Origin of the sequence: Sutcliffiella sp. NC1, assembly GCF_027594365.1 — a bacterium.
GTDB lineage: Bacteria > Bacillota > Bacilli > Bacillales > Bacillaceae_I > Sutcliffiella > Sutcliffiella cohnii.
The window spans coordinates 673,529-731,199 of the sequence record NZ_CP115153.1 but is presented as its reverse complement, the minus strand read 5'-3'; the positions used below and the strand labels follow the sequence as shown (position 1 = coordinate 731,199).

General features: G+C 34.9%; 58 protein-coding genes, 1 pseudogene and 1 other annotated feature (1 of these 60 cut by a window edge). Of the genes and pseudogenes, 22 read left to right on the top strand and 37 right to left on the bottom strand.

Annotated features, from left to right (window positions below; translation table 11 throughout):
* Nucleotides 1–107: 107 nt before the first annotated feature.
* The 13 genes from O1A01_RS03690 to O1A01_RS03630 form a co-directional block, all read right to left on the bottom strand.
* The gene (locus O1A01_RS03690; RefSeq protein ID WP_066416293.1) at nt 108–584 is read right to left on the bottom strand and encodes a CarD family transcriptional regulator; all 477 of its coding nucleotides are present in this window, start codon (nt 582–584) and stop codon (nt 108–110) included.
* A gap of 363 nt (nt 585–947) precedes the next feature.
* Nucleotides 948–1,091, bottom strand: coding sequence for a hypothetical protein (locus O1A01_RS03685; RefSeq protein WP_169714864.1), 144 nt, complete (start codon nt 1,089–1,091; stop codon nt 948–950).
* A 366-nt stretch (nt 1,092–1,457) separates the two neighbouring features.
* On the bottom strand, nt 1,458–2,159 hold the full coding sequence (locus O1A01_RS03680) for an RluA family pseudouridine synthase (protein ID WP_270065578.1): 702 nt from the start codon (nt 2,157–2,159) through the stop codon (nt 1,458–1,460).
* A gap of 195 nt (nt 2,160–2,354) precedes the next feature.
* Nucleotides 2,355–3,815, bottom strand: coding sequence for a CoA-acylating methylmalonate-semialdehyde dehydrogenase (locus O1A01_RS03675; protein WP_270065577.1), 1,461 nt, complete (start codon nt 3,813–3,815; stop codon nt 2,355–2,357).
* 24 nt (nt 3,816–3,839) lie between these two features.
* On the bottom strand, nt 3,840–5,039 hold the full coding sequence (locus O1A01_RS03670) for an iron-containing alcohol dehydrogenase (protein ID WP_270065576.1): 1,200 nt from the start codon (nt 5,037–5,039) through the stop codon (nt 3,840–3,842).
* 148 nt (nt 5,040–5,187) lie between these two features.
* The gene (locus O1A01_RS03665) at nt 5,188–6,966 is read right to left on the bottom strand and encodes a sigma-54-dependent Fis family transcriptional regulator (RefSeq protein ID WP_270065575.1); all 1,779 of its coding nucleotides are present in this window, start codon (nt 6,964–6,966) and stop codon (nt 5,188–5,190) included.
* Nucleotides 6,967–7,210: 244 nt separating this feature from the next.
* Nucleotides 7,211–9,547 carry a TOTE conflict system archaeo-eukaryotic primase domain-containing protein gene (locus tag O1A01_RS03660; RefSeq protein ID WP_270065574.1) on the bottom strand — a complete coding sequence of 779 codons (2,337 nt, stop codon included), beginning with the start codon at nt 9,545–9,547 and terminating at the stop codon, nt 7,211–7,213.
* A gap of 239 nt (nt 9,548–9,786) precedes the next feature.
* On the bottom strand, nt 9,787–11,553 hold the full coding sequence (locus O1A01_RS03655) for a hypothetical protein (RefSeq protein ID WP_270065573.1): 1,767 nt from the start codon (nt 11,551–11,553) through the stop codon (nt 9,787–9,789).
* 216 nt (nt 11,554–11,769) lie between these two features.
* Complete coding sequence (locus O1A01_RS03650) at nt 11,770–12,405, bottom strand: SEC-C metal-binding domain-containing protein (RefSeq protein ID WP_270065572.1); 636 nt, start codon at nt 12,403–12,405, stop codon at nt 11,770–11,772.
* 470 nt (nt 12,406–12,875) lie between these two features.
* A complete protein-coding gene (locus tag O1A01_RS03645; RefSeq protein WP_443081796.1) occupies nt 12,876–13,100 on the bottom strand; it encodes a hypothetical protein in 225 nt (74 codons plus the stop codon).
* A gap of 118 nt (nt 13,101–13,218) precedes the next feature.
* Nucleotides 13,219–13,482 carry a hypothetical protein gene (locus O1A01_RS03640; RefSeq protein WP_270065571.1) on the bottom strand — a complete coding sequence of 88 codons (264 nt, stop codon included), beginning with the start codon at nt 13,480–13,482 and terminating at the stop codon, nt 13,219–13,221.
* Nucleotides 13,483–13,966: 484 nt separating this feature from the next.
* The gene (locus O1A01_RS03635) at nt 13,967–14,443 is read right to left on the bottom strand and encodes a GNAT family N-acetyltransferase (RefSeq protein WP_270065570.1); all 477 of its coding nucleotides are present in this window, start codon (nt 14,441–14,443) and stop codon (nt 13,967–13,969) included.
* 46 nt (nt 14,444–14,489) lie between these two features.
* Nucleotides 14,490–15,536, bottom strand: coding sequence for a DUF4362 domain-containing protein (locus O1A01_RS03630; RefSeq protein WP_270065569.1), 1,047 nt, complete (start codon nt 15,534–15,536; stop codon nt 14,490–14,492).
* 177 nt (nt 15,537–15,713) lie between these two features.
* On the opposite strand from O1A01_RS03630, the gene O1A01_RS03625 reads away from it, so the two are divergent.
* On the top strand, nt 15,714–16,577 hold the full coding sequence (locus O1A01_RS03625; protein WP_066417033.1) for a DegV family protein: 864 nt from the start codon (nt 15,714–15,716) through the stop codon (nt 16,575–16,577).
* A 71-nt stretch (nt 16,578–16,648) separates the two neighbouring features.
* Here O1A01_RS03625 and O1A01_RS03620 read toward each other — a convergent pair whose 3' ends face one another.
* Nucleotides 16,649–16,897, bottom strand: coding sequence for a hypothetical protein (locus O1A01_RS03620; RefSeq protein ID WP_270065568.1), 249 nt, complete (start codon nt 16,895–16,897; stop codon nt 16,649–16,651).
* Between the two features lie 152 nt (nt 16,898–17,049).
* On the opposite strand from O1A01_RS03620, the gene O1A01_RS03615 reads away from it, so the two are divergent.
* The 5 genes from O1A01_RS03615 to O1A01_RS03595 all read left to right on the top strand — a co-directional run bounded on the left by O1A01_RS03615 (nt 17,050) and on the right by O1A01_RS03595 (nt 21,157).
* On the top strand, nt 17,050–17,691 hold the full coding sequence (locus O1A01_RS03615; RefSeq protein ID WP_270065567.1) for a lysoplasmalogenase: 642 nt from the start codon (nt 17,050–17,052) through the stop codon (nt 17,689–17,691).
* A gap of 498 nt (nt 17,692–18,189) precedes the next feature.
* On the top strand, nt 18,190–18,720 hold the full coding sequence (locus O1A01_RS03610) for a transposase (protein WP_270064414.1): 531 nt from the start codon (nt 18,190–18,192) through the stop codon (nt 18,718–18,720).
* Nucleotides 18,721–18,853: 133 nt separating this feature from the next.
* Nucleotides 18,854–20,107, top strand: coding sequence for a DDE-type integrase/transposase/recombinase (locus O1A01_RS03605; RefSeq protein ID WP_270064413.1), 1,254 nt, complete (start codon nt 18,854–18,856; stop codon nt 20,105–20,107).
* Entirely contained in the window at nt 20,100–20,900 is an 801-nt protein-coding gene (locus O1A01_RS03600; RefSeq protein ID WP_270064412.1) for an ExeA family protein, read from the top strand. The genes O1A01_RS03605 and O1A01_RS03600 overlap by 8 nt, the downstream gene beginning before the upstream one ends.
* Nucleotides 20,897–21,157 carry a DUF5348 domain-containing protein gene (locus O1A01_RS03595; protein ID WP_270064411.1) on the top strand — a complete coding sequence of 87 codons (261 nt, stop codon included), beginning with the start codon at nt 20,897–20,899 and terminating at the stop codon, nt 21,155–21,157. Before O1A01_RS03600 ends, O1A01_RS03595 begins: the two co-directional genes overlap by 4 nt.
* A 206-nt stretch (nt 21,158–21,363) precedes the next feature.
* Here the strand turns inward: O1A01_RS03595 and O1A01_RS03590 are convergent, their stop codons facing one another.
* Entirely contained in the window at nt 21,364–21,963 is a 600-nt protein-coding gene (locus O1A01_RS03590) for a DnaA N-terminal domain-containing protein (RefSeq protein ID WP_066417029.1), read from the bottom strand.
* Nucleotides 21,964–22,122: 159 nt separating this feature from the next.
* On the bottom strand, nt 22,123–23,736 hold the full coding sequence (locus tag O1A01_RS03585) for an acyl-CoA dehydrogenase family protein (RefSeq protein ID WP_270065566.1): 1,614 nt from the start codon (nt 23,734–23,736) through the stop codon (nt 22,123–22,125).
* A gap of 137 nt (nt 23,737–23,873) precedes the next feature.
* Here O1A01_RS03585 and O1A01_RS03580 point away from each other — a divergent pair, with 137 nt between their 5' ends.
* Nucleotides 23,874–24,272, top strand: a complete 399-nt coding sequence (locus tag O1A01_RS03580) for a MerR family DNA-binding protein (RefSeq protein ID WP_270065565.1) — start codon at nt 23,874–23,876, stop codon at nt 24,270–24,272.
* Nucleotides 24,272–25,780: a class I adenylate-forming enzyme family protein gene (locus O1A01_RS03575; RefSeq protein ID WP_270065564.1), complete on the top strand. Its 1,509-nt coding sequence runs from the start codon at nt 24,272–24,274 to the stop codon at nt 25,778–25,780. Before O1A01_RS03580 ends, O1A01_RS03575 begins: the two co-directional genes overlap by 1 nt.
* Before the next feature lie 252 nt (nt 25,781–26,032).
* On the opposite strand, the gene O1A01_RS03570 is transcribed toward O1A01_RS03575, so the two are convergent.
* Entirely contained in the window at nt 26,033–26,476 is a 444-nt protein-coding gene (locus O1A01_RS03570) for a hypothetical protein (protein WP_270065563.1), read from the bottom strand.
* A 610-nt stretch (nt 26,477–27,086) separates the two neighbouring features.
* Here O1A01_RS03570 and O1A01_RS03565 point away from each other — a divergent pair.
* A complete protein-coding gene (locus O1A01_RS03565) occupies nt 27,087–27,335 on the top strand; it encodes a hypothetical protein (RefSeq protein ID WP_270065562.1) in 249 nt (82 codons plus the stop codon).
* A 187-nt stretch (nt 27,336–27,522) separates the two neighbouring features.
* On the opposite strand, the gene O1A01_RS03560 is transcribed toward O1A01_RS03565, so the two are convergent.
* Nucleotides 27,523–28,476 (bottom strand): zinc-binding dehydrogenase, encoded by a 954-nt coding sequence (locus tag O1A01_RS03560; RefSeq protein WP_270065561.1) that lies wholly within the window; start codon nt 28,474–28,476, stop codon nt 27,523–27,525.
* Nucleotides 28,477–28,639: 163 nt separating this feature from the next.
* Between O1A01_RS03560 and O1A01_RS03555 the strand changes: the two genes are divergently transcribed.
* The gene (locus tag O1A01_RS03555; protein WP_270065560.1) at nt 28,640–29,236 is read left to right on the top strand and encodes a TetR/AcrR family transcriptional regulator; all 597 of its coding nucleotides are present in this window, start codon (nt 28,640–28,642) and stop codon (nt 29,234–29,236) included.
* 292 nt (nt 29,237–29,528) lie between these two features.
* On the top strand, nt 29,529–29,963 hold the full coding sequence (locus tag O1A01_RS03550; RefSeq protein ID WP_270065559.1) for a hypothetical protein: 435 nt from the start codon (nt 29,529–29,531) through the stop codon (nt 29,961–29,963).
* Between the two features lie 239 nt (nt 29,964–30,202).
* On the opposite strand, the gene O1A01_RS03545 is transcribed toward O1A01_RS03550, so the two are convergent.
* Together O1A01_RS03545 and O1A01_RS03540 are read right to left on the bottom strand one after the other, a co-directional pair.
* A complete protein-coding gene (locus O1A01_RS03545; RefSeq protein WP_270065558.1) occupies nt 30,203–30,532 on the bottom strand; it encodes an ArsR/SmtB family transcription factor in 330 nt (109 codons plus the stop codon).
* A gap of 35 nt (nt 30,533–30,567) precedes the next feature.
* Nucleotides 30,568–32,337, bottom strand: coding sequence for a SulP family inorganic anion transporter (locus O1A01_RS03540; protein WP_270065557.1), 1,770 nt, complete (start codon nt 32,335–32,337; stop codon nt 30,568–30,570).
* A gap of 268 nt (nt 32,338–32,605) precedes the next feature.
* Nucleotides 32,606–32,851: a binding site (T-box leader), on the top strand.
* A gap of 50 nt (nt 32,852–32,901) precedes the next feature.
* On the opposite strand from O1A01_RS03540, the gene brnQ reads away from it, so the two are divergent.
* A complete protein-coding gene (gene brnQ / locus O1A01_RS03535) occupies nt 32,902–34,233 on the top strand; it encodes a branched-chain amino acid transport system II carrier protein (protein WP_270065556.1) in 1,332 nt (443 codons plus the stop codon).
* Nucleotides 34,234–34,768: 535 nt separating this feature from the next.
* Here brnQ and O1A01_RS03530 read toward each other — a convergent pair.
* The 6 genes from O1A01_RS03530 to O1A01_RS03505 form a co-directional block, all read right to left on the bottom strand.
* The gene (locus O1A01_RS03530; RefSeq protein ID WP_066417006.1) at nt 34,769–35,344 is read right to left on the bottom strand and encodes a hypothetical protein; all 576 of its coding nucleotides are present in this window, start codon (nt 35,342–35,344) and stop codon (nt 34,769–34,771) included.
* Nucleotides 35,345–35,737: 393 nt separating this feature from the next.
* On the bottom strand, nt 35,738–36,835 hold the full coding sequence (locus O1A01_RS03525) for a hypothetical protein (protein ID WP_270065555.1): 1,098 nt from the start codon (nt 36,833–36,835) through the stop codon (nt 35,738–35,740).
* A gap of 6 nt (nt 36,836–36,841) precedes the next feature.
* Nucleotides 36,842–38,449, bottom strand: coding sequence for a hypothetical protein (locus O1A01_RS03520; protein WP_270065554.1), 1,608 nt, complete (start codon nt 38,447–38,449; stop codon nt 36,842–36,844).
* A gap of 426 nt (nt 38,450–38,875) precedes the next feature.
* Complete coding sequence (locus O1A01_RS03515; RefSeq protein ID WP_270065553.1) at nt 38,876–40,243, bottom strand: amidohydrolase; 1,368 nt, start codon at nt 40,241–40,243, stop codon at nt 38,876–38,878.
* Nucleotides 40,244–41,071: 828 nt separating this feature from the next.
* Nucleotides 41,072–41,302, bottom strand: coding sequence for a hypothetical protein (locus O1A01_RS03510; RefSeq protein WP_169793829.1), 231 nt, complete (start codon nt 41,300–41,302; stop codon nt 41,072–41,074).
* Between the two features lie 179 nt (nt 41,303–41,481).
* Nucleotides 41,482–41,646, bottom strand: a complete 165-nt coding sequence (locus O1A01_RS03505; RefSeq protein ID WP_157729269.1) for a hypothetical protein — start codon at nt 41,644–41,646, stop codon at nt 41,482–41,484.
* A 519-nt stretch (nt 41,647–42,165) separates the two neighbouring features.
* Here O1A01_RS03505 and O1A01_RS03500 point away from each other — a divergent pair.
* From O1A01_RS03500 to O1A01_RS25410, 6 genes are all read left to right on the top strand, one after another.
* Nucleotides 42,166–42,603 carry an Hsp20/alpha crystallin family protein gene (locus tag O1A01_RS03500; protein ID WP_010891078.1) on the top strand — a complete coding sequence of 146 codons (438 nt, stop codon included), beginning with the start codon at nt 42,166–42,168 and terminating at the stop codon, nt 42,601–42,603.
* 418 nt (nt 42,604–43,021) lie between these two features.
* On the top strand, nt 43,022–44,386 hold the full coding sequence (locus tag O1A01_RS03495; protein ID WP_270065552.1) for a spore germination protein: 1,365 nt from the start codon (nt 43,022–43,024) through the stop codon (nt 44,384–44,386).
* Nucleotides 44,387–44,405: 19 nt separating this feature from the next.
* Nucleotides 44,406–45,488 carry a GerAB/ArcD/ProY family transporter gene (locus O1A01_RS03490; RefSeq protein WP_066416995.1) on the top strand — a complete coding sequence of 361 codons (1,083 nt, stop codon included), beginning with the start codon at nt 44,406–44,408 and terminating at the stop codon, nt 45,486–45,488.
* Nucleotides 45,481–46,563, top strand: a complete 1,083-nt coding sequence (locus O1A01_RS03485; RefSeq protein ID WP_270065551.1) for a Ger(x)C family spore germination protein — start codon at nt 45,481–45,483, stop codon at nt 46,561–46,563. The genes O1A01_RS03490 and O1A01_RS03485 overlap by 8 nt, the downstream gene beginning before the upstream one ends.
* A gap of 77 nt (nt 46,564–46,640) precedes the next feature.
* The gene (locus O1A01_RS03480; protein WP_066154487.1) at nt 46,641–47,072 is read left to right on the top strand and encodes a cell wall hydrolase; all 432 of its coding nucleotides are present in this window, start codon (nt 46,641–46,643) and stop codon (nt 47,070–47,072) included.
* 243 nt (nt 47,073–47,315) lie between these two features.
* Entirely contained in the window at nt 47,316–47,399 is an 84-nt protein-coding gene (locus O1A01_RS25410; RefSeq protein WP_342351663.1) for a mercury resistance system transport protein MerF, read from the top strand.
* A 66-nt stretch (nt 47,400–47,465) separates the two neighbouring features.
* Here the strand turns inward: O1A01_RS25410 and O1A01_RS03475 are convergent, their stop codons facing one another.
* Both O1A01_RS03475 and O1A01_RS03470 read right to left on the bottom strand, forming a co-directional pair.
* Nucleotides 47,466–48,014, bottom strand: a complete 549-nt coding sequence (locus O1A01_RS03475) for a hypothetical protein (RefSeq protein ID WP_066416989.1) — start codon at nt 48,012–48,014, stop codon at nt 47,466–47,468.
* Entirely contained in the window at nt 48,004–48,183 is a 180-nt protein-coding gene (locus O1A01_RS03470; RefSeq protein WP_066416986.1) for a hypothetical protein, read from the bottom strand. The genes O1A01_RS03475 and O1A01_RS03470 overlap by 11 nt, the downstream gene beginning before the upstream one ends.
* Nucleotides 48,184–48,686: 503 nt before the next feature.
* Between O1A01_RS03470 and O1A01_RS03465 the strand changes: the two genes are divergently transcribed.
* Nucleotides 48,687–48,851, top strand: a complete 165-nt coding sequence (locus O1A01_RS03465) for a PspC domain-containing protein (RefSeq protein WP_084380469.1) — start codon at nt 48,687–48,689, stop codon at nt 48,849–48,851.
* A gap of 21 nt (nt 48,852–48,872) precedes the next feature.
* Here O1A01_RS03465 and O1A01_RS03460 read toward each other — a convergent pair whose 3' ends face one another.
* The 3 genes from O1A01_RS03460 to O1A01_RS03450 form a co-directional block, all read right to left on the bottom strand.
* Nucleotides 48,873–49,340, bottom strand: coding sequence for a hypothetical protein (locus tag O1A01_RS03460; RefSeq protein WP_094366029.1), 468 nt, complete (start codon nt 49,338–49,340; stop codon nt 48,873–48,875).
* 370 nt (nt 49,341–49,710) lie between these two features.
* A complete protein-coding gene (locus O1A01_RS03455) occupies nt 49,711–49,989 on the bottom strand; it encodes a hypothetical protein (RefSeq protein ID WP_157076610.1) in 279 nt (92 codons plus the stop codon).
* Nucleotides 49,990–50,037: 48 nt separating this feature from the next.
* Nucleotides 50,038–50,160 (bottom strand): hypothetical protein, encoded by a 123-nt coding sequence (locus tag O1A01_RS03450; RefSeq protein WP_268874261.1) that lies wholly within the window; start codon nt 50,158–50,160, stop codon nt 50,038–50,040.
* Between the two features lie 117 nt (nt 50,161–50,277).
* Here O1A01_RS03450 and O1A01_RS03445 point away from each other — a divergent pair, with 117 nt between their 5' ends.
* From O1A01_RS03445 to O1A01_RS03435, 3 genes and pseudogenes are all read left to right on the top strand, one after another.
* Entirely contained in the window at nt 50,278–50,730 is a 453-nt protein-coding gene (locus O1A01_RS03445) for a hypothetical protein (RefSeq protein ID WP_066413765.1), read from the top strand.
* Nucleotides 50,731–51,202: 472 nt separating this feature from the next.
* Nucleotides 51,203–52,293, top strand: a pseudogene (locus O1A01_RS03440) (transposase); the annotation flags it as partial.
* Between the two features lie 324 nt (nt 52,294–52,617).
* Nucleotides 52,618–52,968 carry a hypothetical protein gene (locus O1A01_RS03435; RefSeq protein WP_066413768.1) on the top strand — a complete coding sequence of 117 codons (351 nt, stop codon included), beginning with the start codon at nt 52,618–52,620 and terminating at the stop codon, nt 52,966–52,968.
* A 318-nt stretch (nt 52,969–53,286) separates the two neighbouring features.
* On the opposite strand, the gene O1A01_RS03430 is transcribed toward O1A01_RS03435, so the two are convergent.
* From O1A01_RS03430 to O1A01_RS03405, 6 genes are all read right to left on the bottom strand, one after another.
* Nucleotides 53,287–53,487 carry a hypothetical protein gene (locus O1A01_RS03430; protein ID WP_157076611.1) on the bottom strand — a complete coding sequence of 67 codons (201 nt, stop codon included), beginning with the start codon at nt 53,485–53,487 and terminating at the stop codon, nt 53,287–53,289.
* 46 nt (nt 53,488–53,533) lie between these two features.
* Nucleotides 53,534–53,677: a hypothetical protein gene (locus O1A01_RS03425; protein ID WP_235858086.1), complete on the bottom strand. Its 144-nt coding sequence runs from the start codon at nt 53,675–53,677 to the stop codon at nt 53,534–53,536.
* A gap of 84 nt (nt 53,678–53,761) precedes the next feature.
* A complete protein-coding gene (locus O1A01_RS03420) occupies nt 53,762–54,403 on the bottom strand; it encodes a DUF3885 domain-containing protein (protein WP_066413777.1) in 642 nt (213 codons plus the stop codon).
* A 1,065-nt stretch (nt 54,404–55,468) separates the two neighbouring features.
* Nucleotides 55,469–56,731: a protein kinase domain-containing protein gene (locus O1A01_RS03415; RefSeq protein ID WP_003321934.1), complete on the bottom strand. Its 1,263-nt coding sequence runs from the start codon at nt 56,729–56,731 to the stop codon at nt 55,469–55,471.
* A 229-nt stretch (nt 56,732–56,960) separates the two neighbouring features.
* Nucleotides 56,961–57,560, bottom strand: coding sequence for a DUF3800 domain-containing protein (locus tag O1A01_RS03410; protein WP_270065550.1), 600 nt, complete (start codon nt 57,558–57,560; stop codon nt 56,961–56,963).
* Nucleotides 57,544–57,671 carry the 3' end of an SEC-C metal-binding domain-containing protein gene (locus O1A01_RS03405; RefSeq protein ID WP_066413781.1) on the bottom strand. It continues 439 nt past the right edge of the window, so only the last 128 of its 567 coding nucleotides appear in the window; its start codon lies off the right edge, out of view — the gene reads right to left on this strand; its stop codon occupies nt 57,544–57,546. The genes O1A01_RS03410 and O1A01_RS03405 overlap by 17 nt, the downstream gene beginning before the upstream one ends.

The window sequence follows — 57,671 nt, the reverse complement described above, 5'->3', positions numbered from 1 at the left end:
TTTAAGCTCTAATTTTGAGCTGAAGAAGTTGAATTTCTTTAAAATGATTAACTTTTAATAACAATAATTTCTTAAAAATTCAGGATATTCCAGAGAGTTCTGTAACCTTAAAAGAAACTTTTTATTTGATTTTCAGTAATTCCTTTCATTAATCTTAGTTCACTAATTAAAAATTCATGTGCGTTATTCAACATTTTCTTTTCGCTAGAATTAAGTATTTTCTCTTTTTTCATGCGCATTAAATCACGGACAACTTCAGCACCTTCTAGTATGTTACCTGTTCTTAATTTATCCGTGTTCACTTTATACCTTTCCTTCCAAGGCATTAATCTATCTGATTCACCATGCTGAAAAATGTGTATGATGTGTTTTAATGCGATTATGTCCGTAACCGGGCGTATACTTGAACTCAATATTTTACCCTTCGGAATCATAACTTGCATATTATTAATTAACATTGTTATAACATAATACTGTTGTTTTTCTCCTGAAATTTCCTTTTCTTCAATAGCTTTAATGATACCTACTCCGTGCATCGGATAAACAATGTTATCACCAATTTGAAACAAGTAATCCACCTCCATGTTTTGCAACCTTCTTAAGCTTAACACAGTTGTTATTTTTTATCAAAATTTCTATAATATCATAGATTAATTTAAATCGTCAATAACTTTTTCTTGAAAAAATTAAAAAATGTAGGATTAGGGCACAACCGTTGTCGCGATGAGGAACCTGTTGGGTTAAGGGTCTAATAAGAAAGATATTATTGGAATTTAAAAAGATGACTCCTGCAGAAAACAGAAATCATCTCTTTAGTCGGCTTTTAAAGGATACAGATCACTGTCAGCTTGTCCATCCTTTGTGAATACCACTTCTTAACCTAAACAGATAATATATTTTTGTTTTAGTTGCGGGGCTACCTACTCTATTTTTCGTTCCATATAAATTTATCTATTAAAACTATTCGATATCATCGATTGCACTGATTCAGGAAGCATTTGATAAAATAGCCCTTCGAATATAAGGTCAAGTACTCCGGCGATGATCATTACCATTATAAGTATTAGTAAAAGTAGCTTTCTATTTTTCATTTAAATGCCTCCAATAACGTAGACGTTTCAACCATATTATATGTAAGTTTTACAGTTTGATTTGTTTTGCTGCTAAGGAATTTTGAAAAGTTGTTAAGTAATTTTGGGTTCTTGTTAAGTAAATTTCAAAAGTTGTTAAATAAATTTCGAAACTTGTTAAGTAAATCTGAAAAGTTGTTAAGTAAATTTCGAAACTTGTTAAGTAAATCTGAAAAGTTGTTAAGTAAATTTCGAAACTTGTTAAGTAAATCTGAAAAGTTGTTAAGTAAATTTCGAAACTTGTTAAGTAAATCTGAAAAGTTGTTAAGTAAATTTCGAAACTTGTTAAGTAAATCTGAAAAGTTGTTAAGTAAATTTCGAAACTTGTTAAGTAATGACCGGTTCTTTTAAGTAAGGATCCTTCATTAAATCCCAAGGATAATTATAAGGTGGAAAAGAACACACTGTTAATGGTTCCTTCTTAACTGGATGCTCGAAAGAAATGGAATGGGCCCAAAGTGCAAGTTGTTGCCCAGTTTTATTAAGTTTCTCTCCATATTTTTGGTCCCCAAAGATCGGGTTGCCAATTGCTGACAGCTGAACTCGAATTTGGTGAGGTCTACCTGTGTGAAGATTCACCGAAAGCAAACTAAATCCTTTTTTCGAGTCCAGCACCTCGTAATCTAGCACTGCTTTTTTAGCTTTAGGATAATTAGGAGAAACAACAGATACTTTATTCTTCCGATTATCTTTATGAAGATAATGTACAAGTTGTCCCCTTTTCTTCTTTGGCTTTCCATGAACAACCGCTAAATAGTTTCGTTCGATCACATGTCTACGAAACATATCTGCTAATCTAGAAGCAGCCTTTGATGTTTTAGCAAACACCATCACTCCACCAACTGGACGGTCTAGGCGGTGGACAAGTCCCAAATAAACTTTACCTGGCTTTGAATAACGTATTTTTAGATCCTCTTTTAACATTGTTAATAAATCAATGTCTCCACTACTATCTGCTTGTACAGGAATATTAATTGGTTTTTCTACCAAAAGCAGATGATTATCTTCCAATAATATTGAGATTATCATAGACTTTCTTCTCCTTAAGGCATAATTCTATCTATCATAACATTATTTAAAGAAATAATCGCCAATTCGAGCATGAGGTACTATAGTTGAGATTTATTTTAGAAAACAATAAAAAAAACCCTTAAAATTAAGGGCTCTTTTAGTAACAAATAGCTATTTTTTAAGATTAGGACGAGGGGACAAGAAATGTCCACATTAGACCCATTTAGTAGTAATAACCTTTTTACGAGTAAAGAATTGTAGTCCATCTTTTCCATTCGCATGTAGATCACCATAGAAGGAGTCTTTCCATCCGGAGAATGGGAAAAATGCCATCGGAGCTGGTACGCCAATATTTACACCTAGCATTCCCGCGTCAATCTTTTCACGGAAATGACGTACACTTCCACCATCTTTCGTGAAAATACAAGCACCATTGGCAAATCGGGATTGATTCGTCAATTTAATTGCTGCGTCGAGATCCTTTACACGGACAATGGATAACACAGGGGCAAAAATTTCATCCTGCCAAATTTTCATTTCGGAAGTAACATGGTCAAAAATTGTTGGTCCTACAAAATAACCTTCTTGTTTCGCTGCTTCATCTACACGACCGTCACGAATTAGTTTTGCTCCTTCTTTTTCCCCAGATTCAATATAACTCAAAGTACGGTCTTTATGCTGATCACGGATAACTGGTCCTAGGAATATTCCTTCATCGAGCCCGTTTCCTATTGTAATTTCATTTGCTTTCTGCGTTAATAGTTCCACAAACTCATCTGCAATAGACTCCTCCACTGCGACAACGGAAGCAGCCATACAACGTTCTCCGGCAGAGCCGAATGCAGCATTCATAATTTGTGTCGTAGCATTGTCCATATTTGCGTCACGTAACACGATAGAATGGTTTTTCGCCCCAGCAAGCGCTTGTACTCGTTTTAAATTGTCTGTTCCACGTTTGTATACATATTCAGCAACAGGCTGAGAACCGACAAAGGAAATAGCGGCAACTTTCTTATGATCCAGTAACCCATTAACCACATCATGTGCACCATGAACGATATTGAAAACACCCTTCGGCAATCCTGCTTCCTCAAATAGTTCCGCTAGACGGTTTGCTAATAGTGGCGTACGTTCAGATGGTTTCAACACAAACGTATTTCCTGTTGCGATGGCCATCGGGAACATCCAGCAAGGTACCATCATCGGAAAGTTAAATGGTGTAATACCACCAATAACGCCAATAGGGTAACGATATACGCCAGATTCTAAATCTGTTGCAATCGATGGAAGTTGTTCACCCATCATCAGGGAGGGAGCACCCGCAGCAAACTCTACATTTTCAATACCTCGCTGTACTTCTCCATACGCTTCGGTATAGTTTTTACCATTTTCTAATGTTATTAATCTAGCAAGTTCATCCCAGTTATCTATCAATAATTGTTGATATTTGAATAAAATACGAGCACGCTTAGGAACAGCAACTTCTTGCCAAGATTCGAATGCTTCCGCGGCAACTTGTACGGCGTAGTCGACATCTTCTTGTGTAGAAATCGGTACATGTGCAATTACTTCCCCAGTCGCAGGGTTAAAAACTTTTTCCGTTTTATCTGTTTTTGCATCCACCCATTCTCCGCCGATATAGTTTTTCAATGTTTTAACAGTTGTTTGTGTCATATAAATCCTCCTAGTTTCTACTGTTTATGATCCAACTACATTTTCTGAAGTGAATTTGTAGTCATAACACTTTAAATAAAGTTCTTCAATTTCCTGTTTGGACGGAACCTTTGGATTATTTTGTGGGCTGCCACTAGCTAAAGCATCTCCCGCCATTTTACTAATCGCCGTTTCGAACGCAGCTTGGTCAATTCCCCAACCTTTTAGATTTGGAATCTTTAATTCTAGACAGAGATTTTTTACAGCTTCCACTGCAATATCGGTCGCTTTCTCATCTGATAGATTGCTAGTATTAGGCTGAAAAAACCTTCCTAAGTCTGCTAAACGACTGATAGAGGCCTCTTTACTAAACTCAAGAACTGCTGGTAACAACATCGCATTGGAAAATCCGTGCGGAACATGGAACAGTGCCCCAATTGGTCTCGACATGCCATGTACAAGACATACGGAAGCATTCGTAAAGGCCATTCCCGCTTGTAACGATCCTAATGCCATCGCCTCCCTTGCACTAATATTGTTTCCATCTTCATAGGCGGCCTTTATGCTTCCAACAATTTTCTCCATTGCTGATAATGCCAACATATCTGTCATTGGTTGAGCACGTCTGGATACATATGCCTCAATCGCATGACTTAATGCATCAACCCCTGTTGCAGCGGTTACCGTTGGAGGGGACGAGACCGTTAAATACGGATCTACAATCGCTACATCTGGCATAAATGCTGGTTGCTTAATCATCATTTTGACATTATTAGTCGTATTCGTAATAATCGTTGCATCTGTCGCCTCTGAACCAGTTCCGGCAGTTGTTGGAATCGAAATATGTGGAACCGGACTTTTTACAGCTAGTTTCTTCCCACCCATGTAATCACCTATATAACCACCATTCGTTTGCACTACCGCAACTGCTTTGGCAGTATCAATACAACTTCCCCCACCAAGTGAAATGATAGTATCACATTGTTCTTTTTCAAAAAGCTCTAGAGCTTCCTCCACATATTTATCTGTTGGTTCGGACTCAACCCCTAAGTAGACAACGCTTTCAACTTTCTCTTCTAGTAAAAAATTTTCGCATTCATTTATAAACCCGAGACTTTGTATTACTTTATCACTAATAATCAATGCTTTCTTTCCACGAGCAGCTGTTTCTACTCCCACTTTTTCAAATGCTTTTCGACCATAATGAATCGTTCCTGGTGTCCTAAAAACGGCGTAATCCTCCATTTTCTTCCCCTCCCAATTTGGACTCATTACTTATTAAGCAAAAAGTATGCCAACCTTCCAGCATTGATCATATAAGCGTTTATCGAAGTAGGTGTAGATGTTCCTTTACAATTATGTAGTGAAGGTGTAGTGTTATGACTACACTAGGCTACAATCCATATTTTTTAAGCTTTTGGTAAAGCGTTGTCCGGTGAATTCCAAGCCGTTTTGCTGCCAATGATTTATTGCCCCCTGACTCTTCTAAAATCATTTGGATGACTTCTTTTTCCTTCGCATTTTCCTCTTCCCTTACCCTGTGAATCGGAGAAGCTAGTACATTCGTAAACTCACGTTTTTTCATATAATTAGGGAGGTGATGAAGATCAATCGTTTTTCCTTCTGTTAAAATAACTAGCTTTTCAATCATATTTACTAATTCGCGTATATTTCCATACCATGAATAACTTATTAACACTTCTAGTGCAGCTGCTGTTACTTCTTTTTTCGGTATTTGATACTTTGTACATATAGACGTTAAATAGTGAGAAATTAATAATGGTATGTCCTTTTTCCGTTCCCTTAATGGTGGGATGGATAATTCAATGACGTTGATTCGATAATATAAATCCTCACGAAATACTCCATCAGCCACCATTTCCTTTAAATTGCGGTTAGTGGCTGTCACGATTCTTGTTTTTAACGGCTGTTTCCGGATACTACCTAATCGTTCAAACTCCTTTTCCTGCAATACTCGAAGTAATTTCGTTTGCATAACTAGGGGCATCTCACCGATTTCATCTAAAAATAATGTTCCACCTTCAGCCAGTTCGAGTTTTCCGGGTTTGCCTCCTTTTTTCGCACCAGTAAAAGCCCCTTCTTCATAGCCAAATAATTCGGATTCAAATAGTTGCTCTGGTATCGCTCCGCAATTAACACTAATAAACGGACCATCCCTATATTCGCTTAAATCATGAATACTTTTAGCAAACATCTCTTTTCCGGTTCCACTTTCACCAGTAATCATGACGGTTGCATCCGTTTTTGCCACTTTTCTCGTCATCCGTTTAAGCTTCATTATCTCCTCACTTTGACCGATAATCTGTTCAAGCGACAATGTGCGTGGAAGCTTATTTGGCAAGCCTTCTGTTTGCTTTTGACCTGATGAAATCTGTTGCGTTTTTTCCCGGAAACGGTCATATATTTGGTACAGTTCCGTAACACCTTCAAAAATGAGCATTCCGATCGCCCCAACTAGTTCCCCATCTCGCCAAAGTGGAATTCGATGCACAACCATTGGTTGCCCTTGAATATACTGGATTTCCCCTCGTTCAGGTAGACCTGTTTTCACTGTTTGGTGAAGGTTCGTGTTTTCAATCACCTCTTGTACTGGTCTTCCAATGGCGTCCTTTTTTTCCACACCGGTAAAGCGACTGTACGCCTTATTAAACTCCACAATAATCCCATCTTTATCGACGACAGCAACCCCTTCATAGGCGCTATCCAGGATTGTTTCGACAATTTCAGCTGTGTGAAAGGAATGATTTAAGTCTTCGAAGTATTGCGAAATCCCTTTCAACATTTCGGATTGAGTCAGTACCCCTATTAATTTATGTTTCTCGTCCATAACGAAGAAATACGTATAGGGAAGCTTATGTAAATCCAGAATAGAGTCACCGACTCGAATGATATAAAAATCCTCCTTGGACATATAATGTAAAATCAGATCATCTTGCGCTTCATTCAAAATTGCCTTTAGCAACGTCTTTGCTGTTAGGATTCCGATTGGATTTCCCAAGTCCCCAACAACCGGCACACACTCCCAATCCAGACCACTTAACATCAATGCCGCCTGTTTGACTGTGTCATTCACCCCAACAGCAACAGGTTGAGAAACCATCCACTTCTCCACAGACAAACTCATATCCCTGTCAAGATAGCTTTGTAACATGACCATACCCCTTTTGTAATGTATTTCTCTACAATCTATCGTTCAAAGCTTTGCATTCCATTCAATATAAATAGTCATTCAACAATTCACTGAATAACTCCTTCATGTGAGACTGAATTATCTATTTAAACTCCTACCTTCAATGAGAAAAAGCTATTCTCCTTTTGGAAAATAGCTTTGAATAAACTTTAATCAATTAGGTACATAGAAGTAATATGTTTTCCCATACAACTTTTTAATTACTTTAAAACAATTTAATTTGTTGTCTTTTTTCCATACATTTACCATCTAGACTATAACCAATATTTTTATAGCCTTTTAATCGTCGTTCAAACATTTTTTGTAAAACTTCAACGTTCGAATCAACATAATCAAATACTTTTACTTCATCTTTATCGTTGTGATTGCGGTGTAGCCTTCCTACGTATTGTTGTAAAGTTCCTTTCCAAGAGATTGGCATTGTTAGAAAAAGTGTATCTAATCTAGAATCGTCAAAACCTTCTCCAATATATTTTCCTGTTGCAATTAACAATCTCTCTTCACTACCAGGTATTTCAATTAACTTTTGTAAAGCTTGTTGTCTTTCTTTTTTCTTCATTGCTCCTGATAATATGATGATATTCTTAGCGAATCCCTTGAAAAGCCGGTATAGCTCATCTACATGATCTAAACGTTCCGTTAATACGATAGGAGACCGTTTTTCCTCTAGGGCTTGTAGAACATCATTAAAGATCATTTCGTTTCGCTTTTTATTTGTAGATAACAAAGAATATATTGCTTGTATATCAGTTTCATTTGTTTTCATGAATGTTTCCCTTATAACAAGTGTTTGTTTAAATGAGCGAATAGTTGCTTGTTGCTTATTATTTGTTTTATATCTTATTGGTCCGCATTGCATAAATATTATTGGATGCAGACCATCTTTCCTAACCGGAGTTGCTGTTAAGCCGTACACTTTTTTTGCTTGGGCAGCTTTTAAAACCTTTTCAAAGCTGACGGCAGAAATATGGTGACATTCATCGACGATAATTTGCCCATACTGATGTAAATCCGGTTTTATTATACCATTACGATTAAGAGCTTGAATTGTGGATATATCAATATTAAAGGTTGGTTTATTCTTCCCTCCACCAATTTGTCCAATTTCATTTACTGGGATGTTTAAAAACGTTGATAGTCTCTCTTTCCATTGTTCAACTAACTGTGTACGATGGACAATTATTAAAGTATTAGTGGTGTTTCTACTAATTAATGCTGCAGCTGTCACAGTTTTTCCAAAACCAGTTTCTGCAGCCAATACACCATTGTCAAAACTCGCCATTGAAGTAACAGCATCCTCTTGTTGAATGGTCAGTTTGCCATAAAAATTAACGTCAATGGACTTTCCAACAAATTGATTGTTCAATATTTTAAGTGAAATATTGTATTTCGCAAATACTTCCTTTACTTTTTCCAATAGTCCTCTTGGTAATAGGAGACTATTATCTTCAATCTTTGTACAATCAATGACTCTAGGAATTCGATGAGTAGAAAAACGCCTTGCCTGAGCTTTGAAAAACTCTGGATTTCCGAATGTAGCAAGTTTTTGTAATTCCTTTAGAACCCTACTAGGTAATAACTCCTTAGGAATTACAATCCCTTGATTTAATTCAATAGTAATTTCTTCTGGCAAATTAGTTATCTCAACGTTTACTTTGACCAAAGATTTTTCCTCTGAATTGTTGGATACTATTTGCAAAATGTTATATTTAGAGATTCTTTTTATAGATGATAGATACTGCCACTGGTCCTCATATTCTTCAAATGAATCATTCACAAACACACTATTCCCGCTTAATTTAGCTCGTTTTTGTAACGGTAGAGCTATTAAATTACCAAAACCACCTTTAGGTAATGTATCTTGGTTAGGAAACATTCGATCGAAGGAATCCATTCCAATTTCAAATCGTTTTTCACTCGTTTTCGATAAAAGAATTGCTCCTAATTTTCTGGCTAATGAAGCACTTATCGCTTCTTCGAAAAAGAACCAAATATGAGCCCCTTCCCCAGAACGAGAGCGTTCGATGTGATATGGCAACCCAAACTCATTACAGGTTCCGATAAATGCTCGTACATCCTCTTGCCATTGTTTTTTATCAAAATCCACAGCTAAAAAATAACACGTGTTATCTTCAAGTAACGGATATATCCCTACCGTTCTTATACCACGTAAATGTTCATAGATTACTTGGGGAGTTAAGCGTAGAAATAATCGATGAACACAGTCTTGACATTTAATCTTCGGCTTACGACAGAGATCCTTATCCCACTCATTCCCACACGCAGGTGAATAACCAGATTTACCAGTTTTATTAGATTCCCACCTTTGAGCAAAAACATCAGATCTTCCACGAAAAAGATTCATAAATAAAGAAATTGCAGCTTTTTCCTTAGGAGTAAATTCCGTAACTAGTTTCGTCGGACGACTATTTTTCACATGAGGGTTTTGTACTTTATAAAGAGAACTTCTTAATTGTTTATTTTCTTCTTTTAGTCTTGCAATCTCTTTTAGAGCTTGATTGAGCTGTTCTCGAATATCCATAAGGCTGCTCCTATCGTTAAGATCTTTAATTTTAGTTTAGCCAATAGAAGCTTTATTTAACAATGAGTATCATGAAATTTCATTAGAATTTACCCTTTCAATATCCGTGTGAACAATCCTGTCCCTTTATACATTAAGAACTGCATAAGTCCAAACAATCTATTAGTCAGTTTATTAGCAGTTATCAAGCTTCGCTTGTTAACTGCTTATTCAACTACTCGAAACGATTAGTTCAATATTTAAAAGGCACCTTTTAATAGAAGATTAATGTAAGTGTCTTGATCTAATAATCTACTATTATTCAATGTTTCTATTGTAGTATCAACACTATCTCTTACTTGGGCAAAAATCTGTTCCAAACTTGCCGATGAATCTTCCTCTAAGCGATGCAAGACAACAGACATGGCATACTCTATATACTCATATAAATGTTTAGAGAATAAACTTGTATTATTGTATTGCATTTGACCAGAGTGTACGATTGAATTTCTAATTCTATACAACCTATGAATATGTTGCTGTACGTTTTTCTTATGCTGTTCCAGAAGGCTTGCACACTTTTTACCATCTTTTAATATATTGCAAAGTTCTCTAAGCCTATATGATAGCAAAATATTAAGATCTTCACTTTCTGCTTTCATATTATCGAGAAAATCATCCTTCCAAAAGAGTGACAATGCATCTTGCGGAGTTAATTTTCCAATTCTATAGGTACGTTCTTGATAAACTAATTCCAATTCGCAACGATTACAATCTTCAAGGAAATTCTTTATTAGGCTGTATATATAATTATGAGTTGAAAAGGCGGAAACAACCATTTTCACATTTTCTATACCACCTTCAAATTCTCTTGAATGGACAAAAGATTCAATTCCTATCCACAGATTTATAAATGTAGATTGAGGGGATAAAGATTCATCACTTATTCTTGTGAATTCAAATAAGCTGTTTAATTTCCTGTTAACCTCTTTATCACCAGTCTCAAGTTGCTTTAGAACTCTATTCACCATAGAATCCGGTGCCCTAAATTTCCTTTTCTTAGTTGACAGATCTACTACAACATTTCGTAAGTATTTAGAGGAATCGGGTAATAGTATGATAGGTGCCGTATCAAAGTCTGGAATAGGGAATCCATAGAAGTTCAGTATATCTAATTTTCCAACTATTTTTTGCCAAGCATTATTTACACCTGAATAAGCATCTAAGGAATCACGAACGACCCTAACATACTCTTTATTCTTGGATATGTGATTGTCTAATTCATAGTCAGTATAAGTATTGAGTATTTCTTCTCCAAACAAAAAATCTAACTTCAACTCAACTAACCTTGCTTTTGTCCCCTTTGCTAAATCTTTTTTTATCGGAAATAAAAATACATGCGGTAGAGGTTCACTCCTCAATTTATCAAAAAAACTTCCAAACTTTTCACTCACCGTATCCATATCGGTTAATATTAATTCGAAGGCGCATGAATATAGTTCATCTACTGACCATCCCCTGCCCATCAATTCACTCGCTAAGATTTGCACAACTTTTTCTATTTCTGCGAACTGCTCTTCGCTACTTGACATCAGACTATTGATTTCTGCAATAATCCATGTCAAATAATGTTTCTCTACATATCTAATAACATATTCCACTTGATAAATGATTGAATAAAGCTTTGTGATGTTTTCTGCTTTCGGGGATCTTTGTAGAGAATTTTCTAAGATTTTCGAGTATGAAACTGCGTTCTTTTTAAATATTCCATCATCATTAATTACTTTTTTCACTTCTTCAAAAACAATAAATAGATGATTGTCATTCCTTTTTATACTACCTTCAATCATTTCTTTGCAAACATAGTTTAACTCTTTTAGAGCCTGATGAGTATTCAAATATCTAACTGCATACTTACTATGAGTATGTATATTAAGAAGTTCAATCCAACGTTGGATAAAGAATATTTGATTAGAATTAAAATCTCCATATTTCAGTATATCCCTATTGTTTAAATGCCTTTCCACTTTATCCCCTCCAAGCTTTTGTTGACATTTTCTACTACTAATGTATATAATATATAAAGTATACCAAATAATAATTATGATAATTAAGGAGCCCCATTGGTCTTGAGGATATTCCCAACCCTTTGGTAAGCTCCTTTTATTATACCTTAAACAAGAACATTTGTTCTATACCCCTTAATTAAACATACTCTTTTATAAACTCAGTAAATATTTTTATTATTTATCTCCATGACACTTCTTATATTTTTTACCACTACCGCATGGACAAGGTTCGTTTCTACCTATTTTTACAGATTTAACAGGTACTGTATTGGTTTCTGGCAAGTTAATTATTGTAGTATTATTAACTATGTTATTAGATTCGTATAATTGATTAATCACTTGGTTTACTTCGATGTTTTGGTTTATTGTTACACATTCTTTTACCTCATTTGAATGTGAAGATAGAGTTATAATTGCAATTATTATAGTTAATAATAATTGGATAGCAAACTTAAAATCCTCACGCTTTTCTTCTCTTGTTTCAGGTAAAAGTGATAATAAAGGGGTTAAAGTTGGTGTTTCCCTTTCTACTCTTTCCTTCATTTGTGAAGGTGCTAACTTTTCTTCTTTTACCATTCTCAAAATTTCTGTAAATCTATTCAGTTCAAAAATTGTTCTATCTGGTGCTTTTAAAATTTCTATAGTATTACCTACAAAATTAAAAACTCCGTCAGGAACATGTCCTGTTTTCCCACAATTGGGACATGGTCCTACTTTATTCCCTGAAAAGCTTACATGAGTATTTTCAACATAAATCCCCGATGAAAACATCGTGCCGCAGTAGTCGCAGAAAGCAGGCATCATTGGCATATATCATTTCCCCCTTAATTATCACTATATAAGTTAATAGTACAATAACAAATAGGAATTGGAAATAATTGCAGGGAAATAAGAAAACATTTACATCTTTTCTCTAATAAATTCATGGAAAAACTATAGTTTTTCTTAAAGACATGGGGATAAGTTTTTTGTATTAACCTACACAATAAATTTAATCATCTTATTTAAAGCTTTATAAAATCACTACTATTATTAAGGTTAACATTATTCATTTGGAGCATGAGAAGTTAAGTTAAGCTATTAATCTAAAGGAATTTGAAAGGTATATATTTTTGTTTTTGGGGTTAAAGTGACGGTTTAGAGCACGGGTGTTATTAACTTTTAAATGTTTTTAAAATATCCAATCCGAATAATTCATTGTGATCAAAAAGGTTATAATTAGTGACGTAGTAAGAAGTTGTCCATTGTAGGCAAGTTTCAATTCAACCTTCTCACTTTCATTAATGGTTCTCTTCGAATGTTAATAATAAATTCTTCATTAGAAGTATGATAAACACAAGTTCCTTCCTTGGCATGGAAAAATACTTTTTTAGCATCTTGATCAGAAATAGTCCTAATCGGTGTACTTCATCCACGACTTTCCTATTCCCTTCTTCACGATATTCCAGAATAGAAACTAACACAAATTGATTAGGAAATAGTTCTCTAACATCTTGCCATTTCATGATTAGACTCCCTCCTCTAGTACTTTATTAAAAAATATCTGTATAAATGACTCCTCGCCCCACATTGTATCGCCCTTTTTACACAAGAGAAGCAGCAAACCTCCCTGCATAGTCATTTTCATTGTAGTCGTCTCCATACTCCTACAAATTTTTGCTCCTCAACTTCAAGTATGTCAATGTCAGTATGAAAAATATAGTATTCACGTGAAGGTTCTGCTAAATGTAGTTTTTGGTATTCTTTCCATGCAGTAGTTGAATCGGGGAAGTTTGAAATAACAGATAATTCCTCTGGATATCGAATTGAATTTTCTGAGTATGCAGAGATGGCTTCGATAAGTACCCATTGCTCCGGATACTGCTCACGCACTTGTTCCCACTTCATTTATCACACCACCTATCTATTCTTTTATATTAATCATATCACCTTTATTTATAAGAGTTAATTAGAAGTATTTATATAGGAGGAACAGGAAATATCCCCTCGTCTCTTGTAGTACGAATGATGAACAAGATGTAAGTTTCACATTAATTGTATTATTATAGATGCTCACTTTGTATGTATACAAACATAAACAATAGTTCCATCATACCTTTTAACTAGTTACGGGAGGATTAAAATCATTTACTTTCAAAGATCTATGAATCTTATTACCAACCCAAATAAATCCTAAAAAAATGATTCCACTAAATATCCATCCAGATATATTTAAATAGATAATCATTTGCCCGTAACCATCAACCCCTTGAGTGTTAATTAACCATGCCTTTAATGTATTTTGAAAAATCCCTCTTAGAGCAAACAAAAAGCTTAGGAAACGTCCCAAACTTTTGTCGTTTAATATTCGTCTTGTTTAATTAACTCCCCGTTATTTCAATACAATCTCCATTTTCCTACTCTTCGTTTTCATCCCAATTGACCTATAAAATTCAATGGCAGCTGTATTTTCCTCGGATACTCCCAATTCGATACTGTCAACTTTGAGGCTTCTTCCAAAATCAAAAACATAATGAGTTAGTTTTTTTCCGATACCTTTCTTCCTATGTGTTTCAGCAACGCATAAACTCTGTATAAATAATACTTTCCTCGCATTAACGAAAGTATTTTCCGTTACTTCCTCTTCCTTTGTCACTACAACGCCAACTATATCATTGTCTATGCTGGCCACAAAAATATGCTGTTTCTCATCAATTAATTGGCTTTCAAAAAACTCTTTCTCGACTGGAGTGTCATTCTCTTTATACAAATCTGGTCTTACAAATACGTGGTATTCATGAATCTGCCTAAATAAAGGCAACAACGATTCGTAATCGCTTTGCTTGGCATTTCGAATAAATATATCCATATTTTTCACCCCTCTATAATCTCCTAATGAAAGTACAGTTCAATTACTAGTCTAATCCTATTTTCTTAATGCCCTTCACTTTTGCTCTTCCAGGTACTGTATTACTTTTGCTTCCTTCTATGGTTGCTAAGATTTTATCACCAGGGTTAAAATCTTTTGTATTTACTTCTGTTACAATAGTAAAGTCGAAAATATAGTTATTGAAATCTATCTCAGGTAATTCATCCTTAAGCCATTCATAATCTAGCATAGTTAACCCTTCCCCAATTAACAGTTCGTTGTCTCTTATTTCTAACACGTACCCTTGAATAGTCTCCTCGGTTTGTATATTTTGTTTGTTTTCAGCTTGTTCCATTATGTAATTTGCAATGCTAGTAAACTTCTCGCCATCCATAGTTTGATCACACGCACTCATTTCAAATTCGCGCTCACTGTTATTAATATATACTTTTAAGAAATAACTCACCGCATCCTCATTGTCACAAGTTTTCATGAAATCTTTTTCGTCTACGTAATTTGCATAAACTAATCTTTTGTATACCTCTTGCTTTACATCCATTGTGATATTAAAGTCACTATTTATTTGTGTTTCACTTCCATTACTCGTGTATTTCAGTTCGAACTCAAAAAAATCCTGTTGGCTCACGTTATAGTTAATTTGCAAAATATCTATCATTCCATGAAAACCACCAGCACAATCAACCGCTATATAGGTGGTGTTCGTAGGATTAACTTCCTCGATCAAATTGTCACATTTAGTACTTGTTATTGTCCCACTTCCAAATTTGTCACGAGTTGAATCATGCTTCACTTCAAGAAATTCTCCATTATAATCTAAATCTGTTACGATCGGATCTCCTTCCGTCGTGTAGTGCACAATTCGCAAATTAGACGGAACTCCTTTTTGTACACTTTCATGAAAGTTACTCATTTTTTCTAGCCCTTTAATACTTCCATGACTATTCAGAACATCAACATTTTTCAAGCCCTTTACGTTAATTTCAGCGTTTTTTTGTGGTTCTCCGCTTTGATTATTACATGCAGATAATACTACTAGAACAAGAAATATTAGAATGTATATCGTTTTTCTCATAGGATTGGTTCCTCTCTTTTTTCATGGATTCACCTCGGTGCACTAACCTATCTAAAACAATTCAACTTGTTGACTTTTATTCCTGCTCTCACCTTACAGATTTTTATCTATATAAGAATGATTTTAAGGGCATGTTAAAAAAAGGGATAGCTGATTTTTATATTGGAGGCATACAAATTGATAAAAATTATGGCTGATTCAACATGTGATTTATCTGATGAAGTACTGGCAAAGTACGATATCAGCATGGCACCTTTAACTATAAATATAGAAGGAAAAGTATATAAAGACAGGATAGATATTCAACCAGATGAATTTTATGGAATGCTAGAGGCACTACCAGAGTTTCCGACAACAGGAATGCCGAGCCCAGAGGAGTTTCTAAAAATAATTAAAAAGGCTGTTGAGGCTGGTAATAAGGAAATATTATGTATATGCATGTCTAGTGGGACAAGCGGTTCCTATCAATCAGCTGTACTAGCGAAAGATTATTTTTTCGAGGAAAACCCGGAATCAAACGTTAAGATACATATAGTGGATTCAAAATGTATGAGCCATGGAAGCGGTTGGCTCGTGTTGAAAAGTGCGAAGATGAGAGAGCAGGGAGCTTCATTTGAAGAATTAGTTGCTTTTAATGAAAATTATAAGAAAAAGGTAAAACATTATCTATCTGTAGCTGATTTAGATCATTTAATAAAAAGTGGCCGACTCACTAATGCAAGTGCGATAATAGGGAAGATCTTAATGCTAAAGCCAATTATGTCGATGAAGGATGGAAAAGGAGCCATAGTTGGAAAAGAAAGAGGACTGAAAAGAGTTCTTAAGCATTACACAGAGGAGTTTGTAAAAAGAAATAACAAAGAAATGACGGACTTTATCATCATTGGTTATACATCAGATATTAAAGTAGCCGAAAACCTTAAAACGAAAATTCAATTGGACACCGATTTCTCGGGAGACATCTATATTATGCAAATGGGAGTATCTGTTGGTACCCATGTCGGCTTAGGTGCAATTTCGATGTTTTTTGTTGAGAAGTGAGGAAAGACTTATTATTCATTGAAGGAGACCGTTCTTTATATAAACGGTTTCCTTTTAGTTTTCTTAAAGAGTTAATGCCCAATTTTTTCAATGATTTCGCCATTTCTATCTTTTGTTAAAATAGGATAATAAGAATTAACCTCCATATAATATTTATCACTATTTTTTGTATATATTTTTGCATCTTTATAGTTTTGATCTTTTGTTACCTCAATAGAGTTTATTTCCTCACTTGTAAATTTCCCAAAAGAAACTGGTAATTCTTTGTTGGTTTTAATCTCATTTAGTATTTTATGACGAGTGCTTAATCCCTGAAGCATCACATCTTCAACCTTAATATCACCAATTTCCCATCCCGTTGCTTCGTTACCTAATAAATATCTTTCATACTATTCTTTCTCCGTTTGTTATACAGTATTGTAAAGGGGATACGTACTACTCAGGGGAAAATGGAGTATGAAGGAGGAAGACCATGAATTCCATGTTAATTACGCTTATTGTAATATCAGCAATTTTATATCTTGTTTTTGCCCTATATTATGAAAACAAGATTTATAAGTTTATATGGAAACCAGGTACCATGATTTTAATTATAATCCTGGCCATTACTGAATCTGGTCTTAGTACAACTTTTAGCTACTGGGTGCTATCAGCATTAGTGTTTTCCCTAATTGGAGATATTTTCTTAATGCTACGTGAAAAATGGTTTATCCATGGGCTAGTTAGTTTCCTTATTGCCCATATTCTATATATAGTTGGATTTATTGTTTCGTTTAGTTTTACATTTTCATTTAACATCTTTCTTTTAGTAGTAGCACTTATTTTATTGGCAGTTATTTTGTATTTTTACTTATTTCCAAATGTACGAAAAGAAGGAGGCAAGAAGCTTCTTTTCGCTGTTGCCTTTTATATCATTATAATCACAACAATGGTAAGTTTAGCGATTATGACGGGTACAAAAATACTTATTGCAGCTGCTTTCTTATTTTTCGTTTCAGATGCTATATTAGCTGTAAATAAATTTAAGGTTAGATTTAGACTAGCAGACTATTTTGTAATGAGCACTTATTTTACTGCTCAGTTGTTGTTTGCTATAAGTATTGGTGGACAATAGTAGGCTTTAACAACTACTGAAGGAGCTGTAGCTACCTTTGCACTGAAAGACTCATGCATATTAGGGAAAATGTAACTGACTGGAGGAACTTTATTTGGAACACCTTGCCCCCTCTATAATTTTATCTGTGGTAATTGTATTACTTCTTTACACATTAATTGAAAAACGGCCTCAAAAGAAAGCAGAGAAACTTACTTACTACGTGTTGCTACTGATATTATTTTTCTCTTTAACTTATAGAAGTTTAAGTTAGTATTAAGCAAAAGCAAATTGATAATTCTTCGATGAGAGGTTACGCCCAAGTTTTTTTAGGTTTACCTCTCACTTTTATTCAGTAAAGGGGACTGGTCGTCCACACATTTTTGAAAGTAACCTGTAAACAGTCACTTTTTCTCCTCCAATATACAACTAAATTTTGCAAATTTCTCCGGAGTAACATCTATACTTCTCTAAAATAATGTGCTAAATTTTTTGCATATTACAAGGGGAGGTTTTTTTATGATCATTTCTTATGATTTTGGCATTGGATTAGTGGAATATGGTGAAAGAGGGATAGAGAACGAGTTTCCTTTATTGGATGAATGCTCAAATTGCCATTGCCCTGCACATGGAAATCTTCATCGTAACGGATATTATTGGCGTTATGGGATAACCGACGATGTTACATTACGAATCCCTATTTGTCGCATTAAATGTTTACAATGTAAAGTGAATATTTCTATTCTACCAGACTTTCTCCTACCATATTTTCAACATACTGTTCATACGGTTTTAGATAGGGTAAAACATGTGCTTCAAAAGAAAAAAGCAAAGGGCAGTCGTCAACTAGTAAGTTTTTACTACAAGCGTTATCTTAAGGGGATAAATTGGATACATAGCTTCTTTATCGATATCGGGCTGGTTAGCGCAATGTCAGGAAACATTATAAAAGAAGCCACAAAATATATGAAAATGATCTCTGATTTTGGCGAATCACCTTTCTTGCGAAGGTCACAAGGTCATTTATCAACATACTTTATGGCAAATTAATTCTATCATATTTGAGTGATTTAGAAAATATTGTTTATCCCACATACCTTTTTCATAGTCAGAAAATATCGAAAAAAGTAGAATAAGAATCATGGATGACCGGTCGTCCTTCTATAAAAAGGAGGAAGATTCCATGAATGAAAAAGAACGTGAACAGGTGGCCTTATTTCGATATGGGTTGATTTCCCCATTATTTAATGAACAAGTTGATCCGAAGGAATATTTTAAAGGCTTGGAGGGTAAGCTTCATTCCATTCCTTATTATGGGGAAAGGAAAGTGGCAGAAAAAACAATAAAAGAGTGGCTGCTTCATTATCGCCGACATGGGTTCGAGGCATTAAAGCCAAAGAAACGGGCAGACCAGGGGAATTCTAGAAGATTATCTCCTGATGATCAAGATCAAATTCTTGAAATACGAAAAAAATTTCTCCATATGCCAGTGAGTGTTTTCTACGAACATCTCATCGAGCTAGGAGAAATCAACAAAAATCAAATATCTTACTCTACTATAAACCGATTACTGAAAAAACACAACTTAGTAGGGAAAAATATTTTGGCTACTCCTGAACGGAAAAGGTTTGCCCATGAACGAGTCAATGTTTTGTGGCAGGCAGATTTGTCTCATGGCCCCTATATACCAATAGATGGCAAGAAGAAAAAGACATTTCTCATTGCCTATATAGATGACTGTTCACGCCTCGTTCCCCACGGTCAATTTTTCTCGTCAGAAAAGTTTGATGGGTTAAGAGTCGTGACAAAAGAGGCACTCCTCAGGAGAGGAAACCCCACCATCATTTATGCGGATAACGGGAAAATTTATCGTTCGGAAACACTTCAATATGCGTGTGCACAATTAGGAATTACGTTAGCCCATACGCAACCGTACGATCCTAGGGCGAAAGGAAAAATAGAAAGGCTTTTCAAAACGATTCAAACAAGGTTTTATCCCCTACTTCAGGCAAAGCCAGTTCATTCCTTAGAAGAACTGAATGAAAGGTTTTGGAGATGGTTAGAGGTAGATTATCACCGAAGAGTTCACGCTTCCCTGGATGGAAAAACGCCACATGAAGTCTATCAATCTCAATTAGAAAATGTGAAATTCCTAGACAACACGTCTATTTTGGACTCCATCTTTTTGAAACGGGAACATCGAAAAGTAAAAGCAGATAGTACCATTACATTAAATAAACAACTTTATGAAGTACCTCCTCGTTTCATTGGTCAATCAATTGATGTCCGATTCGATGAAAAAGGAATATTTATTTTTGAAGATGATAAAAAGGTAGCTGAAGCTATACCAGTATCTATGAGTGATAATGCCCATGTCAAACGGGTTCGGTCTCCTTTTACGTTATCAGCAGGAAAGGGGGAAGTCATAGATGTATAAGTCTTTTTATTCCTTATCCCAAGCTCCCTTTTCAAAGGAATTACGTTCAACAGATGCCTTCGCTTCCACAGACTATCAAGGTGCCATAGGGGCCCTAGATTATCTTAAAAAGTCAAAAGGAATGGGTATTCTCATTGGAGATCCAGGTGCAGGAAAAACTTTTACATTGCGCACCTTTAAAGAATCTTTAAATCCCTCGTTATATCATGTAGTCTATTTTCCACTCTCTACAGGGGGAGTAATGGATTTTTATCGAGGCTTAGTTTATGGCTTAGGAGAAGAACCAAAGTTTCGTAAGGTGGATTTATTTAGGCAAATACAACAAGGTATTGAACGAATGGCTCAAGAGCGTAAAATCACTCCCGTCTTTATATTAGATGAAATGCATATGGCGAAAGATGCCTTTCTACAAGATTTAGCGATTCTCTTTAACTTCCAGATGGATTCAACGAATCCTTATATTCTAGTTTTAGCTGGACTGCCACACTTAAAAACACGAATCGCCCTTAATCATCATCGACCTCTAGCACAACGAATGATTATGAAATACGAGATACAGCCTTTATCAAAAGAAGAAGTAAGAGAGTATATTCAACACCATATGAAGTTAGCAGGAGCGAAAATGCCGATTTTCACGGACGAAGCCATTGAGGCTATCGCTTCCCGTTCACAGGGGTGGCCACGAGTAATTAATTCATTATCGATAAATAGCTTATTATTCGGGTCACAACTAAAAAAAGAACAAGTAGATGAAGAAGTTGTACGTCTGGCAATTGAGGATAGTGGCTTATGATGAAAAAAGGGATACTAATCTATGATCATGAGGTACAGGAATGGAGATTGTGGATTGAACATAAAGCCTATTGGTTACAGCAAGGTGATTCTTTTGAGTTACTCGTTCAAAATCAATATTTTCAAGCATACCTTGAGAAGGACTTTGATTGGTTTGTCACCTTAGAGGGAGAAGTAATGTTTGTATTACATGTTCAACATATATATAAGGTACAAGTGAATCCACAAAATTATTTGGAAGTCGAGGACCCGTTTTAGGGTCTTTTCTTTATCAATAAAATCTGAAATAAAATGAATAAGATTTTGCACATTCCGAAATATAATGGAAAAACGAGCACATTATCTCAGATTATGTTCTGAATTAATTTGAAAAAGAGGTGCTGAAACAATGTGCTCGTTTACAAGTAACCTAAACAAAACTATTAATCATTATATTTTTTTAGCTCAATACATCTAACTTTTTACTACTCTCTATTCACGAATCGAAGGTTATATTTAGTGCCAAATATTTTTTCCGCAACCTCTAATATTAGGTCACTGTATCTTGTCTCCAACCAATCCAATTGAAATTCGTTCGCACAACCAATAACTAAAACTCCATCCACCAATTCACCTTTTGTCTGTCTAAACCAAGTATCAAATGAAGGCTTAGATATTTCAGCCTTTATTCCCTCTAATATTTTCTTCCAATTATCATCGACTTGCTCCTCTGTAAGCTCCATTTCTTCCTTATTAGGAACTCTCCATTTTCGCTTAATCTCAGTGAAGTCCTTCACAGTCAAATGGTCTGAAAAATAAAATAGAACTTCTGCTTCCTTGTCTTTGCCGTCCCTAAATGCTTTCTCTAGTTTTTCCATTTCTGTTTTCTTTACATAATCCTTCATTTGTTTTTCAAATGCACCGTAGTTAGTGTTTAATTGCTGTAACTCGCTAAATTCTTCTTTAGTAAGAACCGAATATTTGAATAATACAAAGGCATCATCCCAATTTCCATCTTCCAATGCATCTATAATTCGTTCTTCATCAATTTGCTTGTATATTTTTTTACTAATTGTTTCGCTCATAAAAAATTCACCCCTTTGCTTTATTGTAGTTAGAACAAAAGTCTTTGTAAACATTAGGAAAAAGTTACATTGATCCCTCGTCCACTTAATTAATAGCCTTAACTAAAAAAACCCTCATAACTCCAGTAGTTGTGAGGGGGGAATGTAACTTATGTGTTTTTATCCAATCTCCGCAACCGCAACTCGCTGAAACGCTTTAAAAAACTCGTTACAAAATACGTCCCATTCGACAGCCGCTTCCATAGACGCATCTGTTACTTCCCCTATCACCGGTCGCGCCAGTAAGTCTTCTAATCTTGCACTAAATTCCTCTACTTCTTCCACTGTTGCACCCTTTAATACTCTCGCAACAAACTCCCTTGCTGGATACCACTCTTGCACTCGCTTCAAATCTCTATAGATTTGCGTTAATAATAGATTACGAGGTCCTTCCCATTGCTCGTTCACGACGACATCTCTGAAAATACGTGGCAAGGACGAAAACTCTTCCATCACCCCGTGTCCACCAAACACAGAGATAGCCTCACGCAACACTTCCGTTCCTTCGTTCGTCGTACATATTTTTTGCAACAACACTAGCTCACGGAAATTAAACAATTGCTTTTGAACTTCTAACGGCTGGTCACTTTTAATGCCTGGATTCAACGGTTTTTCTAGCTTTAAAAATAAATCATACACTTTAAACGCGCCAGCAGTCGTTCGATGTGCTGCTTCTTCTATTCTTTTTAACGTAGCAGCCGATAACGGATAATCTTTCACTTTCTTCCCAAATACGGTGCGGAAGTCTCCATATAAATTCGCTTCTCTTGCTGCCCTCAGCATAAACCCAGCACAAGCAATACCAATTTCTAACCGTGATAACGTCAACAAGATACCAACCGCTACCGCAATGCCGCGATCTTGTGGACCAACAGGATAAGCAAGTGCCCCATCATAATCAATTTCACCTGTCGGAACTTCTGCCGTCCCTAACTTCCACTTAATTCTATTAATCTTGTAGCCATTGCGAATCTCTTTTTCTTTATCGCCTGGTAACCATGCTGGAACGATAAACGTCCCGATTTTGTCGGTATCGCTGATTCGCGCTGTGATCACCGTATAGTCGGCATGAGCAACCGAGCAGAAAAACTTATTCCCATAAATACGATAGTTCTTCCCATCAGGAACAGCCTCTACGACATTTTTCGGTAAGTCAGAGCCACCTTGAATTTCTGTCATAAACTGAGCGCCAATCGCAAACTCGCCATTCAAGCCTTCTTTTGCATGCTCTAAAATTTCTTGCAACTCAGGGTGATCTTCACTCGGAAACTGCTCCAACAACGCAATCAATCCGTGTGTACATGTCATCGGACAAGTTACCCCAGCCTCGCCTAGTTGGTGGATTAGTAAACGCTTCGTAAAACTTTCCCACGCTGGCATTCCGCTTGAAAATAAACCTTCCCCGAACAAACCTTTTTCTAGTTGTAACAATTCATGCGGGCGGACAATACGGTCGATTCGGTTGTTAAACGCATCATAATGCAACATGTACGGACGTGCTTCTGGACGCGCGTTTTTCTCCGCAAGCTTATTCCAATTTTTAGAGACTACTGGCGAAAATTCTTTCACTGATTTCTCTACCGTTTCAAACTGCGTCCCCGCATATTTTTTCAACACTTTTTGCACAAACGGATCATCTGCATACCAATCGGAATTATCCCGCGCCTCTACAAAATTTTTAAATGAATACGTGTTTTCTCCTCTAGCCTTCTCATCTTGTTGAACTACATTCATCACAATCACCCCTTAGTTCATTTATTAGAAACCTGTCCCCTTGGCCCACTTTTGACTTAAAATTTATTGACAATTCTGTTAATTACTTTTATTATAAAGTTAAGTTTACGTTAACGTCAACTAGGAGGATGAAAGAAATGACAGAGCAAAAGTTTTTTTCCATACAAGAATTAGCTTCCCTTTTCGATATAAGCTCGAGAACAATCAGATATTATGAAGAGATCGGCATGCTTGTATCGAAAGAACGAGATAGCGCAACAAAGCAACGACAATATTCCAACCAGCAGAGAAGAAGACTGAAATTAATTCTTCGTGGAAAAAAACTAGGGTTTAGCCTTCAAGAAATTAAAGACATGGTGGACCTTTACGAACATAACCCGAAAGGAGCTGATGAAAAAAATAGAATACTAGCGTATGCAGACAAAAAACTAATCGAATTGGAAGAGCAAATTCTTGAGCTTCAAGTGTTAAAAGACGAGATCGAAGCGCATAAACAGAGCTATTTATTAGAGACAAATGAAAAGGAGATGAAATAATGGGAGTTACTATTCACGGTTTGTTAGAAAGAAATGCAAGAAAGTACGGGAAGAAAGAGGCTTTTATTACAGCCAACACTCGGCTTACATATGAGGAAATGAATAACAACTCGAACCAACTTGCGAGAAATTTACTCCAAAATGGGGTTAAACGCGGGGACCGTATTGCCATTATGTCACGGAACAACGAACATTTCTTTTATGCTTTTTTCTCACTTATGAAAATTGGCGCTATCCCAATGCCACTTAACATTCGGCTAACTGCATCCGAGCTCCATGCGATTCTTACAAACTGTAAAGCGATTGGCGTTATGTATGAAAGTGAATTACAGGAAACGGTTAGCTCCATACCTCTTGCATCTCAACTTGACCACCTCCTTTTACCGATTCAAGAGCTATTGAATAGTGCTGCTTCGTTTGAAAAAACAAACTTAAATATACCAATCGATTCTCGTGACGTTTGCGAAATTTTATTTACATCTGGAACGACAGGTATTCCTAAAGGTGTACTTTTTAACCATGAACGCTTGCTTGCGATTGCAACAGCTATTTCTCAAACATTTAACCTTTCCAACAACGACAAAATGTTAAATTTAATGCCACTATCTCACTCCGCACCGTTAAACACCTTTTTCTTAAGCGGATTATATAGTGGCACCGCACACGTAATTGACGACTTTACTCCGAAAGCATTTTTATCTTACATTCAAGAAGAAAAAACGACATTCTCATTCGCAGCACCTGTTGCATACCTTTTCGCTTCCAAAGATCCAGACTTAGCAACGTACGATTTATCTAGTATGCGTGTATTCGCTTATGGCGGCGGACCGCTAGCACTAGCAAGCTACCATCATGTGAAAAAAGCGTTCCAAAACGAAAACTTCTACCAAGTATACGGATTAACGGAAGTTGGTCCTAACGGTATTTTATTAAAACCAGAGGAGCATTTAACGAAAGCTGGTAGTATCGGAAAATATCCTACCGTGAATATGGAAATCCGCGTTGTAAACGAGCAAGGCGAAGATACGGCTCCGAATGAATATGGGGAAGTTCTTTTAACAGGAGACAGCCTCATGTTAGGTTATGACCATAACGAGGCAGAAACAAAAGCAGTTATCCGTGACGGTTGGGTGTACACGGGCGACATCGCCTACAAAGACGAAGACGGATACATGTACATCGTAGACCGAAAGAAAGATATTATCATTTCCGGTGGTGTAAACATTTACCCGCGTGAAGTCGAAGAAGTATTAGCCAAGCATGATAGTGTACTAGAATCGTGCGTTATCGGCGTGCCACACGAAGAATGGGGCGAAACCGTAAAAGCAATTGTCGTTCCAAAAGGCGACGTAACCGAAGAAGAATTGCAGGGATTTGTAAGCACATACCTTGCCGACTACAAATGCCCACGCCAATACGCTTTCGTCGAGCAACTCCCTCGTAACGCAAGTGGGAAAATCCTTAAGCAGCAAGTGAAGAAAGAGCATAGTGCTATTTTGAAATCTTAAACATAGGCGCTAATCGTACTATTACATTACTTACATAAAGCGGTTCTCCCGTTTTCATTTTGAAGGTGAAACCGAGGGACCGTTCTTTTGTCGGTGATGTGACGGATTGTGGTACTTTCTTCACTTCATCGGCAAGCGTGTTTGGCTAGTTCTGTTATAGAAACTAGCACATTAGACACTCCCCTTATTCGGTCGACCGCATAGAACCATCTTGCTTTTCACATGGCACGTTATTTTACCGCTCCACTAGTTTCAATTATCACTAGTATCTAAAAGGCTTTTAATGTGTTCATATAAGTAATTTTCTTCTATTACATCAAATCTACCTACAAAGTCTTCACCTAATGGAAGGAAAATTTTTGAAGTTTCTGAAACATCTTCAAGTTTTTTGTGAGGTGTGGTTATACGAATATCAACTCTATACTCTTCTTTTGATAGTGGTATTTCATCATTCTTCTTTAATGTCAGTTTTTCCAATGTATCTATTAATGATTTTATTTCTTTTTCATCTGTTAATAACATTGTTTCTTCATTTGTACGAATTTCTATTTGCGGGATGATGTTTTCTTCTTTCCACAAACTAGCGTATTCTTTTTGCATAGTTGTCGTCTTATTTTTGCTGTAAGATTGATAACCCCAAATACCGATTACAACAATTAATATTATACTAATCTCAATCCAAATACCTTTTCTCATAAAATACCTCCTCTAACATATGGTATCAATATAAATTAACAAATTACAAACCTCACTAACCTTCCACCTTTCTTCCAATTTATAAATAACCAATCAAACTTATGTTAGATTTATATTATCAAAATTTACCATTTTAGAAAATATGTGAAAAGGCGTGGTGGTGTATTAGAAGGATCAGAAAAGTTTAGAACACCGGATGAGCAGATAACAGAGTCCAAAATCATTGTGAATGGTACAATTGAAGAAGTGCTACCCTCAAGATCAGTTACAGGTTATAGATTAGATAGTTTCTTTGACTAGAATAAGTGGGGCAATTGATGACTATGCGTTAATAACATGTTATCCACATTTAACAGAAGAAGTTGAATACTATTTTTATAGATTAAAACAATGGGAAGAACTGTTATTTCAGCTTTTGATAGGACGAGGGGACATTGTTTTTTGTCTAATAAAAATTCATTATAGGAATATCTTTGGCTTGGTCTACTCTTATAATTTCTAAAGGGCGAAGCGTGCAATAAGAAGTAAGTAATCTCATTATTTGACAACCGATAGGAATCGTCCACATAATTTCTTTTATTCATAATTGTCGAGAGAGGGGGTGGCACAAATGCCTTTAAGTATCAATCAAAGAAAAGACTTGAGAAAGAATCTTTTGGAAGAAGTATATGAAAACTACTTTAAAAAAAATGGAGCACCATTTACTCAGACTAAGGAAGAATTACGAGCCGATAAAGAAAAAGATTTAGCTTATCAATATTTACAAGAAAAAGGTTTAATAACCTGTACTCAAATGGGTAACTATATACAAATTAAACCTACAGTACACGGTATTGATTATGTAGAATCTCTAGAATAATAAGAGTTTAGAGCATCCTTTCGAGGGTACTTTTATATTTCGTTAAGGTAGTTCCACAAGAAAGAGATGTCTGATTCCACTTTCCACACTTCGAACATTGATTGTGCTAAAAGTATAAAAGCCTGTGAAATTTACGATGCAATTTCACAGGCCTTTTCTTTTTCATTTTTAAAGGATTGTTCTATATTTATTCAAATACAGCTACTAATCTTCCTTTTACTTCATGATTTTTCAGTTTTTCAATACCTTTGTCGACTTCTTCGAATGGAATGGTGATTAAATTTGGGCTCATTTTTCCAGTAGCGAAACAATCATATACACCTTTTAGATCTTCTACTGATCCACCATTACTTCCTAATAGCTTAATTTCTTTTGTAATCATTAAATATGTGTTTATATTTGATTCTAATTTACCCATACCAACGATGACAACTGTTCCTTGAACTTTTACAGCTTCTAGTGCATCAGAAGTTGTTTGTCCAAATCCAGCAAAGTCAACAATCACGTCACATTCTGCTTCTTTCATATCTAGGATTGTGTCGTACACTTTATGAGCACCTAGCTCTTCTGCAAGCTTACGAGCTTCTGGAGATACATCTGTAGCGTATACTTCGCAACCTTTAATCAATGCCATTTGTAAGGCAAATTGACCAAGACCACCGATACCGATAATTCCTAATTTTGTACCTTCTTTTGCTTGTCCAATACTGAAAAGAGCACGATACGCTGTGATTCCTGCATCTGTTGAAGCTGCCCCTTCTATGAAGGAAACGTTTTCAGGAATGATTACACATTGGTGAGCAGGAACTCGAACTTTTTCTGCATAGCCCCCGTCATAGTTGTACCCAGCAGTTATTTTCGTTGCGCGATCCATTGGGTTAGCCCCAACGCGGTCTCCAACTTTAATAGCTTCAACACCTTCACCCACTTCAATAACAACCCCAGCAAACTCATGCCCTAAAATAACAGGACCATTTGGGAAAAGTGGCATCCAACCTGGATCTTGTAATGCTGCAACGTCTGAATGACATAGACCAGCAGCTTTCACGTCGATCACAACATGACCTGGAATTGCTTTTGGATCTTCTTTTTCTATCAATTCTAGTGGTTTATTTGTACCTGAAAATAACCAACCTCTCATACTATCTCCTCCAAATTATTTAATTTTATTTTTTGTAACTCTCTAATAATTCTATCTACACTTATAGTTTACTAGGTTTCTCTTTCTGTAAACCATCCTTAAAATTTGCTATAATGTTGAGGATACCAACACATTCATCAAATCTGTCTAATAGGAGAGGAATATGATGAAACCCCATTCTAAACAAGCGCTGCGGACAAAGAGTTTCTTAAAGAAGGCTTTTATTGAAATGGTACATAAAAAGGGATACAGTGCTGTTACGGTGAAGGACATCGTTGATCATGCACAATATAATCGAACAACCTATTATGTGTATTATCAAAACATATGTGAGCTTGTAGATGAGTTAATGAATGAAATGTTTGAAGCTATTCAGTATTACAGCATGTGTAAATACGAAAGCGATAGTCGGGTAAAAGTAGAAGAGTTAACAACAACCTCATTTGATTTGTTGTATTATATTTACGATCACCGTGATTACTTTACATTAATACTATTAGAAGATACGTTGCCAAACATTCACCAGCAACTGCCTGAAGCGATATTTAAATTATTGAATAATAAATTTGATATTCAATACGACGTATCTTCTGTTGATGATTACCACCAAAAGCGTTATATGGCATATGGTACCGCTGGATTAATAAAGGACTGGATTGTGCAGGATTTTGATGTGACACCCGCTGAAATGACAGAACGTCTCATACGTATTTTAAATACCTTTGCGAGAGGGTTTGTTATAAAAGAAATTGACTCCTAAAAGGGATATTAGGGATAGGTACTTCGGCCGCATAATAAAGTTAATAAATTATATAGAAGACAAGAAAACCACCCCGAGCCGTCGCAAGCAAAAGGGTGGTTCTCAAAGAAAATAACCTTATTTGACAACCACCACCCTGGCGGTAGGTTGCAGAGAGAAGTGTTACTAGTACTTCTCTTTTTTAGTATATATTATACGAAAAATAAACCGATAAATAAAGTCTAGTAATGCTTAATATGAGGATAATGTTAGTATTGCTTGGTGCAAATAATTTACAAGGGATTCGAATCAAATGAATAAAACTAACTCTATTATACTTTTTATAATATTAATCTCATTAATTACAATGATGACAATAGATTTTCTTTATTATGTTGGTGTAATCAACCTCCAAGTAACTATTTCTTTATTTTCCATTTCCGTCATTATATTTATATTTGACAAATCTAATAGTAAAAATATAAAACTCATGATATTCGGTATTTTATTTATGTCATCTTTTCTTCTTGTAATTCCGAATTACAGCTACTCTAGTGCTATTGAAAAGGTTACAAGTCAGTACCCTGGGGAAACGGTACAAAGCCCAGAAAAGAACACTGCTGTTTATGTTGATGGTTTTAATTTTATCAAACCTACTAGGCACTATATTGTAACTTTAACAAATGATGAGTTCACGCAAAAATATAGAGTGAATCCCACAACAGGAAAAATATTTATGCACCAATAATTTTACGGACATCTACTGGAATATAGTCGATGTCCTTATAAAATTGGACAATTATTTTTCATACTATCTTTTTCGAAAATACTAGTTCAACAGACATAGAGATATTAGTTTCGGGTGCATTTTCACCTTAACCTTCACATACTTTCCAATTTCTGTGTGGATGACTTTCCTGTCCCTTAGTCCCACCTATGAATATATGAATGGGACGAGGGGATACTTCCTGTCCCTTCGTCCCATTATCATTCATTGTCCTTTAATTTATCTAACGTTGAGATTGTATCAACTAAGTGATTATTAAAGATTTGCCGCGCTACATCTAATAGTTCAATAATCATAGGATCCTTTAAAGAATAGACAACACGATTTCCTTCTTTAACACCTACTACAATATTTTTCGCTCTTAATACTGTTAATTGTTGAGAAACAACAGATCCTTGGCTGCCGATGATACTTTGGAGTTCATTGACGTTTTTATCGCCTTCTGACAATAATTCAAGAATTCGAATTCTCAAAGGGTGAGCTAGTGCTTTAAAAAACTCTGCTTTAAATTTTTGCATTTCAAGTTCCATTTTGCTAACGCTCCAATCTAAAACTTCTTTATTTATCAAGATGAAGAAGTTATTAATTTCCTTTTCTCTTCAGCTTCTATGAAGTCTGACTTTGAAAGACTTACACATTCTCTAAAAGCAAAGTGTTTACACCCTGAACACTTTTTTACATCTAATTGTGCCAATGCATAGTTTATTGCTTCCCCTGTCCGATCAAAGAAATGTTCCTTTCCAATAATATCACTTAAACCAGTTTTGATTAACATTTTTTCTGGTTGTTGATTTAAACCTGTAATTAAAACGATTCCGTTTCTTGAAAAGTCATTTACGATACTAGAGAGATACGACTCTCCAGTTGTATCTATATACGGCACTTTTCCCATTCTTAATATTAACACTTTTGGTTTATCATTGATTGTTCTCATAATCTTTTGTTCAAATGTTTGAGCAGCTCCAAAAAACAACGGTCCTTCAATATTATAAATACTGATTTGAGGACAATCATGAGTGTCTGTTACTATAGTTGGGTCTACTTTATCGGTCTTACTATGTGGATTAGGAAGTACCTTTTCTGTAATCACACTTTCACTCATACGCTTTGTAAATAAGATGACTGCGAGTATTAATCCAAACTCAACTGCTACGGTTAAATTCACAAATACAGTTAATAAAAATGTTACTAATAATACAAGAGTATCCCCTGACTTTGTTTTCAAAATATGGAGAAACTCTTTTCGTTCACTCATATTCCAGGCTACAACCATTAGGATTGGGGCCATACTAGCTAATGGAATACTAAAAGCATACGGAGCAAAAAGAAGTAAAACAAAAAGAACAACAATACCATGAACCACTCCGGATATAGGTGAAACCGCACCATTTTTTATATTGGTTGCTGTACGAGCAATAGCGCCTGTCGCTGGAACCCCCCAAAAAAATGGTGTTACAATATTTGCTACTCCTTGCCCCATTAATTCCCTATTGCTATTATGCTTACTTTTCGTCATACCATCCGCTACAACCGCTGAAAGCAGCGACTCAATGGCTCCAAGAATAGCAATAGCAAAAGCTGGTCTAATTAATTCTATTATTCTTTCATAAGTAATGTCTAACATTTGAAATTTTGGTAATTCACTTGGGATATTTCCAAATGTTGACCCAATCGTTGGTACTTGATTTGGGTATAACCACACGGCAATTAGTGTTGATAATAGTAATCCAATTAACGGACCAGGTATTTTAGGAACAAACTTTGGAGTTAGTAGTACACTTACCAAACAAATTAGAGCAGTTAATATACTATAAATATTTAAAGAGTTGATATTTATTAAAATTTCAAGAATGTTGTCTATAAATGCCTCATGTTTTTCAACACCAGCCAAACCTAAGAAATTGGAAATTTGTCCTACAAAAATAATAACTGCTATTCCAGTTGTAAATCCAATTGTTACAGGCTTTGGGATGAATTGTATTAATAAGCCTAACTTAAAGACTCCCATTAAAAACAAAATAATTCCTGCCAAAAATCCAGCAATCAATAAATTTTCAAAACCGTACGTTATCACAATCCCAAATAGAATGGGAATAAAAGCACCAGTTGGCCCCCCGATTTGATACTTTGATCCCCCACATATGGAAATAAGAATTCCCGCAATAATGGTAGTATATATACCGTATTCTGGTTTCACACCTGATGCAATAGCAAAAGCCATCCCTAAAGGTATTGCTATTACACCCACTACTACCCCCGCAAAGATATCCTTTTGTAATTTTTGTAAAGAATAATTTTCAAATCTCTCCGAAGAATATTTAAATTTTTTTAACATAAAAAACCCTTCTTTGTTTTAAATTGTGTTTACTATATATGTATATATGAATATTTGAATATATGCAAATTAAAATATTCGGTAATAGTTTAAGAGGCTTAAAAATTTACTTTCCCATCCTTAACTTTCACATATTTTCCAATTTCTGCGTGGAGCTTTCCTGTCCTCCTAGTCCCTACAATAAAGTGGGACGGTAATCATCCCCACATCCCTTCTCAAAAAAAGCTATTGACATGTTTTGTTTTTTCTGATAAATTTCCTTTAATACAAAAAATCGATGAAGAGAACAGTAAGTTAGGAAATCTGATCCAAAGAGAGCCGGCGTTTGGTGGAAGTCGGTGTTCAGTCCCTATCTGAAAATCATCTCTGAGATGCAAAGCTGAAAATCTAGTAAGCTTTGACGGGTTGTCCGCCGTTACGATGGAACGCGTATGATAGTACGTTGACTGAGTGCTGCAGTTTATTATTTTCTGTGGAATTAGGGTGGTAACGCGAGTATAAACTCGTCCCTTATTTTAAGGGGCGGGTTTTTTTGTATTCAAAAAACGAAAAGGAGAGAAACACATGCGTAAGTTTGATTCATTTTTTATCGGTTTATTATTATTTTCTATGTTCTTTGGAGCTGGGAATCTGATTTTCCCACCATTTTTAGGTGCACAATCTGGAACAGCCTTTTGGTTAGCGATGATTGGATTTGTTCTTACTGCCGTAGGTTTGCCGTTGGTCGTTCTATTTGCCATCGCCCGTGTTAAGGGAGGTATTCAAGCGATCGGTAACCGAGTTCATCCAGTATTTAGTACTATTTTTATGGTGATTGTCTATTTATCTATCGGTCCATTTTTAGCAATTCCACGGAATGCGAATGTTGCCTTTGAAATGGGACTAATGCCTTTACCTTTTATGAATGGAGCCGATACAACCATTGTTTTACTATTGTTTTCCGTTGTATTTTTCTTACTCGTTTATCTCATTAGTCTAAATCCTACTAATCTAGAACGATATCTGGGACGTTTTATCACACCAATCTTACTCGTTGCAATCGTTATTCTTTGTATTGTTAGTTTTATGCAACTGGACGGGAAGTTCCTAGCACCAACTGGCGGATATGAAGCTGGAGCATTTTTCAAAGGATTTTTAGAAGGGTACAACACGATGGATGCCTTGGCTGCACTTGCTTTTGGGATTGTTATTTTAACGGCAATACGCCAGCGTGGAGTCTCGGATGAAAAACAATTAAAAGGCTACATGCTGAAAGCTTCTCTTATTGCAGGAACATTACTCGCTACTGTCTATGTTTCGCTCGGTATTGTAGGTGGAAAAATGGCGATTAACGGTGAATTTGCAGATGGTACACAAATTCTCTCAGCCGTTTCTTTCAATTTATTTGGAAATAGTGGAACGGTGCTAATCGGTTTAATATTTACACTAGCATGTTTTACAACCGTTGTTGGTCTAACATCAGCTTGTGGGCAATATTTCTCGAAACTCATTCCTAAAGCAAATTATAAAACGGTTGTACTCGTGACGACGTTGATTGGCTTTACACTGACTAATATGGGCCTCAGCCAAATATTAAAAGTGTCTGTTCCATTCTTGGTGACGGCTTATCCACTAACCATTGTGTTAATTGTGCTAACATTCTTCCATCACCAGTTTAAAGGTTCAAGAAATGTCTATGTCAGCGCACTTTCCTTTGCAGGGGTATTTGCTGTGATTAGTGGGTTAAACGCCTTTGGCATAAACTTGGGGCCAATCGAAACGGTTCGTTCCGTATTGCCACTAGCTAGTGTAGGGTTAGAGTGGGTTGTTCCTGCACTATTTGGGACTATCATCGGGGTCGTATTTGCCAAGATTGGTGGCCAAGCGAAAGCTGTTTCTATCGAAAGAACTGGATAACACGATTACTTAATCAATCTATGAAATTCAAATCGGAGAGCGGACAATCCTCTTACCTTTAAAAGAATTTCAGTTGCTCTATTTTTTAGCATCCAATCCAATGTATTGACTAGCGTGGAAAATAAAGGTGATAACATTTTTCCATATATGCATTGAGGAGATAATTAAATGAAGTCGACAGGAATTGTCCGAAAAGTAGATTGCGAATTGAATTACGCAGGACGCTAGATATTACTGTAAAGGATTCACTTGTAATTTATGTAGAGGATATTGTCAAAAATTGGATTGCATTTTGACACTGTAAATGGTTACATCAATCTAGACTTTACAAATTCTCTTACAGAAAAATTCGACACAAATTAGAAAATTTCTTCAACAAAAATAACAAAGAGGTATCCAATAATTATTTTGGATACCTCTCTCAGATATGATTTGACCTTATTGGATAGCTATTTATCTTCAACCTAGTTAGTTTCTTACATTCTATTGCACAGGTCTTATTCAACATAATTCTGTTAGTTTAAATAATATAATCTCATAAATCTTTTCCAGTATAGTCCTTATATAATTTGCTAAGTTCTTTCATTTTGATTATAAGTTTTTCATTATCTGCATAACTATAAAGCCTTTTATAATAGTTATATGCACTTCTCAAAAGTGCTAATATAAATGCGTCTTTAGGTAAGATGAAACCTTTATATTTATTAATTGAGAGGTTTTCAGCTTCTTCTTCTGGAACCATTGTGATTTGTAATTGTATGCTTGTATCGTCGTATGTCTCTAGAGTAATTTTTTTATGATAGTAATCTAAGTATTCTATTGCATGACCATCGAGTAGATAAGAAGTAATTAATGAAATATACTTATTCCACAATTCATTAAGATAACCAAATTCTTCTTCTCCTAATAATTCTTGTTGATTTAATTTTATTTTAATAAATCCTCTTGGAGAAAAATCTATATAATCGTTCAGGTATCTTAATGCTAACTTAATTTCTGATTCTTTATCCTTATCTTCAAAATTTATAAATTGTCTCTCAATTTCTGATTTACTAAGCTTTTCATTAAACCATATGTTGTTTTTGCTAATAAAAGTGCGAACTTCTATCATTAAGTCACCTCAATATTGCAATGTAATCCAATATATCCTTGTCATAATAATTCACAATTCTTATTGCACTCTTCTGCATCGTAACAAAACTCTCATTTTCCTTACTTAAATAATACCAGAAAATAACAAAATAGGCGCAGAAGATTGCCTAATAATTTTAACTATGTGTAGTAGTTTCTTGTACAGTATTTAGTCTACTTTTCATTAAAGAATGGCAAATTTCTTATTCCTCAAATTCAATAAACAGAGTAGGACGCCAATTCCTGTCACCTCGTCCCATCCCGTTACCCGTAATATATACTTTTCCAATTATTCATTAATGTATCTTCAATTACTTTATCTCGCTCAGATTTTGCCCTGTACAATGAGTAGAACGACATTCCTGTTCCTCGGTCAAAAAAGAAAATGAACAAAAGATACTATGAAAGCTATAATAGCAATAGACAATGTAATTTTTGATAATGTATTATTTGCTTTAGAATCTAATAAAGTTTTCAAGTTGAGTATCTCTTTATTAAGAGAATTTATCTTTTTTTCCTGTGCTTCAATAGTTTCTAAATTATTTCTAATTTGTTCATTTAATTCATTATTCCTTTCATGAAAATTACCTAATTGTTCTTCCTGCTTGTCTATATTTTCAGCTAGTACCTTTAACTGCTCACTATGTTGGTTATCAATCTCCGCATGCGCTTGCAATTGCTCTTCAAGTTTTATGTCGGTTTCTGCTTGAATTTTCAGTTGTTTTTCGTGTAGCTTACTAATCTCTACTTGAGCCTGTATCTGTTCACTGTGGATCCTCTCTAGTTCGGCTTGGGCCTTCAATTGTTCTTCCAGTCTTTTATTTGTCTTTGCATAGACCTTCAACTGTTCACTGTGCGACATATCGTTCTTTACCTGGGCTCGTAACTGTTCATCAATAGATTGGTTTATTTGGGATTGGTCTTTCAATGTCTTATCATGATTTTTTGTAGTTTCAGAGAGATTTTCTATTTTTCTAAGTATATCTTCTTGTTCCTTTAATTGCTTTACAACCGACATTAACTCTTGTCGAGCGAATTCAGATAATTCTTCTCGAGAAGCACCCTTTAACCTCATTTCTAGTTCACGAACAACAAACCGGTTACTAGCTATATTACTGACTCCAAGTCCGAAGAGGTATTTAGATATTTCAGCCAATTTCGTTTGAAATTCAAACGAAATTTTTTGTGCTTCCGCTCCTGACTGAACAGCCTTTGCTAGATCTAGTCCTGCCGATTGCAATTCTTCAATAGCAACTTTTTTCTTTCCAAAGCCAGCTGATCTATTTCCTGCATTAATTGCGGAATCTTTTGCTAACGTTGCAGCTTCCATCGCTTCTTTAACACTCTTGTCAAGCTCGTTGAGTTTACTTATTTGACCTTGAATTTGTAGAGGTAAATCTTCTTCGTTAAAACCTGATATACCAGATCGTAATATATCATCTGCCTCCAAAACAACTAATTCATTACTCAAGTTTCATTACCCCCATTTTAAAATATCGCTAATTTCTTCAATCAACCCTGAATTATGTTTTTTAATACCCTGTCTATATTCGCCGATGTTTTGCATCGATTGCCTGTTTGCTTCCTGAGCCTCTATGAAAGTCTTTGTCGTTTCTTCCATCATTCCAAGAGCTTCATTAATTGTTTTTTCAGCACTTTCTGCGGCTATCCATACATCCGCTTGCAAATAGTATATTTTAGCATTCATTAAGTGTAACTGTTCACTAAGAATGGCCATTCGTTCATTACGGAGTTTATTTTGTTTTAACCCCATAGTGAAATCAGTTCCAACTGCAATAGCAAACCTTCCGACCCCAACAAAGTTTACTCGCAAAAGAAATTCTTTTGTAAACATCGCTAGATTTCCACCTGATTTGATTGCTCCGCGGATGGCTGCATCACCTAAGTCAATTAGAGTAAATGTGCCTGTAGCAATTGTTAGCATTCGTACAATGGTGCGATTCCTCCAAGGCAACGTTTTATCCCAGTCTACTTGAGCTAATTGCCTTACCTGTCTTATATTCTTTTCTTTTATTTCCATAGCTAGCCTACGAATGAAGTAAAATGCTCGTACTATACATTCGTTTATAATAACAGGGATTGCCTGACGCCCGAGTTCATATACAACTCCTATTTCTGCCCTCAGATCGAACCTTACCGGCTCAGTAATTTTGCCATTTGAATCTCGTTTAGCAAGTAAAGTGCCATTGAACAGCTTAGAAACCCATAATGAAAATTCCTTGACTCCGTCTTTATTTTTTATAGAGTTAAAGATTGGCAATGAAGACATTTCTTTTAAAAGAGAAAGCAATGGTCCAGGCAAACCAGTTCCAGTACCAGGGTTAGAGCTTGATCCTGCCATATCGCTAATCATATGAAAAAACCAAAAAACAGTACCAAACAAGAGCTTTTGCGGAACATCCTTACCAATAAAAGTCTTATCCTCCACATCGACAATTATAAAAAAACCGTTTTTATCAGTGCCATACGCTTTCCCACTAAACTGTGTGAGCATCGAAAAAATAAGACCTACAGGTGTGGGATGATGAGCAAAATCCCTTAAGTGATGCTGTTTACCACCTCCAAATTTATCAGTGACACTATCACTTGGTGTGCCAAATCCTTTTATATCAAGATCATTATGCTTTGCCCCACTTTCAAGATACCTAATTGCACCTGGAAGATCATCCCCTTCGTAACCTTGAGACTGCGCAACCTTAACAACAAATTTATTAACCTTATCATTGCTCCATTCTTTCCCACGATCTAAGCTAAAAGCACCAACCCAAAATGAATCAATTATTCCCGCAAGCACACCACTGCCAACAGCAACCATATAATCCATTCCATCTGAATGATTCGTAAGTCTATCTATTCCCTCGTTTAACTTATCTAACTTCTCTTTATTAGATGACAAGATTCCGTTCACTTCATCAAGACCAGCTTTAATATGTCTTTCTTTTTCATCCATATTATCTGATTTACCTTCTGTTATTACAGTCCCATGCTCAACCTCAAATTCGACCTCGAAATCATCGTCAACTATTTTTATGTTTGGGAATTTAATGATTTTCCCTTCCTCCATTTTACTCAGACACCTTTCGTTCATATAAGAATCACTTTACATGATTCTAGCCCATGAAAAATTTACCATTACTTTTATGCTATCTATTATAAAGAAAAAATTAATAGAGTATTAGCTAGAAATATACTGCCATAACTATAGTATAATCATACCAGTACAATAGTAGTATATTACAGTCGAAAAATGAAGAATATTTACAACATTATCATGTCGACCTGTCACTGATTCTTCAATTTCCCTGGCAATAAATATCGAAGGGTGTCATGAAAGGAAATTAAATAGTGCTTGGCGCTTGTTGAAAAGTGTTGAAACACTCACCTTTACAAAAAAGAACGCTCCTCCACGAGTTCACATTTAAGTGAATTGGGAGGGGCGTTCTTTATTTTTCACTCGTTCCTATCATTAGGGAACGAAATCTCAAGCCAGCTAGTAAAACTTTATTAATACAAGAGCCTTATCTGCCTTAGGTAAGGCTTTTAGGCTTAAAAGGATCGTCTCCATTAGAAATGGAACCTTTCCAGGTGAAAGACTACTTTTTTCTAACGAACCTGAAGAAAAAACACCTTTATGTAGTACAGCAACGCGCTTTGGCAAACGTGCTACAGCTTCTGCAGAACAACTCGCAGGTATAAGGACAGTAGTGGCTTCATCTCCAATTTTTGGCCAGATTTGATTTCCTTCTTTATCTAAAGGTGTAATGCCTCTTGTAGCAAGTGATAAGGCACGCGATAAATCATACTCATTGCCCCAACCATATAATTGTGCTGCAAGATGTGCTTTCTGAAGAATATCTCCCATCCCAAACGGTGACCAATGATCTGTTATACTATCATTTCCAAGAAGGACTTCTACTCCGTGCTTTTGAAGGAGAGGTATTGGCATGACAGTTTTACCAATTGGAACAGATGAGGCAATTGAAATACGTAATAAAGCAAGGCGATTCGCAAGCTCAATCCCTGATTCTTCCGATAATGATGAAAGTGAAAACGCATGGCTGATTGTTACTTTTCCCTCTAGTCCGGCCTCTTCCGTAAAATCTGCCAACCTACTAATGGCTTTTATGCCCGATTCCCCACCCTCATGAAGATGGATATCAATGCCTACGTTATAGTCTACTGCGATTTGTACCATTGTTTCCAAAGACTTCTCCATATTTCCGTCCACTACGGTTGGATCAAGACCTCCAACATGTGTTACTCCAAGGTCCATAGCCTCTCGTAATAGTCCTTTTACATTTGAACGAAGCAATCCATGTTGAGGAAAAGCTACGATTTCATGTGATATTTTTTCTGAATAATTCTGTAAGGCTGCATTTAATTTTTCAAGATTATTTAGCCCGACAGTCTGGTCGATATTACAATGACTTCGAACATTTGTTGAACCGTAGCTCAGGATTAGTTCAATTAATTTTTCCGCACGTTCTTGTGTTGTTGGAAGCAATTCTGGTAGTAGCTTTTCTTCCAATTCAATCATGTCAAAAATACTTTTTCGATTTGCCGCAGCCCTCCAAGTACCTCCATAATAGGTTTTATCTAAATGGATATGCATTTCCTTAAAAGCAGGGAGAAGAAGCATCCCCTTCGCATCATAACAATCTATATCTCTTCTATATGGTAGATTCGTATCTTGTATTTTTATAATATTGCCGTTCTCAATTTCGATATTACGTATTTGAGTTTCAGTGTAGACAACTTGACCATCTTCATACTTATATCCACTTTCTAATCGAACATTTAAAAGCATAAAGGAATTCTTTTTATGTAGTTCTTCTTTGAACATATTTCTATCTTCCATTTGTTTGTTCTCCTTCGTGTTTTTTCTAACAATTCAAGAGAGTGATCTTTATGCAAATAGTACAAAAGATTTATCGGATCATGCTTGATTGCATTCTCAATTGCATAAATTACTTCTTCATATCTTCCTAAATTAATACCTTTACTACTTCTGACTTATTTGTACGTGTAACAATCATTGCCCCTGTTCTTCCCTGTAAGAAAACATTATTCATTTGGGTAGCGCCTTCGTAGTTAAAAAAACATCATCATTCATTCTATGTCTCGAGGAGCAAATTGCTAGGATAACGCTTCATAAAATGAAAATATGGTGAAACACAAAGAACAATTTGCTTTTATATAGTTTTTTTAACCTTTGACCTTCATTTATCTTCCAATATCTGTTTGTACGAGTTTTCTGGCCCCTCGTCCCACCGAAAGCAAAAAAATAGCCCATTCCTGAATGGAGATGGGTCAAATGATAAAACTTCTTTTATAATAACGTTATGCTTTTTACTAATATGGTTTGCTAATAACCTCGGTTCCTATATCAACCGTTTTACCTGTTAAACTAACTCCTCGGAAGCCGCAAAGGTTATTAGCAGGGTAAAGATTGTTAACATTGTCATCCCAATCATCTCCTTATTATCTTTCAAGAGTGACTCCCATGAAGTCGTCATAGCAATTGAGAGGGTATTAGCGATAAACACACCAATAATCCAATAACTGCTACTTAGGGCAATGTTTATTGATTTGGCGAGGAGTACGGGATTCGAACCCGTAACTGCGGCATACTTATTCAAGTATAGTTTATTATAGACAACCTTATTTATAGTGTCAAAATTCTGTATTAATTTCTAACAGTCGCTAGATTATAGCCCTGAATATTTAATGTTTCAAACAATGTTTTAAAATTGGATACTGTCTCATTATCAAGTTGGATTTTCCTGTTTACTACTTTATCGTGAAATTCTTTTGCGGCTAATTTCTTCGACGAACTAGAACCATCGTATGGGTTACTCAATTTTTTAGAATCATCTTTGGCAATTAACGACTCAATTGTTTTTGGGTTGCTCACCATTTTCTCCTTAACTACTTCTTCGTTACAACTTATGAATACAATTTTTTCTTCTAGAGTCTCATCCAGTTTATTGACTAAAACATCGTATTCGATGTAACCTGCTTTATCATAGTCTAATAAAACCATGAATAATACAGGAGTAAGTAAAAGAAATTCCCTAAACTCATAGTCTAGGGAAGCTAAAATTTAAAATAGTGATTGATATTTCCTATCAAAATGTCATTTTCCAATATTTGTGTGGATGAGTTTCCTGTCCCTTCGTCTCTTCTAGCAGTAGGTGGCTCTGTTGCACCACTTGCAGCAGCGGAAGAAATCACGATTAGCACCATCAATGACTTAGCCATGAAAAATCGTAGCATCATTGGCGCACGTATGGGTAAAGCCGTACCACAACTATCCAAATGGTCGAATTCTATAAGAATGGGAACTTCGCATTCGACAAACTTGCTCAATTCTACAAACTTGAGGAAATCAATGAAGCCGCCGAAGACTCGAATTCCGGTAAGACAATTAAACCAATCCTGGTGATTGATGAGAGCTACGAGCCGAGAGCTTAATTGCTTAATAGATAAAAAAAGGGGCTGTCCCAAAAGTGAGTTAAACTGACATTTGACAGCCTCTTATATTCAAAACTTTAAATTCAGCTATATAGTCAACTGACATAGAGGCATGTCCCATTCAGGTGATTTGTTTTACTTAACCTGCACTTACCGCCCTATATTCTTCTTCCAATATATGTGTGCACGAGTTTCCTGTCCCTTCGTCCCACAATCCATTTATACAGAACGTAAAATAAAGGATTTATGAATAAACGTATACAAAATTGGAATAATATCTTTGAAAATAACCAAGGAGGAATGAATATGTCATTAGTACCTTATGATCCATTTAGACAATTATCAAATATGAGAAGAGAATTCGATCGTTTCTTTTCGGAATTACCAATTTCGTTTGACAATGAACATGGTATAGGTGGGATTCGAGTAGATGTTCATGAAACTGAGAATGAGGTTGTGGCAACATGTGATTTACCTGGTCTTGAAAAGAAAGAAGATGTAGATATTGATATACAAAATAACAGATTAAGCATTAGTGGTTCTATCAAGCGTACCAATGAAATAAAAGAAGAAAATATGTTAAAAAAGGAACGCTATACAGGTCGTTTTCAACGTATGATAACACTTCCAAGCCCCGTTTCACATGATGGGGTTAAAGCTACGTACAAAAATGGAATACTTGAAATAACAATGCCAAAAGTGGCGAAAGACGTAAAAAAGAAGATAGATGTAAGTTTCCAGTAACATGAGTAAATTGCTACTGGTCATGAAAGATTTCGGGTATGACTACATGCAGGAATTAGCTAAAGAAAGTCCTGATTTGGTGGATTTGATAATTTTAACTATTCATTCACCTGAACAACAAAAGAAAAAGGTCATTTCTGAGTTAACAGATAATATTAAGAAAAGCTTTTTATAAATCTGATAAGGATCATAGGCTTTATATAAGCTAATAAATAATCATTATAGTACCTAAATTGTAATTAATTCATCGAAAGAGAAAGACAGGTTAAATAACTTGTCTTTTTTGTTTTGCAATTAACAAAAGATTATTTGGTCAATCTTTGTAATAACATGTTTACTATAACCAACATAAATAATTATGAATAACATACCATAATTTTGTAATGCTAACTGTATACTAACATTTTGAGAGGATATTATGTACATAAATAAAAACTTATCTGCACATGTCAAAGATCGATTAGATTATTGTGATGACTTAGTAATTAGGACATTTCCAGAGTTGAAAATTGAGGTATTATATTTTGGTCATCTAGTAGGGGAAGAAGAGTTGAAAAATAACATTTTACAACCTTTTTCAAATACAAATGATGAGGAAGTAAAAATTATATTAAGAAGAAAACAATATCAACAAGAAGAAGATATTAATTTAATGGTTAAGGGAGTACTTGAAGGAAAAGCATTAATAATATACCAAAATTCACTTGCGTATACAGTGGATATTTATGTTCCTAAAACAAGAAGTGTTTCTCCAGCAGAAATTGAAACAGTAATTGTAGGATCCAAAGAAGCCTTTATAGAAGATATTGGAACTAACTTGTCTATGATTAGGAGAAGGATTAAATCAGACTATTTAAAAGTTCTTAGTTATAACATAGGTACCATCACACAAACGAAAATGTATTTGTTATATATTGAGGGGATTACTTCTCCTATATTAGTTAAAGGATTGCAAGAAAAGATCAATAACATTGATACAAAAGGAGTTAATGACTTAAATCAAGTGATACAGTATTTAGACAAGAAGCCGTTATCTGTTTTTCCGCAGTATTTTACGACGGAGAGACCAGATGTCTCGACATCTAAGTTACTTGAGGGCAGAGTTCTTTGTTTAATGGATGGCAGTCCCTACTCATTATCAACCCCAACAAATTTCTTTGAATTCTTTCAATCCCCAGATGATTATAATCAACGGTGGTTACTTGGTACTTTATCTAGGTTATTAAGATTTGCTGCACTATTTATAACATTATTCGCTTCCGCTTTTTATGTAGCAGTGTCAATGTTTCATTATGAGATTATCCCTGTTAAATTACTTCATGAGTTTATTCAATCAAGAAGTAAAGTACCATTTTATCCAGTAATTGAGGCATTAACTATTGAAGGTATTATTGAATTGTTAAGAGAAGCAGGAGCAAGACTGCCTTCTAAAATTGGACAAACAATTGGCATAGTTGGGGGAATAGTAATTGGTACCGCGGCAGTAGAGGCTGGTTTTACAAGCAATGTTCTAATTATTGTAGTTTCTGTATCTGCTATATCATCTTTTGTAGTACCACATATCATAATGACAGCATCTTTAAGAATTACTCGATTTTTCTTTATTATTCTTGCATCCATATGGGGCTTTTTTGGGATCATTTTTGGATTTGTTATTATATTGATTCACCTCTGCAGGTTAAAGAATTTAGGGGAGTATTATTTAAAGCCTATTTCCCCAATATTTTTGAAGGATATAAAAGATACCATCATTCGTGCTCCTTATCAGTTTTTTAAGAAATAGGTTAAGGAGGGAGCCTTATATGCAAACTGAAAAATTTAAACCGTTCTATCTCTTTTTTATTACTTATATGACTCAAACGGGTATAGTGCTCTTTATGTTACCTAACATGGTAGCCAATTATTTTGGATATAATGGTTGGTTAATGATTATACCCATTTCAGTTTTTGCTATGATTCAAATTGGATTAATTGCTGGAATTTATTATTTTAATAAAGGAAGTTCAATTTTTCAAACAATCGAGACTTCTTTTTCAAAGGTGAATATTATTGCCAAACCTTTGTATCTTTGTTTGAGTATATTTTGGTCCGTTCTTTCCATTACAGTTGCAAAACAATATGTACATGTTATGAAGTTTTTATACTTTCCACAAACAAATATACAATGGTTTGTACTGTTAACATTAATTCTTACGTATTACCTTGTGACAAGTGGAATCGTAACAATTGCTCACGTCTCTACATTGTTTTTCTTCTTATCAGCACCAATGATATTCCTTTTAATTTATTTTGTTCCCGATTTCTCTTTTTTGCAATTTTCTACCTTTGTTTTTAATGAACATAATGACTTTTATGGAGGCATGATAGAGTTATATACAGCATTTCTAGGGTTTGAAGTAACACTATTCATGTTTCCTTACATAAAAAAAGAGAAAAAGGTTTTTAAATACGTGTTTTGGGGGCACCTGTATACCACATTAATATATTTGAGTGTAACGATTTTTTGTTACGGGTTTAATAGTTTCCAACAATTAAATTATCAAGTTTATCCCGTAATAAATTTATTGCAGTATATAGAATTTGACTTTATTGAACGATTGGACTCCGGATTTTTTATATTATTTTATTTGAAGTTAATAATTACTATAACGATGTATATATGGATTAGTTTAGTTACGTTTAAAAGAGTTGTTATGTGGAGTGCTCAACGTAGTGCTTTTGCATTATTGGTAGTTGGATACTTAGTGACATTACCATTTGTCACCAAAAATGAACTTACTTCTTTGTTATCTTTATTAGCAAAAGTTCAAATACTAATATCCATTTTCTTACCACTGTTAGTATTGACAATTATATTTTTAAAAAGAAGGAGAAAACATGTCTAGAATCTTACTAATTATTCTAATATTGTTGGTACTACCGGGATGTAGGGACCAAAAAATTGTAGAAGAGTTAGGGTTTATTCATACAATAGGTTATGAGTTAATTGAAGAAGGAGAAAATTCAGGGAAACTTGAAGTGACAATATCTCTACCAGTAGCAGAAACCTTAAAACAACAGACAATCACTACGGTGGTTGAAACTTCGAAGGAATCAAGAATATTTTTAAGTAAAAAAACAGATAAAAATTTAGTTTCCGGGCAAATTCGAAGTATTTTAATTGGAGAGAAACTAGCAGAAAAGGGAGTATGGGATTTAATTGACACATTTTATCGAGACCCTGTTTCAAGACCTACAATAAAACTGTCAATAGTAAAAAGCAATCCAAAACAATTATTATCAAAGGACTATCCAGAATATAAAATGGTTGACACTGTAATCGAAAATCTTCTAAAAAAAGAAGCAAGGTTAAATACAATTCCTGAAATGGATATACATAAATTTGCAAAAGATTACCTAGACGATGCTATTGATCCTATTGCTCCTATTATTTTACAATCGGAAGACGGAATAATGTCGGACGGAATCGGGTTATTTAGTGGTGACCAGTTAAAAACAACCATACCAGCCATACAAGCAAGAATCTTTTTTTTACTAACTGGAGAGTTTAAAGAAGGTGATTTATTAATTAAAAACGAAGAAGAAAAAGTATTATTTAGTTTTTTAACGAATAAAAGAAGTATAGATGTTACACTAGGAGATAAAGAAGAAATAGATGTGAAGTTGTCAATTGATTTTAAAGGCTTCTTACTGGAATACCAAGGAAATAAAGACATCACTAATGAAAAAGAAATAGAAGCATTAGAGAATTACATTCAAGAAAATATTGAAAATCAAATACGAGATATATTGGAAACTATGAAGGAACATCAAATAGATAACCTCGGTTTAGGAAAGTATATAAAACAAAAAATGGATTATCAAACATGGAAAAACTTGGACTGGCCCAAGACAATTGACAGGGTGAATGTTACCCCTAGTGTTACCGTTAAAATAATTGATACCGGGATGGTTAAATAAAAAAACTTGCTGAGTATTTATCATGGCTTTAATGAATAGTATTAAAGTACGACTTAGTTTATGCAAAGGAGGGCATCATGGCTGTAATAAAGGCAAGTTATAATGATAAAAGACTTCTAGCAAGACTTATCCGTGCGGAAGCAGAAGGTGAAGGGGAGCAAGGAATGTTATTAGTCGCCAATGTTTGTGTAAATAGAGTACGAGTAAGGTGTTTAGATTTTGTTGATATTAATTCTGTAGAACGAATGGTTTGGCAGTCCCCTGGAGGATTTGAAGCCGTACACCATCCATACTTTTATCAAAGGGCAAGAGAAAAAGAAATCAGATTAGCAGAACGAATAATTAATGGTGAAAGGCATCATCCAGCAGAACGAGCACTATGGTTTTTTAGACCGAATGGCACTTGCCCTGCCCAGTGGTGGAATCAGTGGAACAGTGGCCGATATAAACTTCATTGCTTCTACTCACCTGTTGAATCCGAATGTCCAGATGTATATAGGGTTTATTGAATATAACAATAATCTCTAAGAAAATTGTAAAGAAAAATAAACAAAAGAAACTTAAGCAAGCTTAAGTCAGACTGTAGACAAACTCATGGAAATTGAGTTTGCATACAGCTTTTTTGATTTAAACTTGTATTAAGAAAATCTTGAGGTGATAAATATGGGGTACCGTCAGGAAGAATGAAAGGTATTTTGAAATGAAACATAAAACATAATAAGACCTTTATTGCAGGGCATATAGGTACATTTTTGGTTTTGTTATGTTGTGCTACACCTATTTTAGTAATTTTATTAGGTACGCTTGGATTAGGCGCAATAACAAAGAGACTATAGAATTTGGATAATCTATAGTCTCATTTGTTATTTTAGAGAAAACATTATTTATACATTTATCTTCTATTATTGTAATGGAGCATTAATGAAAGAATCTGTAAAAGAACCAAAATTCAATGTCTGAGATAGTGGAAAATCGCCTCCAAGTGGGATACCGTAAATCGCCTTCATTGTATAGGTTGCATTAAACCTTGCAGAAGTTCCTAAATTCGTTCCAGTTGTAGAAACACTATCTATGTATGGTGTAAAAGCAGATCCAAAGGTAGCTGTATCTAACCTTAACGTAGGGGATTGAACATTCGTTACTCTATTTGTCCTAGCATCATATGAATAATAACCAGAAAGCCTAGTAATCCATTCCTTGGTAAATCTACCGGAGGACTCTGTTGCCTCACGAGAAAAAAGTCTAGAAACACTCTTACCTCTTATGTCCATAGTAGTAAAATTAGATGTGGACATCTCATGTTTTTCAAGTAGCCCTGTTTCTTTAACTGCTACATCTTTTTCAATTACAAATGAAATCGAGTTATCTCCCATGAAAAGTTTTTGTAGACTTTGATAATCCCCTTTACTATGTAAATCTTTAATTTGTTCTATGTATATATCACTGTTCATTAGTTTTCCTAAGTTTTATGCTTTTATTATCATTACCTGCAGCAGCTGAAGAAAAGGTAGATGGAGTAAGTGAATTATTTAAAGAATTTGTAGATGAGGCTTTCGAAGATGTAAAAAATTTTAGAGTTGAAGACTCAAATGGATTAGATGTACTAATAATTTTTTTCATTTACACTACTCCTTTGACATTTTATTCTCTTCTACAATACCACAATCAACCATAAAATGTAAGATAAAGAGTAGAAAAAGTATAAAAATTCTGATAGTTTTATATTATTAGTATATTAATTAGGTTGCAAGTTTAGTTGAAAACATAATATATATTGCAAAAAAAAGGTCTAGTTTTGCAGTCAGGGGATTAAGTTCATTTACACAAGTCAAATAGGAGCACATTAATCAAAGAGCAAAGAATATTGTTGTCGATGATACAGCTAGAAAATAAGATACTGACGAGTTTAATATCTCTATCTGGTAAATTCATTTTGATTGCAGCTTATGTAAGAGGAATTAAAGATGAATAAAAAATAGTTCCGTTAAAAGGTTTTCGGTTGCTTTAATAATCGATAGAATGAGGTTAAAAATATGCTATAATGAATTTATTTATTGAAAGATTTATTGAAAGAAATGTCTGTACCTAATGTTAATATAATTTTACTTAAAGGGGGAATTTAAATGTTACAAAAACCCACGACTGATAAGATGATTTTTGGGGTGTGTCGAGGGATTTCTGAGTCTTTTGGTATACCACCTTTAATTTTAAGGGCAATATTTTTGGTTACTGCACCTATTTCTATTTTTGTATATATATTACTTATTGGCTTTATCTTAAAAAAATAACCCTAACGAGAAGACCTTTGACTACCCAATAGTAGTAATGCAATTGTGCTTAACGACTGGAGAAACTCCTTGAAACAGGGGGACAGGAAAGCCGTCCACACATTTTTTGACATTTATGTTAACAAATGCGTGCACAATATTCCTGTCCCCTTGTTCCACTCGTACATGATACCCCTCAAGGTGACATTTAAAGACTAAATGTTCATAGTAATGTCCAGTAGTTTCAATGCCGACCACCACTCGCGTATTAGCTCTTACTTTATGTCTTCCAATAAGAGTTTTTAACTTAGTAAAACCAGACATAGATGCATCTATATCAAATGGTTTTTCTAATATTTCTCCATAAAACGAAGCAATCATAGCTTTGGGAGTATATTTAGCTGCATCAATCGCAACAATTAAAACATTCTCTACTCCAGTCTCTCTCACAAATTGCGCCCATCGACTTCCAATCTTACCTTGAATATGATTTAATGTTGAATATACCATCGTTTTCATCTCCTTTGGTCGGGAATGTAGTTTGGAAGTTCTGTGATAGGTACTTCTATTTTACAATGAAAACGGTGGTTTTTTATCGTAGTTTACCTATTTACTATACTAGGAAAGTCGTTCACACATTTATTGGAAATATCCTAACCAAAACATTTATTATAAAATTTTCAAGAGTAAATAAAATCAGACATTTTTTTAAGGAAACATTATTTATTTGGATAGCATCGTTCATTTTACAAGTTCAATTTACTAGGATATAGCTTAAAAACTATCATCACTATATACTAAGAGCAAACTATTAGGATTACACTCCCAAGAGTAAAAATATTGTGAACCACAAAGAACAATTGATTTTCAAGTAGATTTTTTAACCTTGACCCTCAATTGTTTTCCAATATCTGTATGAAGGATTTTCTGTCCCCTCGTTCCATTTACTGAGAGTGTTTGAAGACTCTATATAACGATAAGTTTCTCCACCACCTATGATCGTGTTGATTCCTATGTCTCCTTCGATGTTACTCGGGTCATAAATTATAGGTTTTTGAATTTGTGTTGGAGTTATTGTCTCTGTTGAATTTTCAATTTCTTCTACCATACGAATATATTCTTCTAGAGGTAAAGAAACTAGATTATCTTCTTCGTCCAATACAAATGTTTCAGTGATTTGTTTAGTGAGTTCAGCATCTGCATATAATTATTTACCGTCTGCTGTTTGATATAAATCACCGGATAACTGTTCAACATTTTGGGTGTTTGCAAAAGTGTTAGTTGGGATTAAACAAAGTAGTAAGACAATAATAAGAGATAATTTTTTCATTTTCTTTCCTCCACTTCCAAATTTTTATTGGCATTGTTCTGATTGTACTATAAAATTATTCTGAATAGTTACACTTTTCCAAAAAAATCTAAAAAAAAAGGAGAGTGTTCCATTTTTATGAAAAGAATAATGTTTTTCGGGTTTTTTATTTTACTCATTGGATGTTCAAACCAACAATTTGCTTCTGAAGAGGAATTTGTTGATTTTGTAAAGTCAACAAAGGATTATGAGAATGTGATTTTCTTAGCAGAGGAGAAAATAGAAGAATACACTATTTATCCAATAATACAAGAAGAGGCCATTAGCTTTTTATTATTAGAGAAAAATAAAAACAACACATTTGAATGGGATGTTATAAGTGATTTTAGGGAGTATGAAATTACATCTGATTATTCTTTTGATATTGCAACAAAAAGTTCAATAAATGTTTTATACGGAAAGGTAAATGACGAAAAAGAAGTAAGTAATGTTTTTTTAAACGGGGAGGCTATTACTTATAGTAAGGACAATAATTTTTTTTACAAAATTTCTAATGGTGAGATGATAGTAGAAGATATTACATTGAACTAGAAGTGTATTTTTATCATTTTGTATTCTTGTTTATTTAGGTTAACAAAAAACCGAAATTTAGATGTTTAAACTTATATTAAAATTCTTAATATAGGATTTTTTATTAGATACTATAAAAGGGATTAAAAAACACACATGGTCTTATTTAAATTATTTAAGGCTCTATCTTCTTAAAAGCAGAAATCATCTTAGTTAATTCAAAATCCCTTATATACAAAAAATAATGCTATCAATATTTTTAACGGTACTCTCAAATCCGCAGACATAAATATGCGATGCGGGATTTGACCTTACTACTGGTTTTAGTATATGGGTTGTTGAAACAATGCTCCTATTTGTTTCAATCTGTTTAAATAAGCTAAAATGATTCACATATAACTTTTCTGAATCTAGAGGTGTGGATATGTCTGCATGTATGGTGCTAATAATGTTGTTTAAACAAATAATTGCTTTTTACGTTGGTAGTAATAGGCGTCTAGACTGTGGATTTTTGGTATCTGATACAGTACCTTCAGAAGCAGCTTACTCAAGAATGGTGACCATCATTAGCGAATCAAACGTGCTAGAAGAAGTGAAAGAAATGATCCTTCATCAGGCTATCTCAGAAGGCTTTATTACTGATGATACAATAGCGATTGATGCGACACACTTTGAGGCCAAAGATCAAGCACCTCCAAAAGAAGAAAAACCAAAAATAGAACCTAAGAAACGTGGGCGCAAATCAAAGGAAGAAAGGGAACAATGGTTGATTGAAAAAACTGAGCGTGAAGCCTCTTTGAAAAGAAAATTGAAGAACAATTGGACGTTCCATTAGAACAACTTCGTGCTGAAATTCCCCAGAATCCAGAATGGGGAGTGAAGAAAAATAGTGAAGGAAAGAACGTTTTTTGGTATGGCTATAAAGCGCATTTAGCTGTTGGCACAAAAAGCCAATACATTCTTCAATCCCTGATTTCTTCTGGCAATTTGAATGACGGAAAAGCAGCGATACCTTTATTAAAAGGAATTCAAGAACGTGTCCCACTTTCCACTATACGTTACAACACCTTGGATGCTGGATATGATTACGAAGCGATTTATACACAGATTCACCGAATGGGTCTACAATCAGTAATTGCCTATAATAAGCGTAATGAGCCTGAGCCAGAAGGTTTTGATAAACATTTCGCACCCACATGTTTCCGAGAACACTCGTACCGTTATGATAGTTTCGATCCGAAATACGAAACACTCAAATATACACGACCAAAGGAATGTAAAGACTGTCCCTTAGCCAATGAAGGTCTTTGTCAAAAGATCTATAAAGTGAAAATCACAACGGATTTAAGAAAATATACCGCACCAGCACGAGGGTCAAAAGCTTGGAAAACCATCTTTAAACAGCGAACTGCGGTGGAACGTGTAAATGCTTATCTTAAATTATATTTTCAACTAAACAATGTACGTTATCGGACTGGAAAACGCGCTAAAGTTCACTTTGACCTAGTTACCTTAGTTTACAATGCTTCAAAATTGGCTGCTGATCGAATAAATGCCATGATAAATCAACAACTAGCTGCCTAAAGTACCATTCTTAATTTCCAAACCAGTTGATTGGAGCGGAAGGCGGCGACTCCTGCGGGAAAAGCGTGGCCAGGTGAGACCCCGCAAGAGCGAAGCGATGAGGAGGCTCACGGACCGCCCGCGGAAAGCGTCCGCCTGTAGTGGAAATCAACACCTATTCAACAGGCATCAACTAAAAAAATTTAAGTAGCTAACATTCTGTGGGTCTGTGTTTCTTTAAAATAATGGATTATGAAATTGATTCTAATATATGTTTTTTTAAAAAACTTGGCTTTTCCCCTTTTTAATTATATAATTTTTTATAAAAATTAAGGAGAAGTACTTATGACATATTATTATTATATTGCAGCTGATCGACCTTTTAAATTTTCTGAAGGACAGCTTGATGCCTGGCAAGTAGATCGTGATATAGAAGATTATATTGATGGGTTCGATGTCCCAATTCAACTTGAAATGTTTAGCCTAGAAAAGGAAAAAGAATTATTCCCTTTATTTTTGTGCATTAAATACCATTTTGAACATTTTCCGACAAGCACTGTTCAAATTGCTAACTATTTAAATTCAAACATTGAAGATTGTACGATTGACAAGAAAAAATCAATTTATTTAAAAGAGTTAACTGATCCAAAGCAACTTGCTCTTGATGTAGGAGAGCTGATAACAATCAAAAATTAAACCTCGCATATTTAAGTTTGTATTTTTATTTGTGCATAATCTTTCATAAAAGAATCGTATGAACTTTCATTTGTAAAAGTAAATTGGTTGTCTACGATAAATGTCGCAAATTGTATAAATCCCTCGTAGATTGCTTTTCTATAAATTAGTTTCGGAATTTTTTTCGTTTGGTCTCATTCTCGTTATGATAAGTTGAAATGAAAATAATATAATCTTCGCCAGACACTTGTATTTTCACGTCAAATATTGAATCTAGAAATTCAATTTCATACTGTTTGTTTTCTGGAAAATATAGCGGTTCCATTAATGTTTGCCACGTCAAGAGCAAGTCTGTGGTGTCCATATTTTTGAAAATATGGACTCTCCATTATACGAAAGCTCAACTGAACCTTCTAAATAGTCACCTTCATTTTCAAGAAGTGTATTATTCGCAAATTGTACCGTTTTTTGATTTGTAATTGATACAAATTCTAGTGAATCAAATGGTGATTGAATATTTAATATGTATGTTTCCATCAATGCTAGGTTCTACTTCATCAAGCTACTCCTATTTTAATTCTTTTTTTCAATCTCTAAACTCTCTAAACAATACGTTCAGCTCACTTTCATCATAATAGCCTTCGTCACTTATAAATTTCTCTACATCAATAGTACCATCACCTAAAAATTCAACTTCCCACCTTTGACCAGGAACGACTATTTCAATCATAATTGCTTCTTTTCTGATTTTATTTAACTTATAATAAATGTTTTTATCTTCTAGTTTATTTAAGAAGCTTAATAAGTTTCCAAGCTAAAGTGTCTCCTGTTTATATTTAAATGTTTTATCAATTTGTTCTCTATCATAATCTAAAATCCAAGCATTAAATGTTTCATATAGTGGATATAACTTTCTTTGATCTTTAGCAACAACATCTAATCCGCGATCATCGTATAAATGATAAAGTATTTTTTCATTTGGATGTAATAAATATACTGCTGAGGCTAGACAATTTATACCACCAATATCGGCTAAGATAATTTCACGAATGATTGTTTCTTCTGGCCAATCAATATCATTTAGTGACCAGTATAATTCATAATGACTTATTTTTTCTCCATCTAACTCATACTCGTTTAATACTTTTTCCTGGGGATCTACAATTTGAAGTCGCTTTATTGTTTCTTTTATTTCCTTCTCATCGTATAAATCAATTCTTAATAGCCAGTCTTTTTTCGGTAAAGCATGAAATATTGTGAATGCTCGTTCAACAGCCCTATTCACATAGACCGGATTTGGATGCTCTTTTCTCCTTATACCTTTTTTAATATATACATCCTCTTCTCCGCCAATTCCAAAACGGATCCCTACAGGAGCTGTATAAAAAATAGGATTTTCAAGAATAGGCATTCCCATTTCTGTTATTGTTTTATGAAATCTATTGATTAAATTCATTCCGATACCTTCTTTGCATATATACTTGTACTAAATACTACTTACAGTAAAACTTCATATTTTCCTTTTCCATATAAAATCCATATAATCATTACTATTTCCTATACACATTTATAATTAGAAGGTAATATAAGAATCTAGTATAATCCTTCTATTTCAAGTGATCCACAAGTAAAGCATCTTTTTATAACGAATTTCCCTTGCACCACAACCTAATTATTATCCATTTTATAGCTCAAATAATTCTCAGTCAATTCTTAATCGAAAGCACAAAAAAAGCCTGCAAAAGTATATCACACTTTCACAAGCTCATTTAATTAATTTATAACTCAATTTCAACAGTCATTTCAGACTTGAATTCCATCTCCAACTTTTCAGGATGAACAATAATTTTTCAACCAGCCGCCTTACAAGCTGCTCATCAGGTGGAACAGGGGGACAGGAAAGTCGCCCACACATTTTTTGACATTTCTGTTAACGAATGTGTGCACAATATTCCTGTCCCCTTGTTCCAACACAGTAACAGTCGCAAAAATGTACCATCTCCAACATGTTTTTTACCACAAATCGCCACGGAATTTACCACTTGATGCCAACAAATTTACCACACTAGAAGAACATCAACGATTCTAACTAAAAGCCTAATCCTCTATATCTTTAACGAGGGAGTAGGCTTCTGGTCTGCAATTGAGCCACTTTTGATATATTAAATACTATTGAATAGTATGGTTGTACTGCACAGCAAAGATCATATATAAGTGATAACCCTTGTTCCACTAAAGCATATTTCACTAACTAGCTGCCATAACGCGTTGTTTTGGGCAAATTATGCTTTAAAGGTACTTCCAAATGTAGTTACTGTATGTGTTAATCAGGAAATCATCATGATCGCTTACCCCTTATTGAATTTCTCAAGCAAGGAGCTATCTTGAATATATGAATTCATCATGCTTCCCCATTTCAAGTTTCGGAAGCCTAATAACCATTACCCCAAACTATGAAACAGAAAAACCACCCTTGGAATAGGATGGTTTTGTTTATGATTGATTGAAGAACGGTAATTACCTACTCGGCAGACTCTTTGCGGAGTGAAGGGAACACCTTCGAATACAATTCAATCTTCATTTCTTCAATACTAGTAAACCTCTTGCTTTTATCTGGAGAAATTGCTCTTGAAATAAATTCCTTCAATGCTTCATTGGTTTCACGATGATACCCGGTCGTTCGACCAGTAAGTATAAAATAAATTACTTTTCCAAGTGCATAAGTCTCGTGTCTCATTTCATAATTCTCGAAACCAACTGCAGTCAAGTCAGTGTAATCATTAATAGCTCCTTTGATTTCTGTTCCCTGTCTAGTCAAAGTGCTATTAGGTCGTTTTACCAAGCCAAAATCGGAGACCTTTAAGAAGGAAGCCCCATCGCCATAATGCTTCACTAAAATATTCGTGTAACTGATATCCCTATGGAGTATTCCTGTTGAATGAATATAGTCGAAAGCTCGAATTAATTGTTCTACATAAACTCTTCTTTTACTAAACATCAGTGTAGAATTGCTCCGGTTTATGTATTTAGATAATGTCTCATCTGCATATTCCATAACATACTCATTATTCTCATCTTCATAGGAATAAGCTTTGATGACAAACGGACTATCCAAGGTTCGAAGATCGTTAAATTCATTCTTAAATCGCTCCAGCTCATCAGGTCGCAAATCATCTTCCGCTCGCTTAACGGCGAAGTAAGAATTATAATGTGGATCTTTATACTTTAATACCTTTGCGTATGAACCCTTGCCAATAAATTTCAATTTTGCAATGGCACTTGGTATTGTGCCTGGAATTGTCATGGTATCAACTAAAGTGAAAATAGGCTTGTCCTCTATGATATCTATTGGTGGGAAATCCTCAGGGATAGGACTTCCTCCACTAGTAGATAAAAAAGATCTACATTTGCTCATAATTTCTTCATAGTAGCCATTAATCTCAAAAGCAAAGTCACCTTTAAGTGTAGCTTGTATTACTCTTTCCTGTTCAATTAAATCAATGAGATCTCGACTTGCATCTGCATTATAATGTCCTCCGCCGCTTGCGTAGCGTTTCTGGTTCATAAATGCAAACAGATCATTAAACTGCATATGAAATATTGCAAACAACTCTTTAAGCCTTTCATTAGCAATATTATCGTAGAATCCTCGGAAAAGAGCCACTTTATCTGATAGGTGTCTTGAAGCCACTTGATTTAGTTTTAATTGTAGGTAGTTAGTTGGATCAGTAATATAGATCTCCTCCGTCAGTAATGTATCTGGGGATAATAACCACATTTTCATTATACTAAATAAATACTTTTTTTCACCACTTATTAGGGCAACTGTGGGAACTCATTGCAAATCTCATAGATATGTGTCGGGTATTACATATAAAATGCCCTTATGGCTACCTCATAAGTAAATGGGGCTTCATAGCTGTGAATGGGTACGTTTCATCCTTGTAAGCTTCCGTTATTTGAATAATTTATTCAGATTTTAGCCATACAAAAGCCAAACGTCTCGCTACTTATTACCTATACATATTAGTTTCTTGAATTACATCTCTAATTTTCTTTCGGATTTCATTGGAGCAAACAGAGTCGCCTCTCTTAAAGATATTATCAAATATTGCTGGGCTGACATACTTTCCAAGCTCTAATAATTCAGGATTAACAAATTCATCTTTATAAACTGCTTTTAAAAATCTGTTTAATCCACTGATAAGGACATCTGCAGATTGAATCCAAGGACTTTCCTTCGATTCCTTAAAACATATATTCTTTAAGTGACTAAAACCCATAAGAAGGCTTGAACCATCTGTCAGTGGAAATTCAAAGCGGTCAGGCTGTGAATATAATCTATACAGCTCTGCATACCCTCTTTCATAAGCCTTAGTTTTATCGTGTATAATCGAAAGGCGATGGTTTTTTGCACTTGCGTATTTCTCCAAAATCGTAATAAAAGAGATAAATGCTGGTACATTTAAACTTGCTCCTGCATTGTTGGGCAAGAAGGTGTGACTGCTTTTTTCGGAAGAAGTGTTATCCTCAATTGTGCTCAATGCTCCTGATAATTTATCCGCCAAGTCAGTTTCCCTCGCATCCCGTAAAGCCTCACAAATAGATTTCAAGGAGCCCTCCATCTGTTCTGGCTCTAATATTCGGTAAGCTTTTCGCAAATTCTTCTAAGACTCCAAAAGGGAGCCTGTACACCTTTTCAGCAAGTCTTTTTTTCAAAAGGT

Coding starts and splice junctions, on each gene's coding strand:
- O1A01_RS03690 (WP_066416293.1), bottom strand. CDS start 584: ATGGAGGTGGATTACTTGTTTCAAATTGGTGATAACATTGTTTATCCG.
- O1A01_RS03685 (WP_169714864.1), bottom strand. CDS start 1,091: ATGAAAAATAGAAAGCTACTTTTACTAATACTTATAATGGTAATGATC.
- O1A01_RS03680 (WP_270065578.1), bottom strand. CDS start 2,159: ATGATAATCTCAATATTATTGGAAGATAATCATCTGCTTTTGGTAGAA.
- O1A01_RS03675 (WP_270065577.1), bottom strand. CDS start 3,815: ATGACACAAACAACTGTTAAAACATTGAAAAACTATATCGGCGGAGAA.
- O1A01_RS03670 (WP_270065576.1), bottom strand. CDS start 5,039: ATGGAGGATTACGCCGTTTTTAGGACACCAGGAACGATTCATTATGGT.
- O1A01_RS03665 (WP_270065575.1), bottom strand. CDS start 6,966: ATGTTACAAAGCTATCTTGACAGGGATATGAGTTTGTCTGTGGAGAAG.
- O1A01_RS03660 (WP_270065574.1), bottom strand. CDS start 9,547: ATGGATATTCGAGAACAGCTCAATCAAGCTCTAAAAGAGATTGCAAGA.
- O1A01_RS03650 (WP_270065572.1), bottom strand. CDS start 12,405: ATGCCAATGATGCCTGCTTTCTGCGACTACTGCGGCACGATGTTTTCA.
- O1A01_RS03645 (WP_443081796.1), bottom strand. CDS start 13,100: ATGAAATGGCAAGATGTTAGAGAACTATTTCCTAATCAATTTGTGTTA.
- O1A01_RS03640 (WP_270065571.1), bottom strand. CDS start 13,482: ATGAAGTGGGAACAAGTGCGTGAGCAGTATCCGGAGCAATGGGTACTT.
- O1A01_RS03635 (WP_270065570.1), bottom strand. CDS start 14,443: ATGGATATATTTATTCGAAATGCCAAGCAAAGCGATTACGAATCGTTG.
- O1A01_RS03630 (WP_270065569.1), bottom strand. CDS start 15,536: ATGAGAAAAACGATATACATTCTAATATTTCTTGTTCTAGTAGTATTA.
- O1A01_RS03620 (WP_270065568.1), bottom strand. CDS start 16,897: ATGCTTCAGGGATTAAGCACTCGTCATAAAATACTAAATGAGATTAAA.
- O1A01_RS03615 (WP_270065567.1), top strand. CDS start 17,050: ATGAATTCCATGTTAATTACGCTTATTGTAATATCAGCAATTTTATAT.
- O1A01_RS03610 (WP_270064414.1), top strand. CDS start 18,190: ATGATCATTTCTTATGATTTTGGCATTGGATTAGTGGAATATGGTGAA.
- O1A01_RS03605 (WP_270064413.1), top strand. CDS start 18,854: ATGAATGAAAAAGAACGTGAACAGGTGGCCTTATTTCGATATGGGTTG.
- O1A01_RS03600 (WP_270064412.1), top strand. CDS start 20,100: ATGTATAAGTCTTTTTATTCCTTATCCCAAGCTCCCTTTTCAAAGGAA.
- O1A01_RS03595 (WP_270064411.1), top strand. CDS start 20,897: ATGATGAAAAAAGGGATACTAATCTATGATCATGAGGTACAGGAATGG.
- O1A01_RS03590 (WP_066417029.1), bottom strand. CDS start 21,963: ATGAGCGAAACAATTAGTAAAAAAATATACAAGCAAATTGATGAAGAA.
- O1A01_RS03585 (WP_270065566.1), bottom strand. CDS start 23,736: ATGAATGTAGTTCAACAAGATGAGAAGGCTAGAGGAGAAAACACGTAT.
- O1A01_RS03580 (WP_270065565.1), top strand. CDS start 23,874: ATGACAGAGCAAAAGTTTTTTTCCATACAAGAATTAGCTTCCCTTTTC.
- O1A01_RS03575 (WP_270065564.1), top strand. CDS start 24,272: ATGGGAGTTACTATTCACGGTTTGTTAGAAAGAAATGCAAGAAAGTAC.
- O1A01_RS03570 (WP_270065563.1), bottom strand. CDS start 26,476: ATGAGAAAAGGTATTTGGATTGAGATTAGTATAATATTAATTGTTGTA.
- O1A01_RS03565 (WP_270065562.1), top strand. CDS start 27,087: ATGCCTTTAAGTATCAATCAAAGAAAAGACTTGAGAAAGAATCTTTTG.
- O1A01_RS03560 (WP_270065561.1), bottom strand. CDS start 28,476: ATGAGAGGTTGGTTATTTTCAGGTACAAATAAACCACTAGAATTGATA.
- O1A01_RS03555 (WP_270065560.1), top strand. CDS start 28,640: ATGATGAAACCCCATTCTAAACAAGCGCTGCGGACAAAGAGTTTCTTA.
- O1A01_RS03550 (WP_270065559.1), top strand. CDS start 29,529: ATGAATAAAACTAACTCTATTATACTTTTTATAATATTAATCTCATTA.
- O1A01_RS03545 (WP_270065558.1), bottom strand. CDS start 30,532: ATGGAACTTGAAATGCAAAAATTTAAAGCAGAGTTTTTTAAAGCACTA.
- O1A01_RS03540 (WP_270065557.1), bottom strand. CDS start 32,337: ATGTTAAAAAAATTTAAATATTCTTCGGAGAGATTTGAAAATTATTCT.
- brnQ (WP_270065556.1), top strand. CDS start 32,902: ATGCGTAAGTTTGATTCATTTTTTATCGGTTTATTATTATTTTCTATG.
- O1A01_RS03530 (WP_066417006.1), bottom strand. CDS start 35,344: ATGATAGAAGTTCGCACTTTTATTAGCAAAAACAACATATGGTTTAAT.
- O1A01_RS03520 (WP_270065554.1), bottom strand. CDS start 38,449: ATGGAGGAAGGGAAAATCATTAAATTCCCAAACATAAAAATAGTTGAC.
- O1A01_RS03515 (WP_270065553.1), bottom strand. CDS start 40,243: ATGGAAGATAGAAATATGTTCAAAGAAGAACTACATAAAAAGAATTCC.
- O1A01_RS03510 (WP_169793829.1), bottom strand. CDS start 41,302: ATGGTGAGCAACCCAAAAACAATTGAGTCGTTAATTGCCAAAGATGAT.
- O1A01_RS03505 (WP_157729269.1), bottom strand. CDS start 41,646: ATGGCTAAGTCATTGATGGTGCTAATCGTGATTTCTTCCGCTGCTGCA.
- O1A01_RS03500 (WP_010891078.1), top strand. CDS start 42,166: ATGTCATTAGTACCTTATGATCCATTTAGACAATTATCAAATATGAGA.
- O1A01_RS03495 (WP_270065552.1), top strand. CDS start 43,022: ATGTACATAAATAAAAACTTATCTGCACATGTCAAAGATCGATTAGAT.
- O1A01_RS03490 (WP_066416995.1), top strand. CDS start 44,406: ATGCAAACTGAAAAATTTAAACCGTTCTATCTCTTTTTTATTACTTAT.
- O1A01_RS03485 (WP_270065551.1), top strand. CDS start 45,481: ATGTCTAGAATCTTACTAATTATTCTAATATTGTTGGTACTACCGGGA.
- O1A01_RS03480 (WP_066154487.1), top strand. CDS start 46,641: ATGGCTGTAATAAAGGCAAGTTATAATGATAAAAGACTTCTAGCAAGA.
- O1A01_RS03475 (WP_066416989.1), bottom strand. CDS start 48,014: ATGAACAGTGATATATACATAGAACAAATTAAAGATTTACATAGTAAA.
- O1A01_RS03470 (WP_066416986.1), bottom strand. CDS start 48,183: ATGAAAAAAATTATTAGTACATCTAATCCATTTGAGTCTTCAACTCTA.
- O1A01_RS03465 (WP_084380469.1), top strand. CDS start 48,687: ATGTTACAAAAACCCACGACTGATAAGATGATTTTTGGGGTGTGTCGA.
- O1A01_RS03460 (WP_094366029.1), bottom strand. CDS start 49,340: ATGGTATATTCAACATTAAATCATATTCAAGGTAAGATTGGAAGTCGA.
- O1A01_RS03450 (WP_268874261.1), bottom strand. CDS start 50,160: ATGAAAAAATTATCTCTTATTATTGTCTTACTACTTTGTTTAATCCCA.
- O1A01_RS03445 (WP_066413765.1), top strand. CDS start 50,278: ATGAAAAGAATAATGTTTTTCGGGTTTTTTATTTTACTCATTGGATGT.
- O1A01_RS03435 (WP_066413768.1), top strand. CDS start 52,618: ATGACATATTATTATTATATTGCAGCTGATCGACCTTTTAAATTTTCT.
- O1A01_RS03425 (WP_235858086.1), bottom strand. CDS start 53,677: ATGATTGAAATAGTCGTTCCTGGTCAAAGGTGGGAAGTTGAATTTTTA.
- O1A01_RS03420 (WP_066413777.1), bottom strand. CDS start 54,403: ATGAATTTAATCAATAGATTTCATAAAACAATAACAGAAATGGGAATG.
- O1A01_RS03415 (WP_003321934.1), bottom strand. CDS start 56,731: ATGAAAATGTGGTTATTATCCCCAGATACATTACTGACGGAGGAGATC.